Annotated in this window: 61 protein-coding genes and 1 pseudogene (2 of these 62 cut by a window edge); 53 read left to right on the top strand and 9 right to left on the bottom strand. The window is 68.1% G+C overall.

Annotated features, from left to right (window positions below):
* The 10 genes from rplJ to OG956_RS14195 all read left to right on the top strand — a co-directional run.
* Positions 1 to 444: the 3' portion of a 50S ribosomal protein L10 gene (gene rplJ / locus OG956_RS14240; RefSeq protein WP_023547412.1), read on the top strand. It extends 87 nt beyond the left edge of the window; only the last 444 of its 531 coding nucleotides appear in the window; its start codon lies off the left edge, out of view; its stop codon occupies positions 442 to 444.
* A gap of 111 nt (positions 445 to 555) precedes the next feature.
* Positions 556 to 945 (top strand): 50S ribosomal protein L7/L12, encoded by a 390-nt coding sequence (gene rplL, locus OG956_RS14235; RefSeq protein WP_330338342.1) that lies wholly within the window; start codon positions 556 to 558, stop codon positions 943 to 945.
* Between the two features lie 579 nt (positions 946 to 1524).
* Positions 1525 to 5010, top strand: coding sequence for a DNA-directed RNA polymerase subunit beta (gene rpoB, locus OG956_RS14230; RefSeq protein ID WP_330338341.1), 3486 nt, complete (start codon positions 1525 to 1527; stop codon positions 5008 to 5010).
* A 97-nt stretch (positions 5011 to 5107) separates the two neighbouring features.
* The gene (locus tag OG956_RS14225; protein WP_330338340.1) at positions 5108 to 9007 is read left to right on the top strand and encodes a DNA-directed RNA polymerase subunit beta'; all 3900 of its coding nucleotides are present in this window, start codon (positions 5108 to 5110) and stop codon (positions 9005 to 9007) included.
* Between the two features lie 474 nt (positions 9008 to 9481).
* Positions 9482 to 9853, top strand: a complete 372-nt coding sequence (gene rpsL, locus OG956_RS14220; protein WP_003948652.1) for a 30S ribosomal protein S12 — start codon at positions 9482 to 9484, stop codon at positions 9851 to 9853.
* Positions 9854 to 9855: 2 nt separating this feature from the next.
* The gene (gene rpsG / locus OG956_RS14215) at positions 9856 to 10326 is read left to right on the top strand and encodes a 30S ribosomal protein S7 (protein ID WP_029386961.1); all 471 of its coding nucleotides are present in this window, start codon (positions 9856 to 9858) and stop codon (positions 10324 to 10326) included.
* Positions 10327 to 10365: 39 nt separating this feature from the next.
* Entirely contained in the window at positions 10366 to 12492 is a 2127-nt protein-coding gene (gene fusA, locus OG956_RS14210) for an elongation factor G (protein ID WP_330338339.1), read from the top strand.
* Positions 12493 to 12650: 158 nt separating this feature from the next.
* Positions 12651 to 13844, top strand: a complete 1194-nt coding sequence (gene tuf, locus OG956_RS14205) for an elongation factor Tu (protein ID WP_330338338.1) — start codon at positions 12651 to 12653, stop codon at positions 13842 to 13844.
* A 211-nt stretch (positions 13845 to 14055) separates the two neighbouring features.
* The gene (locus tag OG956_RS14200; protein ID WP_330338337.1) at positions 14056 to 17094 is read left to right on the top strand and encodes a glycosyl hydrolase 115 family protein; all 3039 of its coding nucleotides are present in this window, start codon (positions 14056 to 14058) and stop codon (positions 17092 to 17094) included.
* Between the two features lie 56 nt (positions 17095 to 17150).
* Positions 17151 to 17831, top strand: coding sequence for a serine/arginine repetitive matrix protein 2 (locus OG956_RS14195; protein ID WP_330338336.1), 681 nt, complete (start codon positions 17151 to 17153; stop codon positions 17829 to 17831).
* 131 nt (positions 17832 to 17962) lie between these two features.
* Here the strand turns inward: OG956_RS14195 and OG956_RS14190 are convergent, their stop codons facing one another.
* Together OG956_RS14190 and OG956_RS14185 are read right to left on the bottom strand one after the other, a co-directional pair.
* The gene (locus OG956_RS14190) at positions 17963 to 18907 is read right to left on the bottom strand and encodes a hypothetical protein (RefSeq protein WP_330338335.1); all 945 of its coding nucleotides are present in this window, start codon (positions 18905 to 18907) and stop codon (positions 17963 to 17965) included.
* Between the two features lie 120 nt (positions 18908 to 19027).
* Positions 19028 to 19561, bottom strand: a complete 534-nt coding sequence (locus OG956_RS14185) for an ATP-binding protein (RefSeq protein WP_330338334.1) — start codon at positions 19559 to 19561, stop codon at positions 19028 to 19030.
* A gap of 143 nt (positions 19562 to 19704) precedes the next feature.
* Between OG956_RS14185 and OG956_RS14180 the strand changes: the two genes are divergently transcribed.
* The gene (locus tag OG956_RS14180; protein ID WP_330338333.1) at positions 19705 to 20550 is read left to right on the top strand and encodes a helix-turn-helix domain-containing protein; all 846 of its coding nucleotides are present in this window, start codon (positions 19705 to 19707) and stop codon (positions 20548 to 20550) included.
* The gene (locus OG956_RS14175) at positions 20547 to 20747 is read left to right on the top strand and encodes a DUF397 domain-containing protein (protein WP_330338332.1); all 201 of its coding nucleotides are present in this window, start codon (positions 20547 to 20549) and stop codon (positions 20745 to 20747) included. Before OG956_RS14180 ends, OG956_RS14175 begins: the two co-directional genes overlap by 4 nt.
* A gap of 285 nt (positions 20748 to 21032) precedes the next feature.
* On the opposite strand, the gene OG956_RS14170 is transcribed toward OG956_RS14175, so the two are convergent.
* From OG956_RS14170 to OG956_RS14145, 6 genes and pseudogenes are all read right to left on the bottom strand, one after another.
* Positions 21033 to 21521, bottom strand: coding sequence for a toxin glutamine deamidase domain-containing protein (locus OG956_RS14170; RefSeq protein WP_330338331.1), 489 nt, complete (start codon positions 21519 to 21521; stop codon positions 21033 to 21035).
* Positions 21522 to 21759: 238 nt separating this feature from the next.
* Positions 21760 to 21993, bottom strand: a pseudogene (locus OG956_RS14165) (YrhB domain-containing protein); the annotation flags it as partial.
* A 361-nt stretch (positions 21994 to 22354) separates the two neighbouring features.
* Complete coding sequence (locus OG956_RS14160; RefSeq protein WP_330338330.1) at positions 22355 to 22882, bottom strand: hypothetical protein; 528 nt, start codon at positions 22880 to 22882, stop codon at positions 22355 to 22357.
* Positions 22879 to 24309 (bottom strand): putative T7SS-secreted protein, encoded by a 1431-nt coding sequence (locus tag OG956_RS14155; protein WP_330338329.1) that lies wholly within the window; start codon positions 24307 to 24309, stop codon positions 22879 to 22881. The genes OG956_RS14160 and OG956_RS14155 overlap by 4 nt, the downstream gene beginning before the upstream one ends.
* Before the next feature lie 35 nt (positions 24310 to 24344).
* Positions 24345 to 25076, bottom strand: coding sequence for a hypothetical protein (locus OG956_RS14150; protein ID WP_330338328.1), 732 nt, complete (start codon positions 25074 to 25076; stop codon positions 24345 to 24347).
* Complete coding sequence (locus tag OG956_RS14145; RefSeq protein WP_330338327.1) at positions 25073 to 25378, bottom strand: hypothetical protein; 306 nt, start codon at positions 25376 to 25378, stop codon at positions 25073 to 25075. The genes OG956_RS14150 and OG956_RS14145 overlap by 4 nt, the downstream gene beginning before the upstream one ends.
* Positions 25379 to 25938: 560 nt before the next feature.
* Between OG956_RS14145 and rpsJ the strand changes: the two genes are divergently transcribed.
* The 38 genes from rpsJ (at position 25939) to OG956_RS13955 (ending at position 51568) form a co-directional block, all read left to right on the top strand.
* Positions 25939 to 26247: a 30S ribosomal protein S10 gene (rpsJ, locus tag OG956_RS14140; protein ID WP_003948644.1), complete on the top strand. Its 309-nt coding sequence runs from the start codon at positions 25939 to 25941 to the stop codon at positions 26245 to 26247.
* A 16-nt stretch (positions 26248 to 26263) separates the two neighbouring features.
* Complete coding sequence (gene rplC / locus OG956_RS14135; protein WP_218514970.1) at positions 26264 to 26908, top strand: 50S ribosomal protein L3; 645 nt, start codon at positions 26264 to 26266, stop codon at positions 26906 to 26908.
* Positions 26909 to 26916: 8 nt separating this feature from the next.
* Positions 26917 to 27582 carry a 50S ribosomal protein L4 gene (gene rplD, locus OG956_RS14130; protein ID WP_330338326.1) on the top strand — a complete coding sequence of 222 codons (666 nt, stop codon included), beginning with the start codon at positions 26917 to 26919 and terminating at the stop codon, positions 27580 to 27582.
* Complete coding sequence (gene rplW, locus OG956_RS14125; protein WP_014674371.1) at positions 27582 to 28001, top strand: 50S ribosomal protein L23; 420 nt, start codon at positions 27582 to 27584, stop codon at positions 27999 to 28001. The genes rplD and rplW overlap by 1 nt, the downstream gene beginning before the upstream one ends.
* Before the next feature lie 38 nt (positions 28002 to 28039).
* Positions 28040 to 28876, top strand: a complete 837-nt coding sequence (rplB, locus tag OG956_RS14120; protein ID WP_330338325.1) for a 50S ribosomal protein L2 — start codon at positions 28040 to 28042, stop codon at positions 28874 to 28876.
* Positions 28877 to 28888: 12 nt separating this feature from the next.
* Positions 28889 to 29170: a 30S ribosomal protein S19 gene (gene rpsS, locus OG956_RS14115; protein ID WP_330338324.1), complete on the top strand. Its 282-nt coding sequence runs from the start codon at positions 28889 to 28891 to the stop codon at positions 29168 to 29170.
* A gap of 42 nt (positions 29171 to 29212) precedes the next feature.
* Positions 29213 to 29560 carry a 50S ribosomal protein L22 gene (gene rplV, locus OG956_RS14110; RefSeq protein ID WP_159668538.1) on the top strand — a complete coding sequence of 116 codons (348 nt, stop codon included), beginning with the start codon at positions 29213 to 29215 and terminating at the stop codon, positions 29558 to 29560.
* On the top strand, positions 29560 to 30381 hold the full coding sequence (gene rpsC / locus OG956_RS14105) for a 30S ribosomal protein S3 (RefSeq protein WP_014674374.1): 822 nt from the start codon (positions 29560 to 29562) through the stop codon (positions 30379 to 30381). The genes rplV and rpsC overlap by 1 nt, the downstream gene beginning before the upstream one ends.
* Before the next feature lie 5 nt (positions 30382 to 30386).
* A complete protein-coding gene (rplP, locus tag OG956_RS14100; RefSeq protein WP_030174541.1) occupies positions 30387 to 30806 on the top strand; it encodes a 50S ribosomal protein L16 in 420 nt (139 codons plus the stop codon).
* Entirely contained in the window at positions 30806 to 31030 is a 225-nt protein-coding gene (gene rpmC / locus OG956_RS14095; protein WP_007494763.1) for a 50S ribosomal protein L29, read from the top strand. Before rplP ends, rpmC begins: the two co-directional genes overlap by 1 nt.
* Complete coding sequence (gene rpsQ, locus OG956_RS14090) at positions 31030 to 31317, top strand: 30S ribosomal protein S17 (protein ID WP_330338323.1); 288 nt, start codon at positions 31030 to 31032, stop codon at positions 31315 to 31317. Before rpmC ends, rpsQ begins: the two co-directional genes overlap by 1 nt.
* A 96-nt stretch (positions 31318 to 31413) precedes the next feature.
* Positions 31414 to 31782 (top strand): 50S ribosomal protein L14, encoded by a 369-nt coding sequence (gene rplN / locus OG956_RS14085; protein ID WP_003998823.1) that lies wholly within the window; start codon positions 31414 to 31416, stop codon positions 31780 to 31782.
* A gap of 2 nt (positions 31783 to 31784) precedes the next feature.
* Positions 31785 to 32108, top strand: a complete 324-nt coding sequence (rplX, locus tag OG956_RS14080; RefSeq protein WP_196460383.1) for a 50S ribosomal protein L24 — start codon at positions 31785 to 31787, stop codon at positions 32106 to 32108.
* Positions 32108 to 32665: a 50S ribosomal protein L5 gene (rplE, locus tag OG956_RS14075; protein WP_030345436.1), complete on the top strand. Its 558-nt coding sequence runs from the start codon at positions 32108 to 32110 to the stop codon at positions 32663 to 32665. The genes rplX and rplE overlap by 1 nt, the downstream gene beginning before the upstream one ends.
* Before the next feature lie 5 nt (positions 32666 to 32670).
* On the top strand, positions 32671 to 32856 hold the full coding sequence (locus OG956_RS14070) for a type Z 30S ribosomal protein S14 (RefSeq protein ID WP_003948630.1): 186 nt from the start codon (positions 32671 to 32673) through the stop codon (positions 32854 to 32856).
* A gap of 210 nt (positions 32857 to 33066) precedes the next feature.
* Complete coding sequence (gene rpsH, locus OG956_RS14065; protein ID WP_330338322.1) at positions 33067 to 33465, top strand: 30S ribosomal protein S8; 399 nt, start codon at positions 33067 to 33069, stop codon at positions 33463 to 33465.
* 24 nt (positions 33466 to 33489) lie between these two features.
* Positions 33490 to 34029 carry a 50S ribosomal protein L6 gene (gene rplF, locus OG956_RS14060; RefSeq protein ID WP_330338321.1) on the top strand — a complete coding sequence of 180 codons (540 nt, stop codon included), beginning with the start codon at positions 33490 to 33492 and terminating at the stop codon, positions 34027 to 34029.
* A 3-nt stretch (positions 34030 to 34032) separates the two neighbouring features.
* Entirely contained in the window at positions 34033 to 34416 is a 384-nt protein-coding gene (rplR, locus tag OG956_RS14055; RefSeq protein WP_029380981.1) for a 50S ribosomal protein L18, read from the top strand.
* A 36-nt stretch (positions 34417 to 34452) separates the two neighbouring features.
* Positions 34453 to 35058 carry a 30S ribosomal protein S5 gene (gene rpsE, locus OG956_RS14050; RefSeq protein WP_019753099.1) on the top strand — a complete coding sequence of 202 codons (606 nt, stop codon included), beginning with the start codon at positions 34453 to 34455 and terminating at the stop codon, positions 35056 to 35058.
* 2 nt (positions 35059 to 35060) lie between these two features.
* Positions 35061 to 35243, top strand: coding sequence for a 50S ribosomal protein L30 (gene rpmD, locus OG956_RS14045; RefSeq protein ID WP_003998814.1), 183 nt, complete (start codon positions 35061 to 35063; stop codon positions 35241 to 35243).
* A gap of 2 nt (positions 35244 to 35245) precedes the next feature.
* Entirely contained in the window at positions 35246 to 35701 is a 456-nt protein-coding gene (rplO, locus tag OG956_RS14040; RefSeq protein ID WP_330338320.1) for a 50S ribosomal protein L15, read from the top strand.
* Positions 35702 to 35945: 244 nt separating this feature from the next.
* Positions 35946 to 37259: a preprotein translocase subunit SecY gene (secY, locus tag OG956_RS14035; RefSeq protein ID WP_330338319.1), complete on the top strand. Its 1314-nt coding sequence runs from the start codon at positions 35946 to 35948 to the stop codon at positions 37257 to 37259.
* Entirely contained in the window at positions 37259 to 37921 is a 663-nt protein-coding gene (locus OG956_RS14030) for an adenylate kinase (protein ID WP_330338318.1), read from the top strand. The genes secY and OG956_RS14030 overlap by 1 nt, the downstream gene beginning before the upstream one ends.
* 102 nt (positions 37922 to 38023) lie before the next feature.
* Complete coding sequence (gene map, locus OG956_RS14025; RefSeq protein WP_330338317.1) at positions 38024 to 38860, top strand: type I methionyl aminopeptidase; 837 nt, start codon at positions 38024 to 38026, stop codon at positions 38858 to 38860.
* Between the two features lie 152 nt (positions 38861 to 39012).
* Positions 39013 to 39234, top strand: a complete 222-nt coding sequence (gene infA / locus OG956_RS14020) for a translation initiation factor IF-1 (RefSeq protein WP_003948620.1) — start codon at positions 39013 to 39015, stop codon at positions 39232 to 39234.
* Positions 39235 to 39292: 58 nt separating this feature from the next.
* Positions 39293 to 39406 (top strand): 50S ribosomal protein L36, encoded by a 114-nt coding sequence (rpmJ, locus tag OG956_RS14015; RefSeq protein ID WP_003998809.1) that lies wholly within the window; start codon positions 39293 to 39295, stop codon positions 39404 to 39406.
* Positions 39407 to 39597: 191 nt separating this feature from the next.
* The gene (rpsM, locus tag OG956_RS14010) at positions 39598 to 39978 is read left to right on the top strand and encodes a 30S ribosomal protein S13 (protein ID WP_330338316.1); all 381 of its coding nucleotides are present in this window, start codon (positions 39598 to 39600) and stop codon (positions 39976 to 39978) included.
* Between the two features lie 65 nt (positions 39979 to 40043).
* A complete protein-coding gene (gene rpsK, locus OG956_RS14005) occupies positions 40044 to 40448 on the top strand; it encodes a 30S ribosomal protein S11 (RefSeq protein WP_003956432.1) in 405 nt (134 codons plus the stop codon).
* Positions 40449 to 40590: 142 nt separating this feature from the next.
* Complete coding sequence (locus tag OG956_RS14000) at positions 40591 to 41613, top strand: DNA-directed RNA polymerase subunit alpha (protein WP_003966937.1); 1023 nt, start codon at positions 40591 to 40593, stop codon at positions 41611 to 41613.
* A 128-nt stretch (positions 41614 to 41741) separates the two neighbouring features.
* A complete protein-coding gene (rplQ, locus tag OG956_RS13995; RefSeq protein WP_330338315.1) occupies positions 41742 to 42242 on the top strand; it encodes a 50S ribosomal protein L17 in 501 nt (166 codons plus the stop codon).
* A 75-nt stretch (positions 42243 to 42317) separates the two neighbouring features.
* Complete coding sequence (truA, locus tag OG956_RS13990; protein ID WP_330338314.1) at positions 42318 to 43169, top strand: tRNA pseudouridine(38-40) synthase TruA; 852 nt, start codon at positions 42318 to 42320, stop codon at positions 43167 to 43169.
* A gap of 429 nt (positions 43170 to 43598) precedes the next feature.
* Positions 43599 to 45014, top strand: a complete 1416-nt coding sequence (locus OG956_RS13985) for a glycosyltransferase family 2 protein (protein WP_330342836.1) — start codon at positions 43599 to 43601, stop codon at positions 45012 to 45014.
* Positions 45014 to 46039: a glycoside hydrolase family 26 protein gene (locus OG956_RS13980; RefSeq protein WP_330338313.1), complete on the top strand. Its 1026-nt coding sequence runs from the start codon at positions 45014 to 45016 to the stop codon at positions 46037 to 46039. The genes OG956_RS13985 and OG956_RS13980 overlap by 1 nt, the downstream gene beginning before the upstream one ends.
* Entirely contained in the window at positions 46036 to 47823 is a 1788-nt protein-coding gene (locus OG956_RS13975) for an ArnT family glycosyltransferase (protein WP_330338312.1), read from the top strand. Before OG956_RS13980 ends, OG956_RS13975 begins: the two co-directional genes overlap by 4 nt.
* 34 nt (positions 47824 to 47857) lie before the next feature.
* Complete coding sequence (locus OG956_RS13970; RefSeq protein ID WP_330338311.1) at positions 47858 to 49162, top strand: UDP-glucose dehydrogenase family protein; 1305 nt, start codon at positions 47858 to 47860, stop codon at positions 49160 to 49162.
* Complete coding sequence (locus OG956_RS13965; protein ID WP_330338310.1) at positions 49163 to 49918, top strand: polyprenol monophosphomannose synthase; 756 nt, start codon at positions 49163 to 49165, stop codon at positions 49916 to 49918. It abuts the gene before it with no gap.
* Between the two features lie 7 nt (positions 49919 to 49925).
* Positions 49926 to 50480 (top strand): GtrA family protein, encoded by a 555-nt coding sequence (locus tag OG956_RS13960; protein ID WP_330338309.1) that lies wholly within the window; start codon positions 49926 to 49928, stop codon positions 50478 to 50480.
* Entirely contained in the window at positions 50477 to 51568 is a 1092-nt protein-coding gene (locus OG956_RS13955; protein ID WP_330338308.1) for an NDP-sugar synthase, read from the top strand. The genes OG956_RS13960 and OG956_RS13955 overlap by 4 nt, the downstream gene beginning before the upstream one ends.
* 64 nt (positions 51569 to 51632) lie before the next feature.
* On the opposite strand, the gene OG956_RS13950 is transcribed toward OG956_RS13955, so the two are convergent.
* Complete coding sequence (locus tag OG956_RS13950; protein ID WP_330338307.1) at positions 51633 to 52511, bottom strand: hypothetical protein; 879 nt, start codon at positions 52509 to 52511, stop codon at positions 51633 to 51635.
* 256 nt (positions 52512 to 52767) lie between these two features.
* On the opposite strand from OG956_RS13950, the gene rplM reads away from it, so the two are divergent.
* The 3 genes from rplM to glmM all read left to right on the top strand — a co-directional run.
* Positions 52768 to 53211: a 50S ribosomal protein L13 gene (gene rplM, locus OG956_RS13945; RefSeq protein WP_240118089.1), complete on the top strand. Its 444-nt coding sequence runs from the start codon at positions 52768 to 52770 to the stop codon at positions 53209 to 53211.
* 42 nt (positions 53212 to 53253) lie between these two features.
* Positions 53254 to 53766 carry a 30S ribosomal protein S9 gene (gene rpsI / locus OG956_RS13940; protein ID WP_003998795.1) on the top strand — a complete coding sequence of 171 codons (513 nt, stop codon included), beginning with the start codon at positions 53254 to 53256 and terminating at the stop codon, positions 53764 to 53766.
* A 190-nt stretch (positions 53767 to 53956) separates the two neighbouring features.
* Positions 53957 to 55086, top strand: partial view of a phosphoglucosamine mutase gene (glmM, locus tag OG956_RS13935; protein ID WP_330338306.1) — the 5' portion only. 229 nt of this gene lie beyond the right edge of the window; only the first 1130 of its 1359 coding nucleotides appear in the window; it begins with the start codon at positions 53957 to 53959; its stop codon lies off the right edge, out of view.

The raw sequence follows: 55086 nt of genomic DNA, 5'->3' as shown, positions 1-55086 counted from the left end.
GGTCTCACCGTGGCGCAGCTCAAGACGCTGCGCCGGTCGCTCGGTGAGAACGCCCAGTACGCCGTGGTGAAGAACACGCTGACCAAGATTGCGGCCAACGAGGCCGGGATCACGCTGGACGACCAGCTCTTCGCTGGTCCGACGGCCGTCGCCTTCGTCACCGGTGACCCGGTGGAGTCGGCGAAGGGTCTCCGTGACTTCGCCAAGGACAACCCGAATCTCGTCATCAAGGGCGGTGTCCTTGACGGCAAGGCGCTGTCCGCCGACGAGATCAAGAAGCTTGCGGACCTCGAGTCCCGCGAGGTTCTGCTCAGCAAGCTGGCCGGTGCCTTCAAGGCGAAGCAGTCCCAGGCTGCCTCCGTCTTCCAGGCGCTGCCGTCGAAGCTCGTCCGCACCGTGGACGCGCTGCGCGCCAAGCAGGCCGAGCAGGGCGGTGCCGAGTAATTCGGCTCGCTTTCTGATCCGCGCCGACGGCACGGGTCGCAGCGGGCCGACGTACGCCCGCCTTATCCAGTACATCCGGCACCTGCCGATTTGAGTGGAAGGACCGCCATCATGGCGAAGCTCACCCAGGACGAGCTGCTTGCCCAGTTCGAGGAGATGACCCTCATCGAGCTCTCCGAGTTCGTGAAGGCCTTCGAGGAGAAGTTCGACGTCACCGCCGCCGCTGCCGCGCCGGTCGTCGTCGCCGGCGGTGCCGCCGGTGGCGCCGAGGCCGCCCAGGAGGAGGAGAAGGACGAGTTCGACGTCATCCTCACCGGCGCCGGCGAGAAGAAGATCCAGGTCATCAAGGTCGTGCGTGAGCTGACCTCGCTGGGTCTGAAGGAGGCCAAGGACCTCGTCGACGGCACCCCGAAGCCGGTCCTCGAGAAGGTCAACAAGGAGCAGGCCGACAAGGCCGCCGAGGCCCTCAAGGGCGCCGGCGCCTCCGTCGAGGTCAAGTAAGACCTTCCGGGTCCCGCGCGAGCCGTGGGACCCGGCTGTGCGCCGAACACGGCCCCCCGGGGCTGTAACGCGACCGCACCGAAGGGCGATCATCCATCTGGGTGGTCGCCCTTCGGCGCTCCCCGGGACCCGGCCCGGTCTGCCTTGCACCTGTCTTCTTGAGGGGTAAGGTGATCTTCGTCGTGTCCCCGGACGGCCGGGTTCCGGCTGGGGGCCCTTGACGAACCGCACGCAGCGCGCAATTCTCAGGACGCGTCGTCACAAGGATCCGAATCCGAGGCATGGATCGACGACGAAGAGGGCAGTATCAACGTGCGTTGAGGGCAGCATGCCGAGGGCGTTGACAAGAGCGGTGAGCACAGCGAGGGTCTCGAACAACCCGCACTGGACATCAGTGTGCCAAGTGGCTACACTGACCCTTTGCGCTGCCTGTTAGCTGTCCCCTGCCCGTCACCAGGGGTCTGCCCTCACTCGAGCACTCATGACAAAAGCTCCTCTGACCTGGGGTTTCTGTCTTTGTGTACGGGCGAGGGGCCGGTACAGCGCGTAGTGAGTCCGAGCCCTCGGAAGGACCCCCTCTTGGCCGCCTCGCGCAATGCCTCGACCGCGAATACGAACAACGGCGCCAGCACCGCCCCGCTGCGCATCTCCTTTGCAAAGATCAAGGAGCCTCTCGAGGTTCCGAACCTGCTCGCGCTGCAGACCGAGAGCTTCGACTGGCTGCTCGGCAACACCGCCTGGCAGAGTCGGGTCGAGGAGGCTCTGGAGAACGGTCAGGACGTCCCCACCAAGTCCGGCCTCGAGGAGATCTTCGAGGAGATCTCCCCGATCGAGGACTTCTCCGGGTCGATGTCCCTGACGTTCCGGGACCACCGCTTCGAGCCGCCGAAGAACTCCATCGACGAGTGCAAGGAGCGCGACTTCACGTACGCCGCCCCGCTCTTCGTCACCGCGGAGTTCACCAACAACGAGACCGGTGAGATCAAGTCCCAGACGGTCTTCATGGGCGACTTCCCGCTCATGACGAACAAGGGCACTTTCGTCATCAACGGCACCGAGCGTGTCGTGGTGTCCCAGCTGGTCCGTTCCCCCGGTGTCTACTTCGACTCCACCATCGACAAGACGTCCGACAAGGACATCTTCTCCGCCAAGATCATCCCGTCCCGGGGCGCCTGGCTGGAGATGGAGATCGACAAGCGCGACATGGTCGGTGTCCGCATCGACCGCAAGCGCAAGCAGTCGGTCACCGTCCTGCTGAAGGCGCTCGGCTGGACGACCGAGCAGATCCTCGAGGAGTTCGGCGAGTACGAGTCCATGCGCGCCACCCTGGAGAAGGACCACACCCAGGGCCAGGACGACGCGCTGCTCGACATCTACCGCAAGCTGCGTCCGGGCGAGCCCCCCACGCGTGAGGCCGCGCAGACGCTGCTGGAGAACCTGTACTTCAACCCGAAGCGCTACGACCTCGCCAAGGTCGGCCGCTACAAGGTCAACAAGAAGCTCGGTGCGGACGAGCCGCTGGACGCCGGCGTGCTCACCACCGAGGACATCATCGCCACCATCAAGTACCTGGTGAAGCTGCACGCCGGCGAGACCGAGACGGTCGGCGCGTCGGGCCGGACCATCATGGTCGAGACCGACGACATCGACCACTTCGGCAACCGCCGTATCCGCAGCGTCGGCGAGCTGATCCAGAACCAGGTCCGTACGGGTCTCGCCCGTATGGAGCGCGTCGTGCGCGAGCGCATGACCACCCAGGACGTCGAGGCGATCACGCCGCAGACCCTGATCAACATCCGCCCGGTCGTGGCGTCGATCAAGGAGTTCTTCGGCACCTCGCAGCTGTCCCAGTTCATGGACCAGAACAACCCGCTGTCGGGGCTGACGCACAAGCGTCGTCTGAACGCCCTCGGCCCGGGTGGTCTCTCCCGTGAGCGGGCCGGCTTCGAGGTCCGTGACGTGCACCCCTCGCACTACGGCCGTATGTGCCCGATCGAGACGCCGGAAGGCCCGAACATCGGTCTGATCGGCTCGCTCGCCTCCTACGGCCGGGTCAACGCGTTCGGTTTCATCGAGACGCCGTACCGCAAGGTCGTCGACGGCCAGGTCACCGACGAGGTCGACTACCTGACCGCCGACGAGGAGGACCGCTTCGTCATCGCGCAGGCCAACGCGCCGCTGAACGACGAGATGCGGTTCGCCGAGAACCGCGTGCTGGTCCGCCGCCGTGGCGGCGAGGTCGACTACGTAGGCCCCGAGGACGTGGACTACATGGACGTCTCGCCGCGCCAGATGGTGTCGGTCGCGACCGCCATGATCCCCTTCCTCGAGCACGACGACGCCAACCGTGCCCTCATGGGCGCGAACATGATGCGTCAGGCCGTGCCGCTGATTAAGTCCGAGGCCCCGCTCGTCGGCACCGGCATGGAGTACCGCTCCGCGGTCGACGCCGGCGACGTGGTCAAGGCCGAGAAGGACGGTGTGGTCCAGGAGGTCTCCGCGGACTACATCACCACCGCCAACGACGACGGCACGTACATCACGTACCGCCTGGCCAAGTTCTCCCGGTCCAACCAGGGCACCTCGGTCAACCAGAAGGTCATCGTCAACGAGGGCGACCGCGTCGTCACCGGCCAGGTGCTGGCCGACGGCCCGGCCACCCAGAACGGCGAGATGGCGCTCGGCAAGAACCTGCTCGTGGCGTTCATGCCGTGGGAGGGTCACAACTACGAGGACGCGATCATCCTGTCGCAGCGCCTCGTGCAGGACGACGTCCTCTCCTCGATCCACATCGAGGAGCACGAGGTCGACGCCCGTGACACCAAGCTCGGCCCCGAGGAGATCACCCGGGACATCCCGAACGTCTCCGAGGAGGTCCTCGCCGACCTCGACGAGCGCGGCATCATCCGCATCGGCGCCGAGGTCATCGCCGGTGACATCCTCGTCGGCAAGGTCACCCCGAAGGGTGAGACCGAGCTGACGCCGGAGGAGCGCCTGCTGCGCGCGATCTTCGGTGAGAAGGCCCGTGAGGTCCGTGACACCTCGCTGAAGGTGCCGCACGGCGAGACCGGCAAGGTCATCGGTGTGCGCGTCTTCGACCGCGAGGAGGGCGACGAGCTGCCGCCGGGCGTGAACCAGCTGGTCCGCGTCTACGTCGCGCAGAAGCGCAAGATCACCGACGGTGACAAGCTCGCCGGCCGGCACGGCAACAAGGGTGTCATCTCCAAGATCCTGCCCATCGAGGACATGCCGTTCCTCGAGGACGGGACCCCGGTCGACATCATCCTGAACCCGCTGGGTGTGCCGTCCCGAATGAACCCGGGACAGGTGCTGGAGATCCACCTCGGCTGGCTCGCCAGCCAGGGCTGGGACGTCTCCGGACTCGCCGACGAGTGGGCGCAGCGTCTGCAGGCCATCGGCGCCGACAAGGTCGCCCCGCGCACCAACGTCGCCACCCCGGTCTTCGACGGCGCCCGCGAGGACGAGCTGGCCGGTCTGCTGGAGAACACCCTGCCGAACCGCGACGGCGACCGCATGGTCCTGCCGTCCGGCAAGGCCCGGCTGTTCGACGGCCGCTCCGGTGAGCCGTTCCCGGACCCGATCTCGGTCGGCTACATGTACATCCTGAAGCTGCACCACCTGGTCGACGACAAGCTGCACGCCCGCTCGACCGGTCCGTACTCGATGATCACCCAGCAGCCGCTGGGTGGTAAGGCCCAGTTCGGTGGCCAGCGGTTCGGTGAGATGGAGGTGTGGGCACTCGAGGCCTACGGCGCCGCGTACGCCCTTCAGGAGCTGCTGACCATCAAGTCCGACGACGTCACCGGCCGCGTGAAGGTCTACGAGGCCATCGTCAAGGGCGAGAACATCCCCGAGCCCGGCATCCCCGAGTCCTTCAAGGTGCTCATCAAGGAGATGCAGTCGCTCTGCCTGAACGTGGAGGTGCTGTCCAGCGACGGTATGTCCATCGAGATGCGTGACACCGACGAGGACGTCTTCCGCGCTGCGGAGGAGCTCGGCATCGACCTGTCCCGGCGCGAGCCGAGCAGCGTCGAAGAGGTCTGACGGGAGTCCGGCGGGGCCCCCACCCACAGGGCCCCGCCGACCCCCAGGCCCCCGTTTCAGACCACAGACTTACAACCCTGAGAGGGATTGACGCATAGTGCTCGACGTCAACTTCTTCGACGAGCTCCGGATCGGTCTGGCCACCGCTGACGACATCCGCCAGTGGAGCCACGGCGAGGTCAAGAAGCCGGAGACCATCAACTACCGCACCCTGAAGCCCGAGAAGGACGGCCTCTTCTGCGAGAAGATCTTCGGCCCCACCCGGGACTGGGAGTGCTACTGCGGCAAGTACAAGCGCGTCCGCTTCAAGGGCATCATCTGCGAGCGCTGTGGCGTCGAGGTCACGCGCGCCAAGGTGCGCCGTGAGCGGATGGGCCACATCGAACTGGCCGCGCCCGTCACGCACATCTGGTACTTCAAGGGTGTCCCGAGCCGTCTGGGCTACCTGCTCGACCTGGCTCCGAAGGACCTCGAGAAGGTCATCTACTTCGCCGCGTACATGATCACGTACGTCGACGAGGAGCGCCGTACCCGCGACCTGCCCTCCCTGGAGGCGCACGTCTCGGTCGAGCGCCAGCAGATCGAGCAGCGCCGGGACGCCGACCTGGAGGCCCGCGCCAAGAAGCTCGAGGCCGACCTGGCCGAGCTGGAGGCCGAGGGCGCCAAGGCGGACGTGCGCCGCAAGGTGCGGGAGGGCGCCGAGCGCGAGATGAAGCAGCTGCGCGACCGCGCGCAGCGCGAGATCGACCGCCTCGACGAGGTGTGGAACCGGTTCAAGAACCTCAAGGTCCAGGACCTCGAGGGCGACGAGCTGCTCTACCGCGAGCTGCGCGACCGCTTCGGCACCTACTTCGACGGCTCGATGGGCGCCGCCGCGCTGCAGAAGCGCCTGGAGTCCTTCGACCTCGAGGAGGAGGCCGAGAAGCTCCGCGAGATCATCCGCACCGGCAAGGGCCAGAAGAAGACCCGTGCCCTGAAGCGCCTGAAGGTCGTCTCCGCGTTCCTGCAGACGTCCAACAGCCCCAAGGGCATGGTCCTGGACTGCGTCCCGGTCATCCCGCCGGACCTGCGTCCGATGGTGCAGCTGGACGGTGGCCGCTTCGCGACCTCCGACCTGAACGACCTGTACCGCCGTGTCATCAACCGCAACAACCGTCTGAAGAGGCTGCTCGACCTCGGCGCGCCCGAGATCATCGTCAACAACGAGAAGCGCATGCTTCAGGAGGCCGTTGACGCCCTCTTCGACAACGGCCGGCGCGGCCGCCCGGTCACGGGCCCCGGCAACCGCCCGCTGAAGTCCCTCAGCGACATGCTGAAGGGCAAGCAGGGCCGCTTCCGTCAGAACCTGCTCGGCAAGCGAGTCGACTACTCGGCGCGTTCCGTCATCGTCGTCGGTCCGCAGCTGAAGCTGCACCAGTGCGGTCTGCCCAAGGCGATGGCGCTGGAGCTGTTCAAGCCGTTCGTGATGAAGCGCCTGGTCGACCTGAACCACGCGCAGAACATCAAGTCGGCCAAGCGCATGGTCGAGCGCGGCCGCACCGTGGTGTACGACGTCCTCGAAGAGGTCATCGCCGAGCACCCGGTGCTGCTGAACCGTGCGCCCACCCTGCACCGCCTCGGCATCCAGGCCTTCGAGCCGCAGCTGGTCGAGGGCAAGGCCATCCAGATCCACCCGCTCGTGTGCACCGCGTTCAACGCGGACTTCGACGGCGACCAGATGGCCGTGCACCTGCCGCTGTCCGCGGAGGCGCAGGCCGAGGCCCGCATCCTGATGCTGTCCTCGAACAACATCCTCAAGCCGGCCGACGGCCGTCCGGTGACGATGCCGACCCAGGACATGGTCCTCGGTCTGTTCTTCCTCACCACCGACGGCGAGATGCGGGACGTGAAGGGCGAGGGCCGCTCCTTCTCCTCCGTGGCCGAGGCGATCATGGCGTTCGACGCCGGCGAGCTGTCGCTGCAGTCGCGCGTGGACATCCGCTTCCCGGTGGGCACCATCCCGCCGCGCGGCTGGACCCCGCCGGCGCGCGAGGAGGGCGAGCCGGAGTGGCAGCAGGGTGACAGCTTCCGGCTGACCACCACGCTGGGCCGCGCGCTCTTCAACGAGCTGCTGCCCGAGGACTACCCGTTCGTCGACTACGAGGTCGGCAAGAAGCAGCTCTCCGAGATCGTCAACGACCTCGCCGAGCGCTACCCGAAGGTCATCGTGGCGGCGACGCTCGACAACCTGAAGGCGGCCGGCTTCTACTGGGCGACCCGTTCCGGTGTCACCGTGGCCATCTCCGACGTCGTCGTGCCCGAGGCGAAGAAGGAGATCGTCAAGGGCTACGAGGCGCAGGACGAGAAGGTCCAGAAGCAGTACGAGCGCGGTCTGATCACCAAGGACGAGCGCACGCAGGAGCTCATCGCGATCTGGACCAAGGCGACCAACGAGGTCGCCGAGGCCATGAACGAGAACTTCCCGAAGACCAACCCGATCTTCATGATGGTGAACTCGGGTGCACGAGGCAACATGATGCAGATGCGTCAGATTGCCGGTATGCGTGGTCTGGTGTCGAACGCGAAGAACGAGACGATTCCGCGTCCGATCAAGGCGTCGTTCCGTGAGGGCCTGTCCGTGCTGGAGTACTTCATCTCCACGCACGGTGCCCGTAAGGGTCTGGCGGACACCGCTCTGCGTACGGCCGACTCGGGTTACCTCACCCGTCGTCTGGTCGACGTCTCCCAGGACGTCATCATCCGCGAGGAGGACTGCGGCACCGACCGCGGCCTCAAGCTCCGCATCGCGGAGCGCGGCGCGGACGGCGTGCTGCGCAAGGCGGGCAACGTCGAGACGTCCGTGTACGCGCGCTGCCTCGCCGAGGACATCGTCGTCGACGGCAAGGTGCTGGCCCCGGCCGGTACCGACCTCGGTGACGTGCTCATCGAGGAGCTGGTCAAGCACGGCGTCGAGGAGGTCAAGACCCGTTCGGTCCTGACCTGCGAGTCCGCCGTCGGCACCTGCGCGATGTGCTACGGCCGTTCGCTCGCCACCGGCAAGCTGGTCGACATCGGTGAGGCGGTCGGCATCATCGCCGCCCAGTCCATCGGTGAGCCCGGTACCCAGCTGACGATGCGTACCTTCCACACCGGTGGTGTGGCCGGTGACGACATCACCCAGGGTCTGCCGCGTGTCGTCGAGCTCTTCGAGGCCCGTACCCCGAAGGGTGTCGCCCCGATCTCCGAGGCCAGCGGCCGCGTCCGCATCGAGGAGACCGAGAAGACCAAGAAGATCATCGTCACCCCGGACGACGGCAGCGACGAGACGTCGTACCCGATCTCCAAGCGTGCGAAGGTCCTGGTCAGCGAGGGCGAGCACGTCGAGGTGGGCCAGCAGCTCACCGTGGGTGCCACCAACCCGCACGACGTGCTGCGCATCCTGGGCCAGCGTGCCGTCCAGGTCCACCTGGTCGGCGAGGTCCAGAAGGTCTACAACTCGCAGGGCGTGTCGATCCACGACAAGCACATCGAGATCATCATCCGGCAGATGCTGCGCCGTGTGACGATCATCGAGTCCGGCGACGCCGAGCTGCTGCCCGGCGAGCTGGTCGAGCGCTCCCGCTTCGAGCAGGAGAACCGTCGTGTGGTCCAGGAGGGCGGTCACCCGGCCTCCGGTCGTCCGCAGCTGATGGGTATCACCAAGGCGTCGCTGGCGACGGAGTCGTGGCTGTCCGCGGCCTCCTTCCAGGAGACGACCAGGGTCCTGACGGACGCGGCGATCAACGCCAAGTCCGACTCCCTGATCGGCCTCAAGGAGAACGTCATCATCGGTAAGCTCATCCCGGCCGGTACGGGCCTGTCCCGCTACCGCAACATCCGGGTCGAGCCGACCGAGGAGGCCAAGGCCGCGATGTACTCGGCCGTCGGCTACGACGACATCGACTACTCGCCGTTCGGCACCGGCTCCGGCCAGGCCGTGCCGCTGGAGGACTACGACTACGGTCCGTACAACCAGTAAGCGAGCAGCCTGACCCGAAGGGCGGTCACTCCGATTGCGGAGGGGCCGCCCTTCGGCGTGCCTGTGAGAGCCTCTGCGGGCTCTCGGGGGCCCTGGACGGCCTCCAGCGGCCGGGGTGGCCTGCGGCGCCGCAGCGGGCCGCCGACGCCCGCACAGGCGGTCGCGCGTGTCCGGAACATGAAATCGAAGATCATCCGGGGTTCAGGGGCTTGACACCTGGGGACCCGTGCTGCGGGCGCGGCCCATTTGTTTTGACCACAGCGAATGAGGTAGGTACGCTCAGACCTTGTGCCTGGGGTGTGCCCTGGCTCTCGTGCGTGCCTTCAGACCGTACGGCGAGCCATGAGCGGCCACCGTAATCTGTGCTGTTTTCGCCTTGCGGCGGGAGTCCGCCGGATTCGACACACCCGACCGCGTGGGTCGGCGACGTTCCAGGTTAGCTGTACCCATCGGCACACAGAAACCGGAGAAGTAGTGCCTACGATCCAGCAGCTGGTCCGTAAGGGCCGGCAGGACAAGGTCGAGAAGAACAAGACGCCCGCACTCGAGGGTTCCCCTCAGCGTCGTGGCGTCTGCACGCGTGTGTTCACGACCACCCCGAAGAAGCCGAACTCGGCCCTCCGCAAGGTCGCGCGTGTGCGTCTGACCAGCGGCATCGAGGTCACCGCTTACATTCCGGGTGAGGGACACAACCTGCAGGAGCACTCCATCGTGCTCGTGCGCGGCGGCCGTGTGAAGGACCTGCCGGGTGTTCGCTACAAGATCATCCGCGGTTCCCTCGACACCCAGGGTGTCAAGAACCGCAAGCAGGCTCGCAGCCGTTACGGCGCCAAGAAGGAGAAGTAAGAATGCCTCGTAAGGGCCCCGCCCCGAAGCGCCCGGTCATCGTCGACCCGGTCTACGGCTCTCCTCTGGTGACCTCCCTGATCAACAAGGTGCTGCTGAACGGCAAGCGCTCCACCGCCGAGCGCATCGTCTACGGCGCCATGGAGGGCCTGCGCGAGAAGACCGGCAACGACCCGGTCATCACGCTCAAGCGCGCTCTCGAGAACATCAAGCCGACCCTCGAGGTCAAGTCCCGCCGTGTCGGTGGCGCCACCTACCAGGTCCCGGTCGAGGTCAAGCCCGGCCGTGCCAACACCCTGGCGCTGCGCTGGCTGGTCGGTTACTCCCGCGCCCGTCGCGAGAAGACCATGACCGAGCGTCTGCTCAACGAGCTCCTCGACGCCAGCAACGGCCTGGGCGCCGCTGTGAAGAAGCGCGAGGACACGCACAAGATGGCCGAGTCCAACAAGGCCTTCGCGCACTACCGCTGGTAGTCGCTACCCCATCGAGAACCGAGAGAAGACGAAAGCCTTATGGCTACCACTTCGCTTGACCTGGCCAGGGTGCGCAACATCGGCATCATGGCCCACATCGACGCGGGCAAGACGACCACCACCGAGCGGATCCTGTTCTACACCGGCGTTTCGTACAAGATCGGTGAGGTCCACGACGGCGCTGCCACCATGGACTGGATGGAGCAGGAGCAGGAGCGTGGCATCACGATCACCTCTGCTGCCACCACCTGCCACTGGCCGCTGGACAACGTCGACCACACCATCAACATCATCGACACCCCGGGCCACGTCGACTTCACCGTCGAGGTGGAGCGTTCCCTGCGCGTGCTCGACGGTGCCGTGACGGTGTTCGACGGCGTCGCCGGCGTTGAGCCGCAGTCCGAGACCGTGTGGCGTCAGGCGGACCGCTACGGCGTTCCGCGTATCTGCTTCGTCAACAAGCTCGACCGCACCGGTGCCGAGTTCCACCGCTGCGTCGACATGATCTCCGACCGCCTGGGCGCGCAGCCGCTGGTCATGCAGCTGCCGATCGGTGCCGAGGCCGACTTCAAGGGCGTCGTGGACCTGGTCCGCATGAAGGCCCTGGTCTGGTCGGCGGAAGCCACCAAGGGCGAGATGTACGACGTCGTCGACATCCCGGCCACGCACACCGAGGCCGCCGAGGAGTGGCGCGGCAAGCTGGTCGAGGCCGTCGCCGAGAACGACGAAGAGATCATGGAGCTGTACCTGGAGGGCGAGGAGCCCACCGAGGAGCAGCTGTACGCCGCGATCCGTCGTATCACCATCGCGTCCGGCAAGGGCACCGGCACCACCGTGACCCCGGTGTTCTGCGGCACCGCGTTCAAGAACAAGGGCGTCCAGCCCCTGCTCGACGCGGTCGTGCGCTACCTGCCGTCCCCGGTCGACATCGAGGCCATCGAGGGCCACGACGTCAAGGACGCCGAGACGGTCATCAAGCGCAAGCCGTCCGACGACGAGCCGCTGTCCGCGCTGGCGTTCAAGATCATGAGCGACCCGCACCTGGGCAAGCTCACCTTCGTCCGCGTGTACTCCGGCCGCCTGGAGTCCGGCACCGCCGTGCTGAACTCCGTCAAGGGCCGCAAGGAGCGCATCGGCAAGATCTACCGCATGCACGCCAACAAGCGTGAGGAGATCGAGTCGGTGGGCGCGGGCGACATCGTCGCCGTCATGGGCCTGAAGCAGACCACCACCGGTGAGACGCTGTGCGACGAGAAGAACCCGGTGATCCTGGAGTCCATGGACTTCCCGGCGCCGGTCATCGAGGTCGCGATCGAGCCCAAGTCCAAGGGTGACCAGGAGAAGCTGGGTGTCGCCATCCAGCGTCTCGCGGAGGAGGACCCCTCCTTCCAGGTGCACACCAACGAGGAGACCGGCCAGACCGTCATCGGCGGTATGGGCGAGCTGCACCTCGAGGTGCTGGTCGACCGTATGAAGCGCGAGTTCAAGGTCGAGGCCAACGTCGGCAAGCCGCAGGTCGCGTACCGCGAGACCATTCGCCAGAAGGTCGAGAAGGTCGAGTACACCCACAAGAAGCAGACGGGTGGTACCGGTCAGTTCGGTCGCGTCATCATCTCGATCGAGCCGATCGAGAGCGGCGACATGGCCTACGAGTTCGTGAACCAGGTGACCGGTGGTCGCATCCCGAAGGAGTACATCCCTTCGGTCGACGCCGGCTGCCAGGAGGCGATGCAGTTCGGCATCCTCGCCGGCTACGAGATGACCGGTGTCCGGGTCATCCTGCTGGACGGCGCCTACCACGAGGTCGACTCCTCCGAGCTCGCGTTCAAGATCGCCGGTTCGCAGGCCTTCAAGGAGGCCGCGCGCAAGGCCAAGCCCGTGCTGCTCGAGCCGATGATGGCCGTCGAGGTCACCACGCCCGAGGACTACATGGGTGAGGTCATCGGCGACATCAACTCCCGCCGTGGCCAGATCCAGGCCATGGAGGAGCGGGCCGGTGCCCGCGTCGTGAAGGGTCTCGTGCCCCTTTCGGAGATGTTCGGTTACGTCGGCGACCTGCGCAGCAAGACGTCCGGCCGTGCCAGCTACTCCATGCAGTTCGACTCCTACGCCGAGGTTCCGCGGAACGTCGCCGAGGAGATCATCGCGAAGGCCAAGGGCGAGTAACGCTCCGCGTTCACACGCCGTAGGCTTGACTCCGGAGCCTCCAGGGGCATTCCACTGCAATCGCGGACGGAATGCCCCCGGGTTCCGGGCCTTTACAGCAAAGATCACCTGGCGCCGATGAAGTAAGGCGTACAGAACCACTCCACAGGAGGACCCCAGTGGCGAAGGCGAAGTTCGAGCGGACTAAGCCGCACGTCAACATCGGCACCATCGGTCACATCGACCACGGTAAGACGACCCTCACGGCCGCCATTACCAAGGTGCTGCACGACGCGTACCCGGACCTGAACGAGGCCACCCCGTTCGACAACATCGACAAGGCGCCCGAGGAGCGTCAGCGCGGTATCACCATCTCCATCGCGCACGTCGAGTACCAGACCGAGGACCGTCACTACGCCCACGTCGACTGCCCGGGTCACGCGGACTACATCAAGAACATGATCACCGGTGCCGCGCAGATGGACGGCGCGATCCTGGTGGTCGCCGCCACCGACGGCCCGATGCCGCAGACCAAGGAGCACGTGCTCCTGGCCCGCCAGGTCGGCGTTCCGTACATCGTCGTCGCCCTGAACAAGGCCGACATGGTGGACGACGAGGAGATCCTGGAGCTCGTCGAGCTCGAGGTCCGTGAGCTCCTCACCGAGTACGAGTTCCCGGGCGACGACGTCCCGGTCGTGAAGGTCTCCGCTCTCAAGGCCCTCGAGGGCGAGAAGGAGTGGGTGGACTCCGTCCTCAACCTGATGAAGGCTGTCGACGAGTCCATCCCGCAGCCGGAGCGCGACGTCGACAAGCCGTTCCTGATGCCGATCGAGGACGTCTTCACCATCACCGGTCGCGGTACGGTCGTCACCGGCCGTATCGAGCGCGGTGTCCTCAAGGTGAACGAGGAAGTCGAGATCATCGGCATCCGGGAGCAGAAGACCAAGACCACGGTCACCGGCATCGAGATGTTCCGCAAGCTGCTCGACGAGGGCCAGGCCGGTGAGAACGTCGGTCTGCTGCTCCGCGGCATCAAGCGCGAGGACGTCGAGCGCGGCCAGGTCATCATCAAGCCGGGCTCGGTCACCCCGCACACCGAGTTCGAGGCGCAGGCCTACATCCTGTCCAAGGACGAGGGTGGCCGCCACACGCCGTTCTTCAACAACTACCGCCCGCAGTTCTACTTCCGTACGACGGACGTGACCGGCGTGGTGACCCTCCCCGAGGGCACCGAGATGGTCATGCCGGGTGACAACACCGAGATGAAGGTGGAGCTCATCCAGCCCGTCGCCATGGAGGAGGGCCTGAAGTTCGCCATCCGCGAGGGTGGCCGCACCGTGGGCGCCGGCCAGGTCACCAAGATCCTGAAGTAAGTTCCGCTTGCTTGAGGGTCATCGACTGACCCAGGGGAGGCCCGTACGACTCCGGTCGTACGGGCCTCTTCGCGTTGCCGGGAGCCTTTCCGGGGCCCCGGGGCCAGGGGCTCTCGAAACTATTCGTTCCGCGGGACAGGTTCCCCCTCCCGCTCCCTGACTCCACTATTTGTCATGCCGTTTGGCAAATAGGGAGCGGAGGGGCTGTCGTATGTCTGTGGGACGCAGAACGGTGCTCGGGGCCGGTCTCGCCACCGTGCCGGTGCTGACCTCGGGGGCCGCCTGCGCCGCGGGTGGCAACGCAGGCGCCGGCGCTGACCGCGATCCGGCGGTGACCGACCCGGGGGCGTACATCTCCTTCACGGGCGGGGCGTTCTCCCTGGTCGGCGCCCCCGTCGTGGTCAGCGCGGCGGATCATCCCGGAGTCGTGCGGGTCGCGGGGGACCTGCGGGGCGACCTCGAACGCGTCACGGGCGTGCGCCCCGCCTCGACGGTCGGCCGGTTCCCGGTCCTTCTCGGCACGATCGGCCGCAGCCCCCTGATCGACGGCCTGATCGCGTCGGGCAAGCTGGACGTGACGGGCGTGCGGGGCCGCTGGGAGACCTCGCTGCAGACGGTTGTGGAGCATCCGGTGCCCGGCGTCGAGCGGGCGTTCGTCATCGCGGGCAGCGATCCGCGGGGCACGATCTTCGGCGCGTACGACGTCTCCTACGGCATCGGCGTCTCGCCCTGGCACTGGTGGGACGACGTGCCGCCGGTGCGGCGCGCCGGGGTGTGGGTGAAGGCCGGCCGGTACACGCAGGGCACGCCGGCGGTGAAGTACCGGGGCTTCTTCATCAACGACGAGAACCCGGCGCTCGGCACCTGGGCGCCGGCGTACTTCGGCCCCGGAAAGGCGCCGGGGTATCCGGCGGGCTTCAACGCGGACTTCTACGCGAAGGTGTTCGAGGTCCTGCTGCGGCTCAAGGGCAACTACCTGTGGCCCGCCGTCTGGGGCCGGGCCTTCGCCGAGGACGACCCGGACAACCACAGGCGGGCCGCCGAGTACGGCGTCGTCATGGGCACCTCCCACGAGGCCCCGATGATGCGCGGCATCGAGGAGTGGAACCGCCACGCGACCGCCGGGCACGACCCCTACGGGGGCACCGGCGCATGGTCGTACGTCCGCAACGCGGAGGCGATCCGCGCGTACTGGCGCGACGGCATCCAGCGCATGGTCGACCAGGGCTTCGAGGGCGTCGTGACCCTCGGCATGCGGGGCAACGGCGACACCGGCCTGCCCGACGGCGACGGCATCGAGCTGATGCGGCAGATCATCGCCGACCAGCGGAAGATCATCGAGGAGGTCACGGGCAGGCCGGCCGCCGAGACCCCGCAGGTGTGGACGCTGTACAAGGAGGTGCAGCGGTACTGGGACCGCGGCCTGCGCGCGCCCGACGACGTCACGGTGGTCCTCACGGACGACAACTGGGGCAACATCCGCAAGCACCCCGGCAGCGAGCGCGGCGGCGGCTTCGGCCTGTACTACCACTTCGACTACGTGGGCGCGGGCCGCAACTACAAGTGGGTCGACACGGCCAACCTCCGCAACGTCTGGGACCAGCTCCACCAGGCCCACGCCTACGGCAACCACGGCCTGTGGGTGGCGAACGTGGGTGACCTGAAGGGCAACGAGCTGCCCACCGAGTTCTTCCTGAACTACGCCTGGAACCCGGACAGTTGGCCGTTGGAGCGGCTGCCGGAGTGGGAGCAGCGGTACGCCCGGCAGAACTTCGGCGAGACCTCCGCGAAGGAGATCGCCGCCGTGCTCGCGGAGTACGGCCGCCTCCAGGCCCGCCGCAAGCCCGAGCTGCTGAACCGGCGGATCACCCTGAAGGACGGCAAGGTCGTCAACGACGACCGGCAGACCCCGTTCTTCTTCGTGCACCGCGAGCTGGAGCGGGTGACGCGGGAGTGGCGGCAGCTGGGCGGACGCGCGGAGCGGATCGCCCGGCGGCTGCCGGCGCAGTGGCAGGACGCCTGGTACGAACTCGCCGGCTACGAGGTGACGGCGACCGCGAACCTCTACGCCCTGCGGGAGGCGGAGTTCACGAACCTGCTCTACGCCCGGCAGGGCAGAGCGGCGACGAACGACCGCGCGGCCGCGGCGGAGGCCGGCCTGGCGCGGGACTTCGCCCTGGCCGACCGCTTCAACTCCGCTGTGACACACGGCAAGTGGAAGGGATTCCAGACCCAGCCGCACATCGACTACGGCGACGTGGACCGCTACGGCCCGAACGCGCCCTGGCAGCAGCCGGAGAAGGACAACGTGGCCCTGCCGGACGTGCTGTTCCCGGCGGTGCGGCGGATCGAGGTGCCGGAGGCGGCGGAGCTGGGGGTGTGCGTCGACGGTGCCGAGGACACGGGGGAGTGGTGGCCGGGCGGCGCCTCACGAGACGCCGTGCTGCCGGCGTTCAGCCCGTATCAGACCCGCCCCCAGCAGTACGTGGAGATCTTCAACCGGGGCCGTACGGCCTTCGGCTACGAGGTGCGGACCTCCGTCCCGTGGCTGGTGGTCGACCACCCGCGCGGCCGGGTGGGCCGGCAGGTCCGGCTGGAGGTCCGGGTGGACTGGACGAAGGCGCCCACCGGCCGCGCCGAGGGCACGCTGACCGTGACCGGCGCCGGTACGGCGGTCACGGTGCGCTGTGTGGCGGACCGGCCCTCCGTGCGGGGCCTGCGGGGCTTCGTGGAGGCCGGCGGCTATGTGGCCGTCGACGCCGAGCACTACGACCGCGCGGTGGGCGACTGGCGCCGGCTCGACGGCATCGGCCGCACCGGCGCGGGCATGACCCCGTGGCCGGTGACCACCCGGAGCCGCACCCCGGGCGGCTCCTCACCCCGCCTGGAGTACGAGGTCAGCCTGCTGTCCGACATCGAGGAGGTGACGGTGTGGGCGTACCTCTGCCCGCGCAATCCCGCGGTGCCGGGCGTCACGGGCCTCAGCTACGGCGTCTCGCTGGACGACGGCCCGATCCGCACCGTGGACGTCACGACGGGCGCGGACGACGGCGCGCTGAACGACGTCTGGGCCCGCAACACCTCGGACAACGTGAACTGCACGGCAACCCGCCACTCCGTGAGCGCCCCCGGCGTCCACTGCCTGAAGTTCTGGATGGTGGACCCCACGGTGGTGCTGCAGCGCCTGGTGATCGACACGGGCGGCATGCCGGAGCTGTATCTGGGGCCGCTGGAGAGCCGGAGGGTGTGACGGGCTCGCCGACCGCGCCGCCTCCCCGGCAGGGGGGTGCCGTACGATGCCCCCTCGTGGCGATACAGAATCCGAACCCCTGGGGATCCCCGTACGGCGGCCCGCCGCCCGTGCCGCCGAGCATCCCGGCGAAGGACCTGCGGCCGCGGCGCGTCTGGTACGTGGTGGCCGCGGTGCTGGGGCTTGTACTGGTGGGCGCCGGGATCGCCCTCATCGCGGTGACGGTGGTGAACTCGGTCAACTCGGTGGACACGTCCCGGAGTTTCTCCAGCGGTGAGTCGCGGACGTTCCGCTTCGTGGCGGGGAAGACCAAGGCGATCTACGTTTCCCAGTCCGGCCAGGGCCACGTCGACTGCCGGATCCTCGGCATGCGGTCCGGGTCGATGACCCAGCCGTCGAGCACCTTCCGCGTCACCTCCGGTTCCCGCAGCTGGGAGCGCGTCTTCGAGGTGAAGCCCGGCAGCACCGGCGACTACACGCTCATCTGCACCTCGGAACGGCCGGCCGAGTTCGCCCTGGGGGACAAGCCCCGGGTGGGCACGATGGTCGGCGGCATCCTGGGGGGCATCGGCTGCTTCCTCGCCGGATTCTTCGGCGCCGCGGCCATCGCCATCGTCACGGCGGTCCGCCGCAGCCGCCACCGCAAACGCCTCACGGCCGGCTGGGGGGCTCCGCCGCAGTGGGGCCCACCCCCTTCGGGCCCGGCCCCGTGGCCTCCGGCGGGCCCCGCGCACTAGCACGTCGCGGCACACGCCTTGCGCTCAGCGCCCCGCACCCGGTCGAAGGGCCGGGGCGGGGCGCTGTGACGTACGGGCCCGGAACACAACGTCCGCCGGGGTCAACAGCCCGGCCTGGGCCCGCCCTTGTGTCAGCTCGCCGGCTTGTCCTTGGACAGGGACACCACGGCGGTCTGGTTCGCCGTCACCGGCTGGCCGTAGTTCGGGTCGGTCGCGGTGGCCTTCGTGGTGACCTCCACGTCGCCCTTCTGGAACGGGGTCGTGCCGGTGGGGTCGGCCGTGGCGGTCCAGGCGGCCGGCGTACCCGGCTCGCAGGCGACCGTCGTGGCGTACGAGCCCTTGATCAGGACCTGCTTGGCGACCTGAGTGACGTTGCCGGAGACCGACACCTTCACCGGCTGGTTGCAGGTGACGGTACCGCCGACGGTGGCCTTGCCGTCGATGGTGCTGGCGGTGCCCGTGGGGTTGACGGAGACGCCGAGGGAGAGCGCGGCCGGCGGCGCCGGGTTGGCGATGTGCACCTCGCCGCGCAGCGCGGCGGTGCCTCCCTCGCAGTGCTGCTCGTACGTGGCGTCCAGTTTCTCGACGTACCCGTTGGGCCCGAACTTCACGTCCGAGACGCTGAACGAGCCGGTCAGGGTGTTGCAGCCGCGGCCGTTGCCGTCCAGGGACAGTCCGGGCTGGGACGCCGAGTTGAACGGGTAGCGGGTGGCGCCGGTGTAGTCGCCGGGCGTGAGCGCCTGGCCGGACGGGGCGGCGAGGTCCAGGCTCCACCAGTCGCCGTTCGCGCCGCTGACGCTGACGGCGATGTGGTTGTCGTCGGTGGAGGCGTAGACGTTCAGACCGTCCCCGGACGCCGTCGAGTAGGAGTACGACTGACCACCGCTGATGTAGTCACCCGCGTCGCCGCTGAACGCCAGCGAGCCGTCACTGACGGTCTGGGCCTGCGCGGCGGGAGCACTCAGGAGGCCGGTGGCACCGGCGAGGGCCAGCGTCAGCGCGCCGACGGCGGTGAGGCGGGCGAGGCCCGAGCCGGACCTGGAGACGCGGAACGGAGCGGTGAGCGAACGTGACATTCAGTCCCCCCAGAAGTGAGCGCGCACAGGCGTGCGGCGGAATGAGTGATGCGGACGATGACAAGCGCGACGGATGTGGCTTGACCACCCATGTGGAGAGCGATCTGCGCGACGCGTTCGTTACCGACCTTGATCGCTCAGGATCCTGCCACGCCCCACTGACAATCCCGCCGGCACGGCCGAGTTGGCCCCGCGCGTCGCACCGGGGCGCCGGCCACCGGTTTCCGGCGCGCGGAAGCACACCTCGGCCCACACGGTCTTGCGCGGGTGCCGCCCGTGGGCGACACCCCAGCGGTCGGCGAGTGCGTCCACAAGGAGGAGTCCGCGACCCGATTCGCCGTCTCCCGCCGAGCGTTGGAGCCTTGGAAGGCGGTCACCGCGCGTGTCGGTGACCTCGATGCGGAGCCTGTCGCCGACGACGTACAGAAGCAACCAGAAGTCACGGCCGGGGACGCGGCCGTGCGTGACGGCATTCGCGGCGAGCTCGGCGACGATCTGCGTCGCCCTTTCCAACGGCAGCTCCCACGCTCGGAGTTGCTGTTCGCTGAGCAGCCGGGCGAGGCGGGCCCCACGCGGCGTGGGAGACAGACGGACGCTGAAGTGGGGGATGGAGCCGTCGAGTTGGCCATCAGAGGCAGTCGTTTCCTGATTCATGTCACTGAGCGTGGTGGAACCTGCTTCCGTAGGAGAGTGACTGCGCCTGTACGTACGGTGACTGTCCTGGGTTTGTCTCGGCTGTCTCGTCTGTCTCGGGCGTTGTACGGCGCAGGAGTGCGCGCCGAAGGAGGACCAGAGCCGTGGGCGAGGGTGTGGACGAGGCCGGCTGGGACGTCGAGCCCGGGGATGAGATCGAGCCGCTGGTGCAGGCGGTGGGACGGCTCCTCAAGGTCTGCAGGGAGGCGGCCGGGCTCAGCGTGCCAGAGCTGGCCGAGGCGCTCGGCTACGGCGAGGACATGATCCGCAAGATCGAGCGCGGGGTGCGGATTCCCCGGCCGGAGCTGCTGGACAGGGCGGACAGGACGCTGAAGGCGCAGGGGCATCTGCGGGCCTTCATGGAGGACATGAAGAAGGCCCGGTATCCGAAGAAGGTGCGGCAGCTGGCGGAGATGGAGGGGCGGGCCGTGGAGATGCTGCTGTACAGCAACCACAACATCCATGGCTTGTTGCAGACGGAGGAGTACGCGCGAGCCCTGCTCCGCACGTGGCGTCCGGCCTACTCGCCGGACGAGCTGGAGCGCATGGTGGCCGCTCGCATGGCCCGGAAGTCGGTCTTCGAGCGCTCGCCCGCACCGGAGTTGAGCTTCGTCCTGGAAGAGGTGACGCTGCGGCGCCCGATCGGGGACACAATGGTGCTGCGCCGACAGCTCGAACACATGCTGCAGGTGGCGCAGTTGCCGTTCGTGGAGCTTCAGGTGATGCCGACCGCCCGCGCGAACCATCCGGGAACGGGGGGCCGTATCCAAGTGCTGAAGTTCGCAGACGGCACGGGGATGGGGCGTACCGACGGCGACTTCTCCGGCCGCCCGGTGTCGAACCCCAGGCAGCTCCGTGTCCTCGACCTGCGCTATGGCATCATCCGGGCTCAGGCGCTCACGCCAGAGGAGTCTCTGGTCTTCATCGAGCAAGCGCTGGGAGAACTATGAGCACCCCGGAACTCCACTGGTTCAAGAGCAGCTACAGCGACAGCAGTAATGGCAACGACTGCCTCGAAGTCGCCCCCACCCCCACCGCCATCCACCTCCGCGACTCCAAGAACCCCGACGGCCCCCGGCTGGCGCTCACGCCGAGGGCCTGGGCGGAGTTCGTGAGCCACGCGTCTCGGAGCGGTGCAGCAGTCTGATCCGGACGGAGGTCCAGACGGACCACGCTGCCAGAGCGAAGAAGGCGGCACGTCCGTCGTGCAGGAGCCGCGGCTCGCCTTTGACGTAAGCGCCGGCCATGATGCCGATGGCCCCGGCAAGAGAAAGCACGCTGTAGCCGATCGACCCCTGCCCGCCTCTACGACCGGGACACCGACAGCTACCCGGTCTCTCACTACTCGCCCTCGTTCGCCCGCTCCGCGCTGAAACGCGGCTGCACCGGCGTACGGCTTGCGGGCGGGGCGTGACGTCCGCCCGCGGCGGAATCACCGGAAGCGGCCGGGCAAGGCCCGCAGCAGAACCAGCTCGCGCAGCAGGACCGGGGTGTCCAGGCGGCCCAGCGAGCCGGTGACGCCGTCCAGGAAGACGACCTGACCCTGGTGGTTGTGGGCGTACAGCAGGTGCCCGGTGATCTCGTGGCCGCCGATCTCACGGCGTACCCAGATCACGCCACGGGTGTCAGGGCCCGGTTCCGCGACCGCTCTGATCACGTCGTCCCAGTCGCTCACCCGCACCTGCCGGAACCCGGGGAAGCAGCGGCGGGCGAGCCGGTCCCACCAGCCGGGCGCCTCGTGGGACGGCTGCCAGGGCAGGGCGGCGGACGGGGTGCCGTCGACTCCGCAGTGCACGGCGACCACGCAGCCGCGCGTTGAGCCGGCGGGGCTGGCCTTGGACCCGGTGGGCGGCCTCGGCCGGGGCCACCGGGTCCAGGTCGGCGAGCGGTCCTTGGGGACGACAACCGAGGCCGCCGGCATGGGGTGCCGGGAAAGCCGGGCTGGGGGAGCGCCCGGCAGCCATCAGCCAGGCTGTGGCCGACTCGTGCACCGGAGACCGATCGGCCAGTTCCACCACGCCGCCGTACATGGCCCGCAGCCGGCCCGCGGCCTGCCGTTCCGGGTCGACACCCCACCCGGCGTCCTGCCACACCCGCCAGGAGCCCGGCCAGGCGCCGTCGGCCCGCAGCGCCAGGTACTGGTGGACCGGCAGGGCTGTGGGCGGGAAGTGGGGCTCTGTGCCGTCGTGCGGCACGACGACGACCGAGCTGAAGGGAGCCAGAGTCGGGTCTCCCGCGTTCAGGTGCTCCCGGAAGTCGAAGCGCACGGTCCAGCCGTACGGGAACTTGATCGCCGTGTCCGGGAGCACGACGACGGAATCAACGCGCTCCGGGTAGGACTTGGTCCGCAGATAGCGTTCCGCCGCCGCCACGGCTTCGTCCCGGGTCACCATCCGTGCTCCTCCGCGCGGTCGGTCATCCCGTGGGCCGTCGGTCGCACCGCGCCGGCCGCGAGCAGCGCAGCACCAACACCTCGGCAGCCTGGCCTGGGCGCTTTCGGGCAAGAGCCGGCCGAACTCGCTGAGGACGATGTCGAAGGCGCGCCGCACGCCCACAAGCCGCTACGACCTGTCCTCGATGCACGAGGCGGTGCACGCGGGGCACGAGTCGCCGTCCGTCGTCTCTCCGGAGGGCATCCCGGTGCTCCCGGCCCGCGATCGACGATGGTCTGGAGGTTCGCCCGGGTTGTTCACGAGACCAGGAACGAATACCGGGCGTTGCCCACACTGCCGTCCAAAGGCTCGTCGCGCGAGGTCATCGGTCGCGGTTCTCCGTCCCCGGACAGCGCAGCTCCAGCCAGGTCGGCAGGTGCCTCTCCGCGTTCTCGGCCAGACGCCAGCCGTACTCGCCATGGGCGATCTCGTAGGCGCGTCGTGCGCCCAGAATCCGATAGTAGCTCTGCTCGATGACGACACTGTGCACACCGCCGGGGCAGGGGATGGGCGGAGCTCCCTCGGGCTGGACGGGGACGCAGCGAAGACGCTGGTGGTCCAGCATCCGCCGGAGTCCCTGCTCCTGGACGTGCGGGTCGGTGACGCGCTCTCGCCGCAGCCGGTCGAGGTCGATCCACATTCGCCTCCACCAGCGTGGTCTCGTGAGCCCACGGTTCGAAGACGGTAGATCGTCCACTTCCAGCAGGATCAGCACGAGCAGGGGGAGACGGGTGAGCAGCCACAGCGGGGGCCCCCACACCCACTGCAGGCAGTAGCGCGTCCACAGGCGCAGGGCCGACCTGGGGGGACGGGGGCTCCATGCGTGGTCCGTCGCTTGTGTGGAGGTCATGCCAGTGCTCCCAACCCACGATCGACGATCCCTTTGTACTTCTCGTACTTGCCGTGCACGTCGTCGGAGACGGCCCTCTCGGCGGACTCGTACAGCTTGTATCCGCGGTATGCGGCTTCGGGGGCCCGTGAAGCCCATGAGGTGGGATCGATGAAGCTCTTTCCCGTTCCGTCGTGCACCAGGGCATCGGCCAAGGCAGGGATCCTACGCAGCGGGGTGCTCTCGATGAGTTTCGGGGTGACGAGTTTGTCGAGGAGCTTCACCGGGCTGGTAAGCGGACGTTCGTAGCGGGTGGCGTCGTTGAACACGCGTTCCGTCGCCATGGCGAACCGGCCCTTGAAGGTGTCGGCAGTGGCCCGAAGGACGGTTTTTCCCTCGCCGAACAGGGAGTTCTTGAACGCCGTGGCGATCTTTGCGCCGTTCGCCTTCCCCGCGATCTCCGCGATGCGGTCGGCCGCCTTGAAGGAGTCGGCCGCGATCTCCACACCGCGGAAGCTCTGCCAGGCGACCTTGCCGCCCTTGAGCAGGTCACCGAAGGGCACGAAGCCGGCGAGGTCGAGGCCGATGTCGGCCCACGACCCCTTCTTCGCCCCGGCGGCCCAGCCGACACCGTGGAAGGCGAGGGCGCCGGTGTTCAGGGCCCTGGCAAGGATCTCGAAGACGGCGGCGCCGATGATCGTCTCGGAGAAGACGATGGCCAGTACGTCGCATGCGGCGGCCGCCATGTTCAGCCAGTCGCCGATCTTGTAGATCGTGTCCGCGTGCTTCTGGATCCAGTGCCAGAGGTCGCCTGCGAGGGCCTTGATCTCGTCGCCGATCGAGGAGAGGAGGTCGCCGAGCTTGTGGAGCAGGGACTCGTCCGGTGCGGCCTCGGCCGCCTTGCGGATCGTCGCCGCGGCGGCGCGGGCGACCTCGTCGTGGTGGGTGAGCAGCGCCTCGGCCTTCTTGATGACGGCGGCCAGCTCGTCGCGGGCCTGGTTCACTCGCCTGGTCGCACGGTCCAGGCGCTGCTGCGCCCGGTCCGCCTCCGCCTGGGTGTCGAACGTCCTGCCCGCGAGCTGGAGGGCCGGGTCGTTCTGCGCCGCCTTCAGCGCCTTGCGCGCCTGCTCGGCCTCCAGCTCGTAGTGGCCGGCCAGGGTCTGGAACTCGCGCAGGCGGGTCTCCCAGTCGGCCAGCGCGTGTGTGGCGTCGAGCAGCGAACTGTGCGCGGTGGCCAGGTACTTCGGCAGGGAGCCGGTCTTCTTCGCGAAGGCGCTCGCCGCCTCACCCACCCAGGCGCCGTCCGTTCTGCCCAGCCGGGTCAGCGTCGCGTGGGCGTCGTGCAGTTGCCCGGTGACGCTGGTGAGCGAGGCGACCAGGTGGTGGACCGAGGCGGGGACGCCGGGCGCGGGGTCGAAGCCGAGCGCGTCGTACATGGGGGTGGTCATGAGGTCGGTCTCCTCGACGCGGCCAGTAGGAGGTGTCAGTAGGAGCTGAAGGGGGAGGCGGAGGAGGTGGTGGTGAGGGAGGGGGCAGGCTCCTCGGCGTCGCCGAAGGTGATCGTGTGGGCGATGTCGGCGAGGACCGCCTGGTAGTGGAAGAGGTCCTGGACGTCGGGCGTGCTCAGGCAGAGCAACAGCAGCCGGTCGTCCCGGGGGAACGGCAGCCAGACCTCGATCCGTACGAAGTACTGCTCGCGCTCGTCGTCCGCATCCGGTGCCGCTGCCTCCGGCAGGTCCCACACCGCACGGCTGCCGGCGATGTGTACGACCGCGGGGCCGGCCGGCAGGCTGACCGGCTGGACCTCACCCGCCTCGCCGTTCCCGGCCGCCTTGTCGAGGGTCTCCGCGATACCCGCGGCCGTGAGGTGCGGGTCGGGGTTGCCCAGCTCACGCACGCTGACGGTGAGGGTGGCGCGGCTGATGCGCTCCGGCGGGCCGGAGCCGTCCCGGCCGCCGCCGACGGGGAAGACGCCGAGCGCGTTGTAGACGGCGCCGCCCTCGACGAGCCGCTCCGCGTTCGCCCCGTACATGGCCGCCGTCAGCGCGCGCAGCGGCTCCAGGTCCTCCCGCTCGCCCCAGTAGTCGCGGGCGAACTGTCGTAGCCGCTCGTCGAAGGTGTCCTCGTCCTGTCCGATGCCCAGCGGGACCTCGTGGAACTCGGGCTGCACCTGGAAGCGGAAGGCCGGCGCAGCCGGATCCGGTACGGGAGTCACCGCTCACCGATCTTGACGGACCTCACCAGCGCGGTGACCTCGTCCTCCAGGCCCTGGTAGACCCGGCCCGACTCGGCGACCTTCTCGGTGACGCCCGTGGTGGCCTTGGCGATCTGCTTGATGCCGTAGCCCCACTTGTCCTGGAACTCGTCACAGGCTTCCTCCAGCTCCTTCGAGCCGGTGCCCGTGGGGCCGATGTCCTTCAGCTGCTTCATGGCGGACCGCATGGCGCCCGCGCACTCGCTGAGCTCCTTTACGAGCCGGACCAGTGCTTCGAACTCGACCTTGACGTAGCCGGTCATCGCCGTCGTCCTCCCCCGGGATTTTCCGCGGCGATTTTGGCACACCGCCTGCGGCCGGGCCGGATCGCACGGTTCCGGGGGTACAAGGCGGGCACAGTTCGTCCCTGAAGGCTTCACACTCCGGCTCGCGGCGCCTCCGGTTTGACCTACGTCACCCCAGGGGTATTCTCTCCGGCTCGATTGGCATCCGCCCGGCCCGATATGGCAGACTGTCCGAGTTGCTCGGTCGAGTGTTGATGCTGCGCGCCTCCCGCCGGGAGGACCGGAAGCGAGTCCCACAGTACTCGTCGTCCTAACTGCCCTCGGGCAGCACTGGGGCGGACGTACGGGAATCTTCCGGGAAGCGTGGGCGCGGCACCGGCCAGGCGCCCGGTGGGCCTGAAGGTCCTCGGTCCGCGGTTCCGGAAGGGCCGTCGTAATCCCGCAGGGATGTTCGAACAAGGGACATCTGTGTCAGCGGGAGCGCGACACGCCCGACCGCGTGGGTCGGAGAAACGACGGCAGCAGAAGGAATCCGCCGGGTTCCAGAGCGTGAGAGAAGACAGGACTACTGAGTAGCCATGGCGGGACAGAAGATCCGCATCCGGCTCAAGGCCTACGACCACGAGGTCATCGACTCCTCGGCGAAGAAGATCGTCGAGACGGTGACCCGCACTGGTGCGTCGGTCGCGGGCCCGGTGCCGCTGCCCACTGAGAAGAACGTGTACTGCGTCATCAAGTCGCCGCACAAGTACAAGGACTCGCGCGAGCACTTCGAGATGCGCACGCACAAGCGCCTGATCGACATCCTCGACCCGACCCCCAAGACCGTTGACTCTCTGATGCGACTCGACCTGCCGGCCGGTGTCGACATCGAGATCAAGCTCTGAGGCTGGTGGGCTGAGAATGGCTAAGCAGATCAAGGGCATCCTGGGCGAGAAGCTCGGCATGACGCAGGTGTGGGACGAGAACAACCGTGTTGTTCCGGTCACCGTCGTCAAGGCCGGCCCCAACGTCGTGACCCAGGTTCGTACCAACGACGTCGACGGCTACGAGTCCGTTCAGATCGCCTTCGGCGAGATCGACCCGCGCAAGGTGAACAAGCCCCTCAAGGGCCACTTCGCCAAGGCCGACGTCACCCCCCGTCGCCACCTCGTCGAGATCCGCACGTCGGACGCCTCCGAGTACACGCTGGGCCAGGAGATCACCGCCGAGGTGTTCGAGGCCGGCGTGAAGGTCGACGTCACCGGCAAGAGCAAGGGCAAGGGCTTCGCCGGTGTCATGAAGCGCCACAACTTCGGTGGCCTCGGCGCCGGTCACGGCACCCAGCGCAAGCACCGCTCGCCCGGTTCCATCGGTGGCTGCGCCACCCCGGGCCGTGTGTTCAAGGGCCTCCGCATGGCGGGTCGCATGGGCAACGAGCGGGTCACCACCCAGAACCTGACCGTCCACGCCGTTGACGCGGAGAAGGGCCTGCTGCTCATCAAGGGCGCGGTTCCCGGTCCGAACGGCGGCCTCGTCCTGGTCCGCACCGCGGCCAAGGGGGCCTGAGGTAACCGATGAGCACTGTTGACATCCTTTCGCCGGCTGGCGAGAAGGCCGGTTCCGTCGAGCTCCCCGCGGAGATCTTCGACGCCAAGGTCAGCGTCCCGCTGATCCACCAGGTCGTCGTCGCGCAGCTGGCCGCTGCCCGCCAGGGCACGCACAAGACCAAGACCCGCGGTGAAGTCCGTGGTGGCGGCAAGAAGCCGTACCGCCAGAAGGGCACCGGCCGCGCCCGCCAGGGTTCGACCCGCGCGCCGCAGTTCGCCGGTGGTGGCGTCGTGCACGGTCCCGTGCCGCGCGACTACTCGCAGCGCACCCCGAAGAAGATGAAGGCCGCCGCCCTGCGCGGTGCCCTCACCGACCGGGCGCGTCACAACCGCATTCACGTCGTCTCCGGCGTGATCGAGGGCGAGACCCCGAGCACCAAGGCCGCCAAGAGCCTGTTCGGCAAGATCTCGGAGCGCAAGAACCTGCTCCTGGTCGCCGAGCGCTCCGACGAGGCCGCGTGGCTGTCCGCCCGCAACCTGCCCCAGGTCCACATCCTGGAGCCGGGCCAGCTGAACACGTACGACGTTCTCGTCTCGGACGACGTGGTCTTCACCAAGGCCGCTTTCGAGTCCTTCGTCGCCGGCGCGCCCACTGCTGCGCGGATCAACGACACCGAAGGGAGCGAGGTCTGATGGCCATCCGTCACCCCGCTATCGCCTCGAAGGCCGCCAAGGCCGCCAAGGCCGCGCGCGTCGCCAAGGCGCGCCGTCACGCCGCCGAGGGCAAGAACACCGTCGAGACCCCGCTGAGCAAGTCGTACACGGACCCCCGTGACGTCCTGCTGAAGCCGGTCGTCTCCGAGAAGAGCTACGCGCTGCTCGACGAGAACAAGTACACGTTCGTCGTCGACCCGCGGGCCAACAAGACCCAGATCAAGGAGGCCGTCCAGGCGGTCTTCGACGTCAAGGTCACCGGGGTCAACACGATCAACCGCCAGGGCAAGCGCAAGCGGACCCGCACCGGTTTCGGCCAGCGTGCCGCGACCAAGCGCGCGATCGTGACCCTCGCCGAGGGCGACCGTATCGACATCTTCGGCGGTCCGACCGCGTAAGCGGGTCGGATCGTCCGATATCGGACGAGGACTGAGAAATGGGAATCCGCAAGTACAAGCCGACTACGCCGGGCCGTCGTGGCGCCAGCGTTGCCGACTTCGTCGAGGTCACGCGGTCCACGCCGGAGAAGTCGCTGGTCCGTCCCCTGCACAGCAAGGGCGGCCGTAACAACGCCGGTCGTGTGACCGTTCGCCACCAGGGTGGCGGACACAAGCGCGCCTACCGAGTGATCGACTTCCGTCGTCACGACAAGGACGGCGTGCCGGCGAAGGTCGCGCACATCGAGTACGACCCCAACCGCACCGCGCGCATCGCGCTCCTGCACTACGCGGACGGCGAGAAGCGCTACATCCTCGCGCCGCGTGGCCTGAACCAGGGCGACCGCGTCGAGAACGGTCCCGGGGCCGACATCAAGCCGGGCAACAACCTCGCCCTGCGCAACATCCCGGTCGGTACGACCCTGCACGCCATCGAGCTGCGTCCGGGCGGCGGCGCGAAGTTCGCCCGCTCCGCCGGCGCCTCCGTGCAGCTGCTCGCGAAGGAGGGCTCCATGGCCCACCTGCGCATGCCGTCCGGTGAGATCCGCCTGGTCGACGTCCGCTGCCGCGCCACCGTCGGCGAGGTCGGCAACGCCGAGCAGAGCAACATCAACTGGGGCAAGGCCGGTCGCAAGCGCTGGCTGGGCGTTCGCCCGACCGTGCGTGGTGTGGTCATGAACCCCGTGGACCACCCGCACGGTGGTGGTGAGGGCCGGACCTCCGGTGGCCGCCACCCTGTGTCCCCGTGGGGCAAGAAGGAAGGCCGTACTCGTTCGCCCAAGAAGGCGTCGAACAAGTACATCGTCCGCCGCCGCAAGACGAACAAGAAGCGCTAAGGACGGGTTGAGATGCCTCGTAGCTTGAAGAAGGGACCCTTCGTCGACGACCACCTGATGAAGAAGGTGGACGCCCAGAACGAAGCGGGCTCTAAGAACGTCATCAAGACCTGGTCCCGTCGCTCGATGATCGTCCCGGCCATGCTCGGTCACACGATCGCGGTGCACAACGGCAAGACCCACATCCCGGTGTTCGTCACCGAGTCGATGGTCGGCCACAAGCTCGGCGAGTTCTCGCCGACGCGCACCTTCCGGGGCCACGTCAAGGAAGACCGGAAGTCGAAGCGCCGCTAGGCGCGGATCGCAACAGACACGTAAGTAACTGGAAGGACAACCATGGAAGCCAGGGCCCAGGCGCGGTACATCCGCGTCACGCCCATGAAGGCCCGCCGTGTGGTGGACCTCATCCGTGGCATGGACGCCACGGAGGCCCAGGCCGTCCTGCGATTCGCCCCGCAGGCTGCCTCGGTTCCGGTTGGCAAGGTGCTCGACAGCGCCATCGCCAACGCCGCGCACAACTACGACCACACCGACGTCGACTCCCTGTACGTCTCCGAGGCGTACGTCGACGAGGGCCCGACCCTGAAGCGGTTCCGTCCGCGCGCCCAGGGCCGTGCCTACCGGATCCGCAAGCGGACCAGCCACATCACCGTGGTCGTCAGCAGCAAGGAAGGAACCCGGTAATGGGCCAGAAGGTAAACCCGCACGGGTTCCGGCTCGGTGTCACCACCGACTTCAAGTCGCGCTGGTACGCCGACAAGCTGTACAAGGACTACGTCAAGGAAGACGTCGCCATCCGCCGGATGATGACGTCCGGCATGGAGCGCGCCGGCATCTCCAAGGTCGAGATCGAGCGCACCCGTGACCGCGTGCGTGTGGACATCCACACCGCCCGCCCGGGCATCGTCATCGGCCGCCGCGGCGCCGAGGCCGACCGCATCCGCGGTGACCTGGAGAAGCTGACCGGCAAGCAGGTCCAGCTGAACATCCTCGAGGTCAAGAACCCGGAGACGGACGCTCAGCTGGTGGCCCAGGCCGTCGCCGAGCAGCTGTCCTCCCGCGTCTCCTTCCGCCGTGCCATGCGCAAGAGCATGCAGTCGGCGATGAAGGCGGGCGCCAAGGGCATCAAGATCCAGTGCGGTGGCCGCCTCGGCGGCGCCGAGATGTCCCGCTCGGAGTTCTACCGCGAGGGCCGCGTGCCCCTGCACACGCTCCGCGCGAACGTGGACTACGGCTTCTTCGAGGCCAAGACGACCTTCGGCCGCATCGGTGTGAAGGTCTGGATCTACAAGGGCGACGTCAAGAACATCGCCGAGGTCCGCGCCGAGAACGCTGCCGCCCGTGCGGGTAACCGCCCGGCCCGCGGTGGCGCCGACCGCCCGGCCCGTGGTGGCCGCGGTGGCGAGCGGCGCGGTCGCAAGCCGCAGCAGGCTGCCGGTGCCGAGGCCCCCAAGGCCGAGGCTCCCGCCGCCGCTCCGGCTGAGAGCACCGGAACGGAGGCCTGACCGTCATGCTGATCCCCCGTAGGGTCAAGCACCGCAAGCAGCACCACCCGAAGCGCAACGGTATGTCCAAGGGTGGGACGCAGGTTGCGTTCGGCGAGTACGGCATCCAGGCGCTGACCCCGGCCTACGTCACGAACCGCCAGATCGAGGCGGCCCGTATCGCGATGACCCGTCACATCAAGCGTGGCGGCAAGGTCTGGATCAACATCTACCCCGACCGTCCCCTCACCAAGAAGCCGGCCGAGACCCGCATGGGTTCCGGTAAGGGTTCGCCGGAGTGGTGGATCGCGAACGTCAAGCCCGGACGTGTGATGTTCGAGCTGTCGTACCCCAACGAGAAGATCGCCCGTGAGGCGCTGCTTCGAGCGGCCCACAAGCTGCCGATGAAGTGCCGGATCGTCAAGCGCGAGGCAGGTGAAGCGTGATGTCGGCCGGTACCAAGGCGTCCGAGCTGCGCGAGCTGGGCAACGAGGAGCTTCTGGCGAAGCTCCGCGAGGCCAAGGAAGAGCTGTTCAACCTCCGCTTCCAGGCGGCGACGGGCCAGCTCGAGAACCACGGCCGTCTGAAGGCGGTCCGCAAGGACATCGCCCGGATCTACACCCTCATGCGTGAGCGTGAGCTCGGCATCGAGACGGTGGAGAACGCCTGATGAGCGAGAGCAACGTGACTGAGCAGAACAAGGAAGCGCGCGGTTTCCGCAAGACCCGTGAGGGTCTGGTCGTCAGCGACAAGATGGACAAGACCGTCGTCGTCGCCGTCGAGGACCGCGTCAAGCACGCGCTGTACGGCAAGGTCATCCGCCGTACCAACAAGCTCAAGGCGCACGACGAGCAGAACGCCGCGGGTGTCGGCGACCGCGTCCTCCTGATGGAGACCCGGCCGCTGTCCGCGACGAAGCGCTGGCGCGTCGTCGAGATCCTCGAGAAGGCCAAGTAATTCCTGCGGGGCAAACCCCGCAGGTCAGTTCCGCCAGGCTCCGGGGGCCGTTGAAAGACGGCCCCCGGGGAACCGGCAGACGATCAGGAGATAGACGTGATCCAGCAGGAGTCGCGACTGCGCGTCGCCGACAACACTGGTGCGAAGGAGATCCTTTGCATCCGTGTGCTCGGTGGCTCCGGTCGCCGCTACGCGGGCATCGGTGACGTCATCGTCGCCACCGTCAAGGACGCGATCCCCGGTGGCAACGTGAAGAAGGGTGACGTCGTCAAGGCGGTCATCGTTCGCACCGTCAAGGAGCGCCGCCGTCCGGACGGCTCGTACATCCGCTTCGACGAGAACGCCGCCGTCATTCTGAAGAACGACGGCGACCCTCGCGGCACCCGCATCTTCGGCCCGGTTGGCCGTGAGCTGCGCGAGAAGAAGTTCATGAAGATCATCTCGCTCGCGCCGGAGGTGCTGTAAGCATGAAGATCAAGAAGGGCGACCTGGTCCAGGTCATCACCGGCAAGGACAAGGGCAAGCAGGGCAAGGTCATTGCCGCTTACCCGCGCGAGGAGCGCGTCCTGGTCGAGGGTGTCAACCGGGTCAAGAAGCACACCAAGGCCGGTCCGACCGCTCGCGGTTCCCAGGCCGGCGGCATCGTGACCACCGAGGCGCCGATCCACGTCTCCAACGTCCAGCTGGTCGTGGAGAAGGACGGCAAGAAGGTCGTCACGCGTGTCGGCTACCGCTTCGACGAAGAGGGCAACAAGATCCGCGTTGCCAAGCGGACGGGTGAGGACATCTGATGGCTACCACCACCACTCCGCGTCTGAAGCAGAAGTACCGCGAGGAGATCGCGGGCAAGCTGCGTGACGAGTTCAAGTACGAGAACGTCATGCAGGTCCCCGGCCTCGTCAAGATCGTGGTCAACATGGGTGTCGGCGACGCCGCCCGTGACTCGAAGCTGATCGAGGGCGCGATCCGCGACCTGACCACCATCACCGGTCAGAAGCCGGCCGTCACCAAGGCCCGCAAGTCCATCGCGCAGTTCAAGCTGCGCGAGGGCCAGCCGATCGGTGCCCACGTCACGCTCCGTGGCGACCGCATGTGGGAGTTCCTTGACCGCACCCTGTCGCTCGCGCTGCCGCGCATCCGCGACTTCCGCGGCCTGTCCCCCAAGCAGTTCGACGGCCGTGGCAACTACACCTTCGGTCTCACGGAGCAGGTCATGTTCCACGAGATCGACCAGGACAAGATCGACCGCGTCCGGGGTATGGACATCACCGTGGTGACCACGGCGACCAACGACGAAGAGGGCCGTGCCCTTCTCCGTCACCTCGGCTTCCCGTTCAAGGAGGCGTGAGCGAGATGGCGAAGAAGGCTCTCATCGCGAAGGCTGCTCGCAAGCCCAAGTTCGGTGTGCGTGGCTACACCCGCTGCCAGCGCTGCGGCCGTCCGCACTCCGTGTACCGCAAGTTCGGCCTCTGCCGCGTGTGCCTTCGTGAGATGGCTCACCGTGGCGAGCTGCCGGGCGTGACCAAGAGCTCCTGGTAATCCCGGTAATTCGGGATTCCTGGACCTCTCGGTAAGCAACCGGGACGGCAGGGGCGCCTCCCTCATGGCTTAGGCTGGGAGGGTTGGGCCTCTGCCGCCCTGAACGACTTACTACGCCGTAGGTCCCCGCGCCGCACCCGTCCCGTCCATGTATGGGGAGAGGGATGGCGCATATAGGAAACCCCGGCGAGAAAGGCCACAGGCCAATTCATGACCATGACTGATCCGATCGCAGACATGCTGACGCGTCTGCGTAACGCGAACTCGGCGTACCACGACACCGTGACGATGCCGGCGTCCAAGATCAAGTCGCACATCGCGGAGATCCTCCAGCAGGAGGGCTTCATCACGGGCTGGCGTGTCGAGGACGCCGAGGTCGGCAAGAACCTCGTCCTCGAGCTGAAGTTCGGCCCGAACCGTGAGCGCTCCATCGCGGGCATCAAGCGGATCTCCAAGCCCGGTCTCCGGGTGTACGCGAAGTCCACCAACCTGCCGAAGGTGCTCGGCGGCCTCGGCGTGGCGATCATCTCCACGTCCCACGGTCTGCTCACCGACAAGCAGGCGCAGAAGAAGGGCGTGGGTGGGGAAGTCCTCGCCTACGTCTGGTAACGGAAGGGAACGGAGGAAACAGCTATGTCGCGCATCGGCAAGCTCCCCATCCCGGTTCCCGCCGGCGTGGACGTCACCATCGACGGCCGTACGGTCAAGGTCAAGGGCCCCAAGGGCGAGCTGACCCACACCGTTGCCGCGCCGATCGACATCGCTAAGGGCGAGGACGGCACCCTGCAGGTGCTCCGCCCGAACGACGAGCGGCAGAGCAAGGCCCTGCACGGCCTGTCCCGCACGCTGGTGGCGAACATGATCACCGGTGTGACCCAGGGATACGTCAAGAAGCTCGAGATCAGCGGTGTCGGTTACCGAGTGACCGCCAAGGGTTCCAACCTGGAGTTCGCTCTCGGTTACAGCCACCCGATCCTGGTCGAGGCCCCCGAGGGCATCTCCTTCAAGGTGGAGTCCCCGACCCGTTTCTCGGTCGAGGGCATCGACAAGCAGAAGGTCGGCGAGGTTGCGGCCAACATCCGCAAGCTGCGCAAGCCCGACCCGTACAAGGCCAAGGGCGTCAAGTACGAGGGCGAAGTCATCCGCCGCAAGGTCGGAAAGGCGGGTAAGTAAGCCATGGCATACGGGCAGAAGATCCTCAAGGGCGACGCCTACAAGCGCGCCGCGATCAAGCGCCGTCACATCCGGATCCGCAAGAAGGTGTCCGGTACGGCGGAGCGTCCCCGTCTGGTCGTGACCCGCTCCAACCGCCACATCGTGGCGCAGGTGATCGACGACCTGAAGGGCCACACCCTGGCGTCGGCGTCCACCCTGGACGCGTCGATCCGCGGTGGCGAGGGCGACAAGTCCGCGCAGGCCAAGCAGGTCGGCGCCCTGGTCGCCGAGCGTGCCAAGGCCGCCGGTGTCGAGGCCGTCGTGTTCGACCGTGGTGGCAACCAGTACGCCGGGCGCATCGCCGCCCTGGCGGACGCCGCCCGCGAAGCCGGGCTCAAGTTCTGAGCCGCTTGTAGCTAGCGGAAAGAGAGAGGTAATCCAATGGCTGGACCCCAGCGCCGCGGAAGCGGTGCCGGTGGCGGCGAGCGGCGGGACCGGAAGGGCCGTGACGGCGGCGCTGCTGCCGCCGAGAAGACCGCGTACGTTGAGCGCGTCGTCGCGATCAACCGCGTCGCCAAGGTTGTGAAGGGTGGTCGTCGCTTCAGCTTCACCGCGCTGGTCGTGGTGGGCGACGGTGACGGCACCGTGGGTGTCGGTTACGGCAAGGCCAAGGAGGTGCCGGCCGCCATCGCCAAGGGCGTTGAGGAGGCCAAGAAGCACTTCTTCAAGGTCCCCCGGATCCAGGGCACCATCCCGCACCCCATCCAGGGTGAGAAGGCCGCCGGCGTCGTGCTGCTCAAGCCCGCGTCGCCCGGTACCGGTGTGATCGCCGGTGGTCCGGTGCGTGCCGTGCTCGAGTGCGCCGGTATCCACGACGTGCTGTCGAAGTCGCTCGGCTCCGACAACGCCATCAACATCGTGCACGCGACCGTGGAGGCCCTGAAGGGCCTGCAGCGTCCCGAGGAGATCGCGGCCCGCCGTGGTCTGCCGCTCGAGGACGTCGCTCCCGCGGCTCTGCTGCGTGCGCGTGCCGGGGCGGGTGCGTAATCATGGCGCAGCTCAAGATCACGCAGGTCAAGTCCTACATCGGCAGCAAGCAGAACCACCGTGACACCCTGCGGTCGCTTGGTCTCAAGGGGATCAACACCGTGGTCGTCAAGGAGGACCGCCCCGAGTTCCGCGGCATGGTGCACACCGTCCGCCACCTCGTGACGGTCGAGGAGGTCGACTGATCATGGCGGAGCAGAACCCGCTCAAGATCCACAACCTCCGTCCCGCCCCGGGCGCCAAGACCGCCAAGACCCGTGTCGGTCGTGGTGAGGCGTCGAAGGGTAAGACGGCCGGTCGTGGTACCAAGGGCACGAAGGCCCGCTACCAGGTTCCGGAGAGCTTCGAGGGTGGCCAGATGCCGCTCCACATGCGTCTCCCGAAGCTGAAGGGCTTCAAGAACCCGTTCAAGACCGAGTACCAGGTCGTGAACCTCGAGAAGCTCGCCGCGCTCTACCCGGAGGGTGGCGAGGTCACCGTCGAGTCGCTGGTGGCCAAGGGCGCCGTTCGCAAGAACAGCCTCGTCAAGGTCCTCGGGCAGGGCGAGATCTCCGTGGCGCTGCAGGTGACGGTCGACGCCGTCTCCGGCTCCGCCAAGGAGAAGATCACCGCCGCCGGCGGTACGGTCACCGAGCTGGTCTGAGTCCCTCGGGTCCCTCGATGACGTGAACGATCCCGACCGGGGATACTCCACAAAAGGGGTATCCCCGGTCGGTCGTTCCTAGGGCGGCGCCTTCGCCGGTAAGGTGGCCAGCACTGCCTACTTTCACCGGGTGCTTCCCATGGGGCACTCTGAGCGGCAGTTGACCGTTAGCTATTCGTCTCTATCCGTCGAACCTCAAGACCGTCACCCTTGACGCAGTTGCGCGGGGGTCGCAGGAGGCACCGTGCTCACCGCGTTCGCCCGGGCGTTCAGGACGCCCGACCTGCGCAAGAAGCTGCTCTTCACGCTGGGCATCATCGTGGTCTACCGGGTCGGTACCCACATTCCGATCCCCGGCGTCAACTACAAGGCCGTCCAGCAGTGTGTGACCGAGGCACAGGGCAACCAGGGCCTGTTCGGTCTCGTCAACATGTTCAGCGGTGGTGCGCTGCTGCAGATCACGGTCTTCGCGCTCGGCATCATGCCGTACATCACGGCCAGCATCATCCTTCAGCTGCTGACCGTGGTCATCCCGCGTCTGGAAGCCCTGAAGAAGGAGGGCCAGGCCGGTACGGCGAAGATCACGCAGTACACCCGTTACCTCACCGTGGCGCTCGCCATCCTGCAGGGCACCGGCCTGGTCGCCACCGCCCGCAGCGGCGCGCTGTTCAACGGCTGCTCGGTGGCCTCCAGCATCGTCCCGGACCGCACGATCTTCGCGACGATCACGATGGTGATCTGCATGACCGCCGGCACGGCCGTCGTGATGTGGCTCGGCGAGCTGATCACCGACCGCGGCATCGGCAACGGCATGTCGATCCTCATGTTCATCTCGATCGCCGCGACCTTCCCGTCCGCGCTGTGGGCCATCAAGAAGCAGGGCACCCTGGCCGGCGGCTGGATCGAGTTCGGCACCGTGATCCTGGTCGGCCTGGTCATGGTCGCGCTCGTCGTCTTCGTCGAGCAGGCCCAGCGCCGCATCCCGGTGCAGTACGCGAAGCGCATGATCGGCCGCCGTTCCTACGGCGGTACGTCCACGTACATCCCGCTCAAGGTGAACCAGGCGGGTGTGATTCCCGTCATCTTCGCCTCCTCGCTGCTCTACATCCCGGCACTGGTGGCGCAGTTCGCAGGGGGCAACGCGGGCTGGAAGCAGTGGGTCACCCAGAACCTGACCAAGGGTGACCACCCGATTTACATCACTCTGTACTTCTTGCTCATCGTTTTCTTCGCGTTCTTCTACGTCGCGATCTCCTTCAACCCCGAGGAAGTCGCCGACAACATGAAGAAGTATGGTGGCTTCATCCCGGGCATCCGGGCTGGCCGACCGACCGCTGAGTACCTCAGCTACGTGCTCAACCGGATCACCTGGCCGGGTTCGCTGTATCTGGGTCTGATCGCTCTCGTACCGACAATGGCGTTGGTGGGCTTCGGGGCAAGCCAGAACTTCCCGTTCGGTGGAACCAGCATCCTGATCATCGTGGGTGTCGGTCTCGAGACGGTGAAGCAGATCGAGAGCCAGCTCCAGCAGCGCAATTACGAAGGGTTCCTCCGCTGATGCGTATCGTCCTCGTCGGGCCGCCGGGTGCCGGTAAGGGAACGCAAGCCGTCCGCCTCGCCGAGAAGCTGGCCATTCCGCACATCTCCACGGGCGACCTGTTCCGGGCCAACATCAGCCAGCAGACCGAGCTGGGCAAGCTGGCCAAGTCCTACATGGACCGGGGCGACCTGGTGCCGGACACGGTCACCATCGCGATGGCCAAGGACCGCATGGAGCAGCCGGACGCCGAGAAGGGCTTCCTGCTGGACGGGTTCCCGCGCAACGTGCAGCAGGCGGAGGCGCTGGACGAGCTGCTGGAGACCGAGGGCATCACCCTGGACGCGGTGCTGGACCTGGAGGTCCCCGAGGACGAGGTCGTGAAGCGGATCGCCGGCCGGCGCATCTGCCGCAACGACTCCTCTCACGTGTTCCACGTGACGTACAGCCCGCCGAAGAAGGAGGGCGTCTGCGACGTCTGCGGCGGCGAGCTGTACCAGCGCGACGACGACTCCGAGGACACCGTCCGCACGCGGCTGGAGGTCTACCACACGCAGACCGAGCCGATCATCGACTACTACAAGGCGCAGGGCCTGGTCGTGACGATCTCCTCCCTGGGCCCGGTGGACGAGATCACGCAGCGGGCGCTGGAAGTGCTCAAGCGCGAGAAGGCCGAGCAGTAGACAGCCCGGCCCTTCCGGCCGCGGTGCCCGCCCCAGGGTGCCGCGGCCGTACTGTTGTACCGACAACCCAGCCGATGTGAGTGACGGAGAGCGCAGGCCCCCATGGTGCAGATCAAGACGCCCGAGCAGATCGCGAAGATGCGTGCGGCGGGTCTGGTCGTCGCCGCCATCCACGCGGCCACCCGCGAGGCCGCGGTGCCCGGCGCCTCCACCAAGGACCTGGACGAGGTCGCCCGCAAGGTGCTGGCCGAGCACGGCGCCAAGTCGAACTTCCTGGGGTACGGCGGCTTCCCGGCCACCATCTGCACGTCCGTGAACGACGTCGTGGTCCACGGCATCCCGTCCGAGGACGTCGTCCTCAAGGACGGCGACATCATCTCCATCGACTGCGGCGCCATCGTCGACGGCTGGCACGGCGACGCGGCCTACACGGCGTTCGTGGGCTCCGGTCACGCCCCGGAGCTGATCGAGCTGTCCCGGGTGACCGAGGAGTCGATGTGGGCCGGCATCGCGGCCATGAAGCAGGGCAACCGCCTGGTCGACATCTCCCGGGCCATCGAGACGTACATCCGCCGCCAGCCGAAGCCGGGCGGCGGCCGCTACGGCATCATCGAGGACTACGGCGGCCACGGCATCGGCACCGAGATGCACATGGACCCGCACCTGCTGAACTACGTCGACCGGCGCCGCGGCAAGGGCCCCAAGCTGGTCCCCGGCTTCTGCCTCGCCATCGAGCCGATGGTCTCGCTCGGCACCCCGAAGACCGAGGTCCTCTCGGACGACTGGACGGTCATCACGACCGACGGCACCTGGTCCTCCCACTGGGAGCACTCCGTCGCCCTGACCGAGCAGGGCCCGCTGGTCCTGACGGCCCCGGACGGCGGCAGGGCGAAGCTCGCCGAGTACGGCATCACGGCCGCTCCCGACCCGCTCGCATAGGGATCACCGGGATGGGGCAGACTTCCTCGATTCGCGTTTCCGGGTGCGCCGACGTAGACTGACTCGTCGGCTCTCGTGCACCCGCATGTCCGCATGCGCCCCGCAGGGGAAGCAGGAGAGTCGATCAAGGTAGTCGATTCGAAGGGCGAAGCGTGGCCAAGAAGCAAGGTGCCATCGAGATCGAGGGCACTGTCGTCGAGTCTCTGCCGAACGCCATGTTCAAGGTCGAGCTCCAGAACGGCCACCAGGTCCTGGCACACATCAGCGGCAAGATGCGTATGCACTACATCCGCATCCTCCCTGACGACCGGGTCGTGGTGGAGCTGTCTCCGTACGACCTGACGCGTGGCCGGATCGTCTACCGGTACAAGTAGATCTTGCCCGCATCCCGCCGTGGCGGGGTGATGGCACTGACCCGGAGAACCTCACCTAATGAAGGTCAAGCCGAGCGTCAAGAAGATCTGCGACAAGTGCAGGGTGATCCGCCGTCACGGTCGGGTCATGGTCATCTGCGAGAACCCGCGCCACAAGCAGCGCCAGGGCTGACGCACGACCGACACCCTCTGCACCTCTATCGCAGGGATTCGCGCGACGCGAGCTGAATATGTTCATACGCAGGGCCCGAGCCATCCAGCTCGACACCCCCGGTTCGGAGGCCGGGGACCCGGTTCGTACCTGGTACGGCGGCCGGGAGCCGGTTCTGCGGAAGACCTCCGAAGATCACCAGGAGCCATTGAATGGCACGCGTTTCCGGTGTTGACATCCCGCGCGACAAGCGCGTGGAGGTCGCCCTCACCTACGTGTTCGGCATCGGCCGGACCCTCTCGAAGGAGACGCTGGCTGCGACCGGCGTCGACCCGAACACCCGCGTCCGTGACCTGACCGAAGAGCAGCTGGTCGCGATCCGCGAGTACGTCGACAACAACATCAAGACCGAGGGTGACCTCCGTCGCGAGATCCAGGCCGACATCCGCCGCAAGGTCGAGATCGGCTGCTACCAGGGTCTCCGTCACCGTCGCGGTCTGCCTGTCCGCGGTCAGCGCACCAGCACCAACGCCCGCACCCGCAAGGGCCCGCGTCGCGCCATCGCCGGCAAGAAGAAGCCGGGCAAGAAGTAGTCCGCAGCGGACACCTGTCCACGGTCTTCGCTGTAGGACCGACCACCTCCCGTAGGAGTTAGTAGATGCCCCCCAAGGGACGTCAGGGCGCTGCCAAGAAGGTGCGCCGCAAGGAAAAGAAGAACGTCGCTCACGGCCACGCGCACATCAAGAGCACGTTCAACAACACGATCGTCTCCATCACGGACCCGTCGGGCAACGTGATCTCCTGGGCCTCCGCCGGCCACGTCGGCTTCAAGGGCTCCCGGAAGTCCACGCCGTTCGCCGCGCAGATGGCCGCCGAGTCGGCCGCCCGCCGCGCCCAGGAGCACGGCATGCGCAAGGTCGACGTGTTCGTCAAGGGCCCGGGCTCCGGTCGTGAGACCGCGATCCGCTCCCTGCAGGCCACGGGCCTCGAGGTCGGCTCCATCCAGGACGTCACCCCGACCCCGCACAACGGCTGCCGTCCGCCGAAGCGCCGCCGCGTCTGACGCCGCTTCGCAGGGCTTTCCGGGCGGTACGGCTCCTTCTGGTCGTACCGCCCGTACCCTTGCAGTACCCCGTGTTTTCCGTGCACGGGTTCCGTCGGGCGTCATATAGCGGGCGCCCACGACTGAAGGATCTGATCCACACATGCTGATCGCTCAGCGACCCTCGTTGACCGAAGAGGTCGTCGACGAGTTCCGCTCCCGGTTCGTGATCGAGCCGCTGGAGCCGGGCTTCGGCTACACCCTCGGCAACTCCCTCCGCCGCACCCTCCTGTCGTCGATCCCCGGCGCTGCTGTCACCAGCATCCGCATCGACGGCGTCCTGCACGAGTTCACCACCGTGCCGGGCGTCAAGGAGGACGTCACCGACCTGATCCTCAACATCAAGCAGCTGGTCGTCTCCTCGGAGCACGACGAGCCGGTCGTGATGTACCTGCGCAAGCAGGGCCCGGGTCTGGTCACCGCCGCCGACATCGCGCCTCCGGCCGGTGTCGAGGTGCACAACCCCGACCTCGTCCTCGCCACGCTCAACGGCAAGGGCAAGCTGGAGATGGAGCTGACGGTCGAGCGCGGCCGCGGTTACGTCTCCGCCGTGCAGAACAAGCAGGTGGGCCAGGAGATCGGCCGTATCCCGGTCGACTCCATCTACTCGCCGGTGCTCAAGGTCACGTACAAGGTCGAGGCCACGCGTGTCGAGCAGCGCACCGACTTCGACAAGCTGATCGTCGACGTCGAGACCAAGCAGGCGATGCGTCCCCGTGACGCCATGGCCTCCGCCGGCAAGACCCTGGTCGAGCTGTTCGGTCTCGCCCGCGAGCTGAACATCGACGCCGAGGGCATCGACATGGGCCCGTCCCCCACGGACGCCGCCCTCGCCGCCGACCTGGCGCTGCCGATCGAGGAGCTGGAGCTCACGGTCCGCTCCTACAACTGCCTCAAGCGCGAGGGCATCCACTCCGTGGGTGAGCTGGTCGCCCGCTCCGAGGCCGACCTGCTGGACATCCGCAACTTCGGTGCGAAGTCCATCGACGAGGTCAAGGCGAAGCTGGCCGGCATGGGCCTGGCCCTCAAGGACAGCCCGCCCGGATTCGACCCGACCGCCGCCGCGGACGCGTTCGGTGCCGATGACGACGCGGACGCGGGTTTCGTGGAGACCGAGCAGTACTGATCCGGTCCGAGCGCGATCCACTTCCGGGTGCCTGGCGACAGGCACCCGGATCTCCGACAGGCGACCGCCTGCTCGGATACTGACCCCGGTACCTGATACGGCCGGGGCAGAGATACAGGAGAAGAACCATGCCGAAGCCCACCAAGGGTGCCCGTCTGGGCGGCAGCGCCGCGCACGAGAAGCTGCTCCTCGCCAACCTGGCGAAGTCGCTGTTCGAGCACGGCCGTATCACCACCACCGAGGCGAAGGCCCGCCGCCTGCGCCCGTACGCCGAGCGTCTGATCACCAAGGCGAAGAAGGGCGACCTTCACAACCGCCGTCAGGTGCTCCAGGTCATCACGGACAAGAGCGTCGTCCACACGCTCTTCACCGAGATCGGCCCGCGGTACGAGAACCGTCCGGGTGGCTACACCCGCATCACCAAGATCGGTAACCGCCGTGGCGACAACGCGCCCATGGCCGTCATCGAGCTGGTCGAGGCGCTGACGGTGCAGCAGACCGCCGTGGGTGAGGCCGAGGCCGCCACCAAGCGTGCGGTCAAGGAGGCCGACGAGGCCAAGGCCCAGGAGACCAAGGCCGAGGAGACCGAGGCCACCGAGGCTCCGGCCGAGGAGTCCACGGAGGCCTGAGGCTCTGCCGTGAGCTGAGCGGGTCCGCCCTTCACCGGGCGGGCCCGCTTTTGCGTACCTGAGAGGATCTGTTCTGTGAGTGAAGTACAGCCCGGGTTCGTCCGCATCCGCCTTGACCTCTCCTACGACGGCACCGGCTTCCACGGCTGGGCCAAGCAGGCCGGCGGCCGGCGGACGGTCCAGGGCGAGGTGGAGGACGCGCTGCGTACGGTGACGCGGTCACCGGAGACGTTCGAGCTGACGGTGGCCGGACGCACCGACGCCGGCGTGCACGCCCGTGGCCAGGTCGCCCATGTGGACCTGCCCCGCGAGGTCTGGGCGGAGCAGAGCGGCAAGCTGCTCAAGCGGCTCGCCGGCCGCCTCCCCCGGGACGTACGGGTGTGGGCCCTGCGGGAGGCGCCCAGCGGTTTCGACGCGCGGTTCGCCGCGATCTGGCGGCGCTACGTCTACCGGGTCACCGACAACCCCGGCGGCGTGGACCCGCTGCTGCGAGGCCACGTCCTGTGGCACGACTGGCCGCTGGACGTCGCCGTGATGGACGCCGCCGCCAAGTCCCTGATCGGGGAGCACGACTTCGCGGCGTACGCGAAGAAGCGGGAGGGCGCGACCACCATCCGGGAGATCCTCGACTTCGGCGTGACCCGGGGCGCGGACGGCATCATCGAGATCGAGGTCCGGGCCGACGCCTTCTGCCACAACCAGGTCCGCTCCATGGTCGGCGCGCTGCTCTTCGTCGGCGACGGCCACCGTGGCGTGGAGTGGCCGCGGAAGGTGCTGGACGCGGGCGTCCGCGACAGCGCCGTCCATGTCGTCCGCCCGCACGGCCTGACCCTGGAGGAGGTCGGCTACCCGGCGGACGAGCTGCTGCTGGAGAGGCAGCGGCAGGCGCGGAACAGGCGCACGCTGCCCGGCGCGGACTGCCGCTGAACGACCGCCCCGCCCGGTGCATGGGGAGATGAAGCCCACAATTTACCTGCATGTAGCAGGTACATGCCCGACTCATCGTGACATATCAGACGTAAGTCTCCTCCGGTCTCTTACAAAATTCACACAACTCGTATAGTCTCGCGTCCCTCGGCCATGCATGTGACAGGGGCGGCCGGGCAAGGGTGGGGGTTTCAGCGGGCCGTCGTCGGCCCTGGGGTGGGTTTTTTCATGACATCAGTTGGTGCTGCGCGCACCGGGGGGCGCAGGGCTGCCCCACGCCAGGGCAGCGGGCGGCGGAGAGCCGGCCGGGGCGACGGCGCTCCGCTGGGGCTGCTGCCGGTGCCGCCGACGGACCGGGAGAAGTACTCCTACGCCCGCCGGCATCTGTGGATCCTGACGATCAGCTCGCTGGTCAGTTTCTGCTGCCTGGTGATGAGCCAGTTCAAGCTGGCGCAGTCCACGCCGGTGCTGTGGGTCTACACACCGCTGCTGGTCTTCACGGTCATCTACTACCTGGTGTCGTTGCGGGTGAACGGGTTCACCCGGGACTTCGACATCGCCCACCACCGGCGACTGGTCCAGAACTGGCGGCCCGAGGTCTATCCGTCCGTCGACGTCTTCCTGCCGGTGTGCGGGGAGCCCATCGAGGTGCTGCACAACACCTGGCGGCATGTGCGAGCCATGGCCGACCGATACCCCGGGGTGTGCGTGCCGTTCGTGCTGGATGACGGCGCGAGTCCCGAACTGGCCGCCATGGCCCACGATTTCGGGTTCCGTTACGGCACCCGGGAGAACCGGGGCTGGTTCAAGAAGGCCGGCAATCTGCACTTCGGCTTCGAGCGCTCCGACGGCGAGTTCATCCTCATCCTTGACGCCGACTTCACCCCCCGGGCGGATCTGCTGGATGAACTGCTGCCGTACATGGACGCCGACCCGCGCATCGGTATCGTCCAGTCCCCCCAGTACTTCCGCGTACTCGACTCGCAGAACTGGATCGAACGCGGGGCGGGCGCGGTGCAGGAGCTTTTCTACCGCTCCGTCCAGGTGGCCCGGCAGAGCAGCGACGGCGCGATTTGCGTGGGCTCCTGCGCGGTCTACCGGCGGGCGGCCCTGGAGACCAACGGCGGTACGACGCTGATCGAGCACTCCGAGGACGTGCACACCGGGTTCGACCTGCGGGGGCTGGGCTGGGACCTGCGGTATGTGCCGGTCGCGGTGTCCACCGGCGTGTGTCCGGACACGGCCGGGGCCTTCTTCAACCAGCAGTACCGCTGGTGCTCGGGGTCGATGAGCCTGCTCGGCAGCCGCAAGTTCTGGACGGCGAAGATCAGGTTCTCCAGCCGTCTCTGCTACATGTCCGGCTTCTTCTACTACATCCACACGGCGCTGTTCACCTTCGCCGCGCCGGTCATCCCTATCGTGCTGCTGCTGTTGATGCCGGAGAAGCTCAAGGCCGAGAACCTGCTCCTGGTGCTGCCCAGCATCGTGTACACCACGATCATCTTCCCCATGTGGCACCGGGCGCCCTACCGCCTGGAGGCCTGGGCGGCGCGCATGATGTACGGCTGGGCGCACGTCTTCGCCATCTGGGACATTCTCCGCAAGAACCGCATGGGCTGGCAGCCGACCGGATCGTCCGGAGCCAAGAAGAACAAGACGCGGCGCTTCTGGATCGGCATGTGGGTGTGGAGCGGTGGCACGGCGCTGGTGTGGGTCACCGCGGCGGTGTACCGGACGTTCACCATGAACGCTCCGGACTTCGCCCTGATCCTGTCGTCCGGGTTGTTCTACGCGCTGGTGGTGGGCCGGGTGCTGGTCCAGCCGCGGGCGGGGGCCGATGCCTGATGCGACTGAAGGAACGATTCCGTACGCGCCGCGTCGTCCTGGCCGGCGCTCTGGCAGGCGTCCTCGCCCTCAGCGATTGCTCACTGAACGGCGACGACTCCGGCGGCTCGCCGTCGTCCCGCGGGACCACGGCCGCACCGTACTCCGCGGGCGCCGACAAGGACGTCCCCTACGACGTCTCGCCCCTGCTGAAGCCGGCCAGGAAGTACTACGGGGCGGCCGTGGCGGGCGCACCGACCTCCCTCAAGGGGATCGACGCGTACACACGGATGACCGGCAAGCAGCCGAACCTCATCGAGTACTACGCCGGCTGGGGCGACGGCTTCGACGCCAGCGGGGTGCGCAGGGCCTGGGGCGTGGGCGCGATGACGCTCATGTCCTGGGAGCCGTTCGACACCACGCTCGCCGACATCGCGGCGGGCAAGTCGGACGCGTACATCAAGAAGTACGCGTCCGCGGTCCGCAAGCTGAACCTGCCCGTGGTGATCGACTTCGCGGACGAGTTCAACGGCAACTGGGAGAAGTGGGGCACGAAGTACGTGACCCCTGCGCAGTACGTGGCCGCCTGGCGGCACATTCACGACACCTTCGTCGACGTCGGCGCCACCAACGTCATCTGGGTCTGGTCGCCCAACATCATCAACCCGGTCAAGGACGTCAAGCTGCAGCCCTACTACCCCGGTGACGCCTACGTCGACTGGATCGGGCTGATCGGCTACTTCACCCTCGGCGCGGACAACGCCTTCAGCAGCGTGTTCGGGCCGACCCGCGACCAGATCCGCACCTTCACCAAGAAGCCCATGCTCGTGCTGGAGACCGCCGCCATGCCCGGCGAGCGACGCCGTGCCGACGTCCGCAACCTGTTCTCGGGCGTCGAGGCGGACGACCGCATGCTCGGTTTCGTCTGGTTCGACTACAAGAAGCGCGCCGACTGGAGACTGGAGGCGAGCCCGCTGGCGCTGGAGGAGTTCAAGCACCTGGCCGCCGACGACCGGTTCGGCTTCGACGTTCGGAAGCCGTCATGACCTCTCACCCTGATCACTACACCCCGCAGCCGTACGACCCGTACGCCGAGGAGGACCCCGAGGGCGGCTGGTTCAACTCCAACGGCTACATCCCGCGCCAGCCGCAGGGCTACGAGGTCACCGAGGGGCACGACCACCTCGGTTACGGCTACGACTCCCGGGCCTACCCGCACCAGCAGTTGGCGGACCAGCAGACGTTCGCGCTGCGGACGGTGACCGCACCGGAGAACCCGGCGGAACCCGGCTACCACGTTCCGCAGACGCCCGACGCGGGCTGGGACGACACCCCGAGCCGCCGCAGGGCGTGGGTGAGCCGCAGCCTGCTCGCCGTCGTGCTGGTGATCCAGGCGCTGCTGTCACTGCGGCTGTCGAACACCGCATTCCAGGACGAGGCGCTGTATCTCGCAGCCGGCCACAACATGATCGACCACTGGACGAACGGCACCCCGCTGCACAGCGGCTACGAGTCGTACTTTTCCGGTTCGCCGATGCTGTACCCGGTGCTGGCGGCCTTCGTGGACAGCCACTTCGGCCTGTCCGGGGCCCGAGCGCTCAGTCTGCTGTGCCTGCTGGGCGCCTCTGCGCTGCTGTATTCCTTCACCCGGCGCCTGTTCAACGAGCGCGTCGCGCTCGTGGCGACCGCTCTGTTCGCGGTGACTCAGCCGACGATCGTGCTGGGCTGGTTCGCGACCTATGACGCCCCGGCGATCTTCCTGCTGGCGCTGTCCGCCTGGATCATCGTCCGCACCGGCCGGGCACCCATGGCCGCGGTGCTCCTCGCCGCACCGGTCGTGGTCCTGGCGGTCGCAGTGAAGTACGCCTCCGCCCTGTACGTGCCCACGCTGATCGTCCTTGCGGCGCTCACCGCCTGGCACCACCGGGGCTGGCGGTGCCTGCCGCGCGCCCTCCTGCTGGGCGCCGGCACCGCCGTGCTGGCCGGACTCGGCCTCATGTACACCGACGTGCTCGCCGGTGTACGGCAGACCACCACCAACCGCGCCCACGGCACGGACGCGGCCTCGGCGCTGCTGGAGAAGTCCCTGGAATGGGGCGGCCTGATGTTCGCCACCGCCGTCGCGGGCGCCGTCGCCTACGCGCTGCGCGGCCGGATGAACGAGTCACCGCGCTCGTACGGACTCGACGGCCCCGGATGGCGCTGGCGCACCATGCTCGGCGTCACACTGACCGGCACCGCGCTGCTGGCACCGGCGTACCAGATCCATCTGCACACTTCCGTCTCGCTGTACAAGCACCTCGACTTCGGCCTGCTGTTCGCCGCGCCCATGGCGGGGATCGGCGTGATCCGGCTGGTCGGCAAGCACTTCCGGTATCCGCAGCTCGGAGTCATGCTCTGGGTCACCGCGCTGTGCCTGGGGGTCTCGCAGTCCGAGTGGCGGTACGGGCTGTGGCCCGACTCCACGGCGATGGTCAAGGCGATCGAACCGCACATGAATCCCCACGGTCACTATCTCGGCGAGACCTACGAGGTGCCCGTCTACTACCTCCGGGACAAGACGAACCACTCCCAGTGGACGTCCACCTACGGCATCGGTTACGCGGACAAGAAGGGCGTCGTCCACCACGGCAACGAGGGATACCGCCTCGCTCTGCGGGACGGCTACTTCGACCTCGTTCTCCTGGACGGTGTCGGCACCCCAGGGCAGGACGCCTTCATCGAGCGGCAGGTGTCCGAGAGCGGCCACTACCGGCTGGTCGGCAAGATCCCGTTCCGCCTCAGCTCCGGCGGCACCGGCTCGTACCGCATCTGGATCAAGACCTCCTGAGACAGCACTCCCTGAAGTGAGAAAGGCCGTTCCCATGCGGCTCACCGTCATCGGCACCGGCTACCTCGGTGCCACCCACGCCGCCTGCATGGCGGAACTCGGGCACGAGGTGCTCGGGGTCGACGTCGATCCGGACAAGATCGCCGCGCTGCAGTCCGGGCGCGTGCCGTTCCACGAGCCGGGGCTGCCCGAGCTGATCGCACGGCACACGGCGAGCGGGCGGCTGCGTTTCACCACGTCGTACGAAGAGGCCGGCGCCTTCGGCGAGGTGCACTTCGTGTGCGTCGGAACCCCGCAGCGGGCGGACTCCGACGGCGCGGACCTGACGTACGTCGACGCGGCCTTCGCGGCGATCGCCGCGCACGCGGCCGAGGACGCGCTGCTGGTCGGCAAGTCGACCGTGCCCGTGGGGACGGCGCGGCGGCTGGCGGACACGCACGACACCGAGGTCGCCTGGAACCCGGAGTTCCTCCGGGAAGGCTTCGCCGTGGAGGACACGCTGAGGCCCGACCGACTGGTGTTCGGGGTGGCCTCCTCGCGGGCCGAAGCGGCCCTGCGCGAGGTGTACGCACCCGTCCTGGCCGCCGGGACCCCGCTCGTCACCGCGGACTTCCCGACCGCCGAGCTGGTCAAGACGGCCGCCAACGCCTTCCTCGCCACCAAGATCTCCTTCATCAACGCCATGGCAGAGGTGTGCGAGGCCGCGGGCGGTGACGTCGGGATCCTCGCCGAGGCCCTGGGACACGACGACCGGATCGGCCGGAAGTTCCTGCGTGCCGGGGTCGGTTTCGGCGGAGGCTGCCTGCCCAAGGACATCCGTGCCTTCGCTCACCGCGCCGACGAACTGGGGGCCCCGCTGAGGTTCCTCCGTGAGGTCGACGCGATCAACATGCGGCGTCGCGACCGGGTGGTCGAGCTGGCCCGCGGGCTGTGCGGGGGCGCCGTTCTGGGCGCCCGGGTCGCCGTACTGGGCGCGGCGTTCAAGCCCGACTCGGACGACATCCGCGACTCGCCCGCGCTGAACGTGGCCGCCCGCCTGAAGCTCGACGGCGCCGACGTCACGGTCTACGACCCAGAGGCGATGGACAACGCCCGCAAGACGTTCCCGCTGCTCGGGTACGCGATGTCCGCCGAGGAGGCGTTGCTCGGGGCCGATCTCGTGCTGCATCTCACCGAGTGGCCGCAGTTCCGGGAGATCGACCCGGCGCGGGCCCGGTCACTGGTTTCCCGTCCGCACATCGTGGACGGGCGGGGGGTGCTCGACGCGGACAGGTGGACCTCGGCGGGCTGGCGATTTCTGGCACTGGGCAGACCGGTGCCGGCAGGGGAGGGAATCTGAATGGGCGAGTCGTACCGGGCCGCACGGGTCACCGTGGTCATGCCCACGTACAACGAGGCGGCGAACCTGCCGCGCATGGCAGAGGCGGTTCTCGGGCTGCCGCTCGACGGTCTGCACCTGAAGATCGTCGACGACTCCAGCCCTGACGGCACCGGGCGGATCGCCGAGGAGCTGGCCGAGAAGTACAACTGGGACGGCCCCTGGCGGATGAGCGTGCTGCACCGCACCGAGAAGGACGGGCTGGGACGTGCCTACGTGGCGGGCATGAGCGCCGCGCTGGAGGAGGGCGCCGAGTACGTCGTGCAGATGGATGCCGACGGCAGCCACCCCGTGGAGGCGGTGCCGCGGATGCTCGGTACGGCCCTTGCCTCCGGCGTCGGCCTGGTGATCGGCAGCAGGTACGTCGAGGGCGGTGCGCTCGACGAGGAGTGGGGCAGGCACCGGGTGCTGCTGTCCCGCTTCGCCAACCGCTATGCCCGCGCTGTGCTCGGCACAAAGATCCGGGACATCACCGCCGGCTTCAACCTGTGGTCCGCGCAGACCCTCCGGGACGTCGGCCTGGCCACCCTGGACAGCGCCGGCTACAGCTTCCAGGTGGAGCTGAAGTACAAGGCCGTCCGCGCCGGTCACAGCGCCGTGGAGATCCCGATCCGGTTCGAGGAGCGCACGGAGGGTGTGTCCAAGATGAACCTTGCGACGCAGATCGAGTCGGCCCTGGTGCCGCTGCGACTGCGGCTGCGCAACCGGCGGAGCTGACGTCACGATGGGCGGACGGCACGCGGTTCCCTCGCGGTCGGGGAGACTTTTCCGCGAGATCGCGAAGTTCGGCCTGGTGGGGCTCTCGGGATTCGTCCTCAACTTCGCGGTCTTCAACGCAGTCAGGACCGTCGCGCAATGGCAGACGGTCAGGGCGAGCGTCGTGGCCACGGCCGTCGCCATCATGGGCAACTACCTCGGCCTGCGGTACTTCGCGTACCGGGACCGGGGCCGGGAGGACCGCAACGGCCGGAAGAAGGAGCTGGGGCTGTTCCTCTTCTTCAGCGCGATCGGCATGGTCATCGAGAACTCCGTGCTCTACCTGACCACCTACGGACTCGGCTGGGACAGCACGCTCGCCAACAACGTCTCCAAGTTCTTCGGCATCGGCATCGCGACCCTGTTCCGCTTCTGGTCGTACCGGACGCTTGTCTTCCGGACGGCCGGTGGCCGTCCGGAACCCGCCGTCGTCTCGCGCGGCGCGGCACCCGCCTTCCACGCCCCGCCGGCCGGGCCCTCCGAAACCCTTCTGTACGTCCCCGGGGAGCGGGCAACCTCATGAGCGAAGCAATCCTCCTCGTCGGCGGTAAGGGCACCCGGCTGCACCCCCTGTGCACCTTCACGCCCAAGCCGCTGCTGCTGGTCGCGGGGGTGCCGCTGCTGACCCACCAGCTGGCCCGTGCCGCGGCGGCGGGGGTGACCCGGGTCGTCTTCGCCACCTCCTATCTGGCGGAGCTGTTCGAGCGGGAGTACGGCGACGGAGCCGGACTCGGCCTGGAACTGGTCTACGTCACCGAGACCGAGCCCCTGGGCACAGGCGGCGCCATCCGCAACGCCGCCCGCCACCTGACCTGCGGCTCCGACGAACCGGTGCTGGTCTTCAACGGCGACATCCTCAGTGGTCTCGACATCCGGGGCCTCAGGGACGGTCACCGCGACTCCGGTGCCGACGTCACCCTGCATCTGACCCGGGTCGCGGACCCGCGGGCCTACGGCCTGGTCCCCACCGACGAGCGCGGCAGGGTCATCGCGTTCCTCGAGAAGCCCGAGCGGCCCGAGGAGATCGTCACCGACCAGATCAACGCGGGCTGCTACGTCTTCACCCGCTCCGTCATCGACACCATCCCCGAGGGCCGGGTCGTCTCCGTCGAGCGCGAGACGTTCCCCGGTCTCCTCGACTCGGGCGCCCTTCTGCGCGGTGTCGTCGACGAGACGTACTGGCTGGACCTGGGCACGCCGGCGGCGTTCGTGACCGGGTCGGCCGACCTCGTGTCCGGCCGCGTGTCCTCGCCCGCACTCCCCGGCCCGGCCGGCCCCGCCCTCGTTCTGCCCGGGGCGCAGGTCGACCCGCTGGCGGCGCTGACGGCGGGCAGCGCGGTGTACGACGGCGCCGTGGTGGAGGCGGGAGCCGTGGTCGAGAGCAGCGTCGTTCTGCCCGGGGCGCGCATCGGCCGGGGAGCGCGCGTGCAGCGGTCCGTGGTGGGCCGTGACGCGGTGGTCGGCGAGTGGACCAGCGTCGTCGACGCGGTGATCGGCGACCACGCGCACCTGGGGCCGCACAACGAGGTCCCCGCCGGCGTCCGCGTCGACTGCGGCGTCCGCCTTCCCGAGCGGGCGGTCCGCGTCTCCGCGCCCGCCCACCTCGGCTGACGCCCGGGAGGGCGGCAGACTCACCCCCTGCGCACGCACGGCGCTACGCGGGGGGTGTCCTGGCTCACTGATTCGCGGCCGCCGACGCCTGGGCCTGCCCGCGGCGGTAGATCTGGTCGAAGGTGAACTGCTGCAGGTCGTCGCCGGTGCGGAAGACCTTCGTGTCCTTGGTGGTCACGTTCCTGCCGCTGGTGAAGCCGCTGATAGTGAAGTAGGCGTAGCGGCCGACGGCGTTGCGGGTCGAGCGGCAGGTGGCGCCGTCGCAGAAGGGCTTGACGCCCTTGCCGGGCAGCGCGGTGACGATGCTGTCGTCGTTCGTCTGGGCCTTGGCCTTCGTCGCCTGGGCCTGGGTGTCGAAGACGGCGACGCCGACGGTGACCGCGATGCCGTCCTTGCTGTAGGTGGCGCGGATCATACGGGTGCAGCCGTTCGCGGTGAGCACCTTCGGCAGGGTGCCGCCGGCGGCCGAGGCGCAGTTCGTCGTGTCGGCCGTGGCGCCCTTCTTGTAGACGGTGCCGCCCACGGTCAGCTGGGTGCCGGGGAAGAGCGTGGCGGCGCTGAGCGGGGCGGTGTCCTTCTTGGCGCTGGCGATGAAGTCGCGCGGGTCCAGCGGCGGCGGGGCGCTGGTGGGCGCGAAGGACGGGGTGGCCGAGCCGCTCGGCACGGAGGCGCTGGCGGGCAGGCCGGTGGGGCCGCCGGACGCGTCGGTGCCCTTGTTCGCGGACACGACGGCCATGGCGACGGCGGTGCCGACGGCTATCGTGGCGGCTGCGCCGGCGCCGATGAACAGCAGCCTGCGGCGCTTGTTGCGGGTCTCGGAGGCCTCGGCCAGCGCGGCCCAGTCCGGGGTCCCGTCGTCACCGCCGCTGTTCCAGGACTGCTGCTGGGAATGCGGTTTCCAGGGATCCCACTGAGACTGGGGTCCCCCCTGCCCGTAACTCATGGGGCGCATCTTAGACGGGGGGCGCGGGTGAGCACGCCGCTCGCTCGTTTTGACCCGCACCGAAGACGCCGTTATCCTGCTTGTTCGTTGTGTATTGGCTTGCTCATTCTCACGGGACGGGCCCTTACACCGGTCCACCGGGCCGATGACCAGCGACCCCACGTACGCGGTTTGCGTCGCCGCCGTGGGTCAAGGCTGTCGTGATCGTTTCGGTGACCTGTTCAGGACCATTCACTCGAAGCGAAGGCTACGAACCGTGCGTACGTACAGCCCCAAGCCCGGCGATGTGACGCGCCAGTGGCACGTCATCGACGCTCAGGACGTTGTCCTGGGCCGTCTCGCCACCACTGCAGCGACCCTCCTCCGGGGCAAGCACAAGCCGATCTACGCGCCGCACGTCGACGCTGGTGACTTCGTCATCATCATCAACGCCGACAAGGTGCACCTCTCCGGCAACAAGCGGACCCAGAAGATGGCGTACCGCCACTCCGGCTACCCGGGTGGTCTGCGCTCCGTCCGCTACGACGAGCTGCTGGAGAAGAACCCGGAGAAGGCCATCGAGAAGGCCGTCAAGGGCATGCTCCCCAAGAACTCCCTGGGCCGTCAGATGCTCTCGAAGCTGAAGGTCTACAAGGGTGACCAGCACCCGCACGCCGCGCAGCAGCCGGTGCCGTTCGAGATCACCCAGGTCGCGCAGTAAGTCCGGCCACCCCCTAAGACTGAAGAGAATCTGAGGAGAATCGTGGCCGAGACCACTGCCGAGCAGCCGCTCGAAGAGCTTGACATCGACAGCTACACCACCGAGTCCGAGGTCCCCGTCGAGGGCGAGTACACCTCGGAGTCCCTGGCCTCCCGCTTCGGCGAGCCCCAGCCGGCCGCCGGCCTGGGCCGCCGCAAGAACGCCATCGCCCGCGTCCGGATCGTCCCGGGCACCGGCAAGTGGAAGATCAACGGTCGCACCCTCGAGGACTACTTCCCGAACAAGGTGCACCAGCAGGAAGTCAACGAGCCCTTCAAGGTGCTCGAGCTCGAGGGCCGTTACGACGTCATCGCCCGCATCGCGGGTGGCGGTGTCTCCGGTCAGGCCGGCGCCCTGCGCCTCGGTGTCGCCCGCGCCCTGAACGAGGCCGACGTCGACAACAACCGTGGCCCGCTGAAGAAGGCCGGCTTCCTGCGCCGCGACGACCGCGCGGTCGAGCGGAAGAAGGCCGGTCTGAAGAAGGCCCGCAAGGCCCCGCAGTACAGCAAGCGCTAATCAGCAGCTGCCTGCTGGGCCTGCCCGGCCTCGCGTCTGCGGCATGATCCGTTGGGCAGGCCCCAGTACTCCGAACGCCCCGGCGGCACGCCACTGTGCCGTCGGGGCGTTCGTTTATCCCAGCTCGAGGGCGTATAACGACACAAGACGCTCAGGCGCTGAACAGCTTGTGCGATCGGATGGAGGACAAGTGGGACGACTCTTCGGCACGGACGGCGTGCGCGGTGTCGCCAACGCGGACCTGACCGCCGAGATGGCGCTCGGGCTGTCCGTGGCGGCGGCGCACGTGCTGGCCGAGGCGGGAACCTTCGAGGGCCACAAGCCGACGGCGGTGGTCGGTCGGGACCCGCGGGCGTCCGGGGAGTTCCTGGAGGCGGCCGTCGTCGCCGGTCTGGCCAGTGCCGGTGTCGACGTCCTGCGCGTCGGTGTGCTGCCGACGCCGGCGGTGGCCCATCTGACCGGGGCGCTCGGCGCCGACCTGGGCGTCATGCTCTCCGCCAGCCACAACGCCATGCCGGACAACGGCATCAAGTTCTTCGCCCGCGGCGGCCACAAACTCGCCGACGAGCTGGAGGACCGGATCGAGGCGGTGTACGACTCGCACCGGCACGGCGAGCCCTGGGAGCGCCCGACGGGCGCCGGGGTCGGCCGGGTCCGCGCCTACGACGAGGGTTTCGAGCAGTACGTCAGCCATCTGCTCTCGGTGCTGCCCAACCGGCTCGACGGCCTGAAGGTCGTCCTGGACGAAGCGCACGGCGCGGCCTCGGGGGTCTCGCCGGAGGCGTTCGCCCGGGCCGGCGCGCAGGTCGTCACCATCGGCGCCGAGCCGGACGGCCTCAACATCAACGACGGCTGCGGCTCGACCCATCTGGAGAAGCTCAAGGCCGCGGTCGTCGAGCACGGCGCGGACTTCGGCATCGCGCACGACGGCGACGCCGACCGGTGCCTGGCCGTGGACCACACCGGCGAGGAGGTCGACGGCGACCAGATCCTCTCCGTCCTCGCGCTGGCCATGCGGGAACGCTCCGCGCTGCGCGCCGACACCGTCGTCGCCACCGTGATGTCCAACCTCGGCTTCAAGCTGGCGATGGAGAAGGCCGGGATCCGGCTGGTCCAGACGGCCGTCGGCGACCGGTACGTGCTGGAGGAGATGAAGGAGCACGGCTTCGCCCTGGGCGGCGAGCAGTCCGGGCACGTCATCGTCCTCGACCACGCGACCACCGGTGACGGCACGCTGACCGGGCTGCTGCTGGCGGCGCGGGTCGCCGAGACCGGCCGTACGCTGCGGGAGCTGGCGTCCGTGATGGAGCGGCTGCCGCA

Origin of the sequence: Streptomyces sp. NBC_00557, assembly GCF_036345995.1 — a bacterium.
Lineage (GTDB): Bacteria > Actinomycetota > Actinomycetes > Streptomycetales > Streptomycetaceae > Streptomyces.
Note: the sequence above shows the minus strand (reverse complement) of the source record. Positions and strands in the feature narration are given on the sequence as shown.

Excerpts from the sequence above, each read along its gene's own strand:
- rplL (WP_330338342.1), top strand. The coding sequence starts at position 556 with ATGGCGAAGCTCACCCAGGACGAGCTGCTTGCCCAGTTCGAGGAGATG.
- rpsG (WP_029386961.1), top strand. The coding sequence starts at position 9,856 with ATGCCTCGTAAGGGCCCCGCCCCGAAGCGCCCGGTCATCGTCGACCCG.
- fusA (WP_330338339.1), top strand. The coding sequence starts at position 10,366 with ATGGCTACCACTTCGCTTGACCTGGCCAGGGTGCGCAACATCGGCATC.
- OG956_RS14200 (WP_330338337.1), top strand. The coding sequence starts at position 14,056 with ATGTCTGTGGGACGCAGAACGGTGCTCGGGGCCGGTCTCGCCACCGTG.
- OG956_RS14190 (WP_330338335.1), bottom strand. The coding sequence starts at position 18,907 with ATGTCACGTTCGCTCACCGCTCCGTTCCGCGTCTCCAGGTCCGGCTCG.
- OG956_RS14185 (WP_330338334.1), bottom strand. The coding sequence starts at position 19,561 with ATGAATCAGGAAACGACTGCCTCTGATGGCCAACTCGACGGCTCCATC.
- OG956_RS14175 (WP_330338332.1), top strand. The coding sequence starts at position 20,547 with ATGAGCACCCCGGAACTCCACTGGTTCAAGAGCAGCTACAGCGACAGC.
- OG956_RS14170 (WP_330338331.1), bottom strand. The coding sequence starts at position 21,521 with ATGCCGGCGGCCTCGGTTGTCGTCCCCAAGGACCGCTCGCCGACCTGG.
- OG956_RS14160 (WP_330338330.1), bottom strand. The coding sequence starts at position 22,882 with ATGACCTCCACACAAGCGACGGACCACGCATGGAGCCCCCGTCCCCCC.
- OG956_RS14155 (WP_330338329.1), bottom strand. The coding sequence starts at position 24,309 with ATGACCACCCCCATGTACGACGCGCTCGGCTTCGACCCCGCGCCCGGC.
- OG956_RS14145 (WP_330338327.1), bottom strand. The coding sequence starts at position 25,378 with ATGACCGGCTACGTCAAGGTCGAGTTCGAAGCACTGGTCCGGCTCGTA.
- rpsJ (WP_003948644.1), top strand. The coding sequence starts at position 25,939 with ATGGCGGGACAGAAGATCCGCATCCGGCTCAAGGCCTACGACCACGAG.
- rplC (WP_218514970.1), top strand. The coding sequence starts at position 26,264 with ATGGCTAAGCAGATCAAGGGCATCCTGGGCGAGAAGCTCGGCATGACG.
- rplD (WP_330338326.1), top strand. The coding sequence starts at position 26,917 with ATGAGCACTGTTGACATCCTTTCGCCGGCTGGCGAGAAGGCCGGTTCC.
- rplW (WP_014674371.1), top strand. The coding sequence starts at position 27,582 with ATGGCCATCCGTCACCCCGCTATCGCCTCGAAGGCCGCCAAGGCCGCC.
- rplB (WP_330338325.1), top strand. The coding sequence starts at position 28,040 with ATGGGAATCCGCAAGTACAAGCCGACTACGCCGGGCCGTCGTGGCGCC.
- rpsS (WP_330338324.1), top strand. The coding sequence starts at position 28,889 with ATGCCTCGTAGCTTGAAGAAGGGACCCTTCGTCGACGACCACCTGATG.
- rplV (WP_159668538.1), top strand. The coding sequence starts at position 29,213 with ATGGAAGCCAGGGCCCAGGCGCGGTACATCCGCGTCACGCCCATGAAG.
- rpsC (WP_014674374.1), top strand. The coding sequence starts at position 29,560 with ATGGGCCAGAAGGTAAACCCGCACGGGTTCCGGCTCGGTGTCACCACC.
- rplP (WP_030174541.1), top strand. The coding sequence starts at position 30,387 with ATGCTGATCCCCCGTAGGGTCAAGCACCGCAAGCAGCACCACCCGAAG.
- rpmC (WP_007494763.1), top strand. The coding sequence starts at position 30,806 with ATGTCGGCCGGTACCAAGGCGTCCGAGCTGCGCGAGCTGGGCAACGAG.
- rpsQ (WP_330338323.1), top strand. The coding sequence starts at position 31,030 with ATGAGCGAGAGCAACGTGACTGAGCAGAACAAGGAAGCGCGCGGTTTC.
- rplX (WP_196460383.1), top strand. The coding sequence starts at position 31,785 with ATGAAGATCAAGAAGGGCGACCTGGTCCAGGTCATCACCGGCAAGGAC.
- rplE (WP_030345436.1), top strand. The coding sequence starts at position 32,108 with ATGGCTACCACCACCACTCCGCGTCTGAAGCAGAAGTACCGCGAGGAG.
- OG956_RS14070 (WP_003948630.1), top strand. The coding sequence starts at position 32,671 with ATGGCGAAGAAGGCTCTCATCGCGAAGGCTGCTCGCAAGCCCAAGTTC.
- rpsH (WP_330338322.1), top strand. The coding sequence starts at position 33,067 with ATGACCATGACTGATCCGATCGCAGACATGCTGACGCGTCTGCGTAAC.
- rplF (WP_330338321.1), top strand. The coding sequence starts at position 33,490 with ATGTCGCGCATCGGCAAGCTCCCCATCCCGGTTCCCGCCGGCGTGGAC.
- rplR (WP_029380981.1), top strand. The coding sequence starts at position 34,033 with ATGGCATACGGGCAGAAGATCCTCAAGGGCGACGCCTACAAGCGCGCC.
- rpsE (WP_019753099.1), top strand. The coding sequence starts at position 34,453 with ATGGCTGGACCCCAGCGCCGCGGAAGCGGTGCCGGTGGCGGCGAGCGG.
- rpmD (WP_003998814.1), top strand. The coding sequence starts at position 35,061 with ATGGCGCAGCTCAAGATCACGCAGGTCAAGTCCTACATCGGCAGCAAG.
- rplO (WP_330338320.1), top strand. The coding sequence starts at position 35,246 with ATGGCGGAGCAGAACCCGCTCAAGATCCACAACCTCCGTCCCGCCCCG.
- OG956_RS14030 (WP_330338318.1), top strand. The coding sequence starts at position 37,259 with ATGCGTATCGTCCTCGTCGGGCCGCCGGGTGCCGGTAAGGGAACGCAA.
- map (WP_330338317.1), top strand. The coding sequence starts at position 38,024 with ATGGTGCAGATCAAGACGCCCGAGCAGATCGCGAAGATGCGTGCGGCG.
- rpmJ (WP_003998809.1), top strand. The coding sequence starts at position 39,293 with ATGAAGGTCAAGCCGAGCGTCAAGAAGATCTGCGACAAGTGCAGGGTG.
- rpsM (WP_330338316.1), top strand. The coding sequence starts at position 39,598 with ATGGCACGCGTTTCCGGTGTTGACATCCCGCGCGACAAGCGCGTGGAG.
- rpsK (WP_003956432.1), top strand. The coding sequence starts at position 40,044 with ATGCCCCCCAAGGGACGTCAGGGCGCTGCCAAGAAGGTGCGCCGCAAG.
- OG956_RS14000 (WP_003966937.1), top strand. The coding sequence starts at position 40,591 with ATGCTGATCGCTCAGCGACCCTCGTTGACCGAAGAGGTCGTCGACGAG.
- rplQ (WP_330338315.1), top strand. The coding sequence starts at position 41,742 with ATGCCGAAGCCCACCAAGGGTGCCCGTCTGGGCGGCAGCGCCGCGCAC.
- OG956_RS13980 (WP_330338313.1), top strand. The coding sequence starts at position 45,014 with ATGCGACTGAAGGAACGATTCCGTACGCGCCGCGTCGTCCTGGCCGGC.
- OG956_RS13975 (WP_330338312.1), top strand. The coding sequence starts at position 46,036 with ATGACCTCTCACCCTGATCACTACACCCCGCAGCCGTACGACCCGTAC.
- OG956_RS13970 (WP_330338311.1), top strand. The coding sequence starts at position 47,858 with ATGCGGCTCACCGTCATCGGCACCGGCTACCTCGGTGCCACCCACGCC.
- OG956_RS13965 (WP_330338310.1), top strand. The coding sequence starts at position 49,163 with ATGGGCGAGTCGTACCGGGCCGCACGGGTCACCGTGGTCATGCCCACG.
- OG956_RS13960 (WP_330338309.1), top strand. The coding sequence starts at position 49,926 with ATGGGCGGACGGCACGCGGTTCCCTCGCGGTCGGGGAGACTTTTCCGC.
- OG956_RS13955 (WP_330338308.1), top strand. The coding sequence starts at position 50,477 with ATGAGCGAAGCAATCCTCCTCGTCGGCGGTAAGGGCACCCGGCTGCAC.
- OG956_RS13950 (WP_330338307.1), bottom strand. The coding sequence starts at position 52,511 with ATGAGTTACGGGCAGGGGGGACCCCAGTCTCAGTGGGATCCCTGGAAA.